General features: G+C 60.1%; 50 protein-coding genes, 1 tRNA gene and 1 other RNA gene (2 of these 52 cut by a window edge). 26 read left to right on the top strand and 26 right to left on the bottom strand.

Features of this window, described 5'->3' with window-relative positions:
• Positions 1-603 carry the 5' portion of a response regulator transcription factor gene (locus tag LQ231_RS15035; RefSeq protein ID WP_230171921.1) on the bottom strand. 66 nt of this gene lie to the left of the window's left edge, so the window shows 603 of its 669 coding nt (coding positions 1-603); its start codon is at positions 601-603; the stop codon falls past the left edge of the window.
• Between the two features lie 152 nt (positions 604-755).
• On the opposite strand from LQ231_RS15035, the gene LQ231_RS15030 reads away from it, so the two are divergent.
• Both LQ231_RS15030 and LQ231_RS15025 read left to right on the top strand, forming a co-directional pair.
• A complete protein-coding gene (locus tag LQ231_RS15030) occupies positions 756-1,022 on the top strand; it encodes a PepSY domain-containing protein (protein WP_230171920.1) in 267 nt (88 codons plus the stop codon).
• A 3-nt stretch (positions 1,023-1,025) separates the two neighbouring features.
• On the top strand, positions 1,026-1,568 hold the full coding sequence (locus tag LQ231_RS15025) for a cytochrome b/b6 domain-containing protein (protein WP_356636232.1): 543 nt from the start codon (positions 1,026-1,028) through the stop codon (positions 1,566-1,568).
• Positions 1,569-1,793: 225 nt separating this feature from the next.
• Here LQ231_RS15025 and LQ231_RS15020 read toward each other — a convergent pair whose 3' ends face one another.
• Positions 1,794-3,461: a phosphoethanolamine--lipid A transferase gene (locus tag LQ231_RS15020; RefSeq protein WP_230171919.1), complete on the bottom strand. Its 1,668-nt coding sequence runs from the start codon at positions 3,459-3,461 to the stop codon at positions 1,794-1,796.
• A gap of 236 nt (positions 3,462-3,697) precedes the next feature.
• Positions 3,698-3,773, bottom strand: a tRNA-Ile gene (locus LQ231_RS15015).
• A gap of 207 nt (positions 3,774-3,980) precedes the next feature.
• Here LQ231_RS15015 and LQ231_RS15010 point away from each other — a divergent pair.
• Positions 3,981-4,727 carry an SIMPL domain-containing protein gene (locus LQ231_RS15010; protein ID WP_230171918.1) on the top strand — a complete coding sequence of 249 codons (747 nt, stop codon included), beginning with the start codon at positions 3,981-3,983 and terminating at the stop codon, positions 4,725-4,727.
• A 76-nt stretch (positions 4,728-4,803) separates the two neighbouring features.
• Here the strand turns inward: LQ231_RS15010 and LQ231_RS15005 are convergent, their stop codons facing one another.
• Positions 4,804-6,060, bottom strand: a complete 1,257-nt coding sequence (locus tag LQ231_RS15005) for an AGE family epimerase/isomerase (protein WP_230171917.1) — start codon at positions 6,058-6,060, stop codon at positions 4,804-4,806.
• Positions 6,061-6,220: 160 nt separating this feature from the next.
• On the opposite strand from LQ231_RS15005, the gene metH reads away from it, so the two are divergent.
• Positions 6,221-9,976, top strand: coding sequence for a methionine synthase (gene metH, locus LQ231_RS15000; protein ID WP_230171916.1), 3,756 nt, complete (start codon positions 6,221-6,223; stop codon positions 9,974-9,976).
• A 245-nt stretch (positions 9,977-10,221) separates the two neighbouring features.
• Here the strand turns inward: metH and LQ231_RS14995 are convergent, their stop codons facing one another.
• The 8 genes from LQ231_RS14995 to LQ231_RS14960 all read right to left on the bottom strand — a co-directional run bounded on the left by LQ231_RS14995 (position 10,222) and on the right by LQ231_RS14960 (position 18,596).
• The gene (locus LQ231_RS14995) at positions 10,222-11,100 is read right to left on the bottom strand and encodes a protein phosphatase 2C domain-containing protein (RefSeq protein WP_230171915.1); all 879 of its coding nucleotides are present in this window, start codon (positions 11,098-11,100) and stop codon (positions 10,222-10,224) included.
• A 97-nt stretch (positions 11,101-11,197) separates the two neighbouring features.
• A complete protein-coding gene (locus tag LQ231_RS14990; RefSeq protein ID WP_230171914.1) occupies positions 11,198-12,349 on the bottom strand; it encodes a spermidine/putrescine ABC transporter substrate-binding protein in 1,152 nt (383 codons plus the stop codon).
• 169 nt (positions 12,350-12,518) lie between these two features.
• Positions 12,519-13,562: a zinc-dependent alcohol dehydrogenase family protein gene (locus tag LQ231_RS14985; protein ID WP_230171913.1), complete on the bottom strand. Its 1,044-nt coding sequence runs from the start codon at positions 13,560-13,562 to the stop codon at positions 12,519-12,521.
• 86 nt (positions 13,563-13,648) lie between these two features.
• A complete protein-coding gene (locus LQ231_RS14980) occupies positions 13,649-14,701 on the bottom strand; it encodes an ABC transporter ATP-binding protein (RefSeq protein WP_230171912.1) in 1,053 nt (350 codons plus the stop codon).
• 13 nt (positions 14,702-14,714) lie between these two features.
• A complete protein-coding gene (locus LQ231_RS14975; RefSeq protein ID WP_230171911.1) occupies positions 14,715-15,497 on the bottom strand; it encodes an ABC transporter permease in 783 nt (260 codons plus the stop codon).
• Positions 15,494-16,384, bottom strand: a complete 891-nt coding sequence (locus tag LQ231_RS14970) for an ABC transporter permease subunit (protein WP_230171910.1) — start codon at positions 16,382-16,384, stop codon at positions 15,494-15,496. Before LQ231_RS14970 ends, LQ231_RS14975 begins: the two co-directional genes overlap by 4 nt.
• Positions 16,385-16,476: 92 nt before the next feature.
• Entirely contained in the window at positions 16,477-17,583 is a 1,107-nt protein-coding gene (locus LQ231_RS14965) for an ABC transporter substrate-binding protein (RefSeq protein ID WP_113141780.1), read from the bottom strand.
• Between the two features lie 140 nt (positions 17,584-17,723).
• Complete coding sequence (locus LQ231_RS14960; protein WP_230171909.1) at positions 17,724-18,596, bottom strand: MurR/RpiR family transcriptional regulator; 873 nt, start codon at positions 18,594-18,596, stop codon at positions 17,724-17,726.
• 177 nt (positions 18,597-18,773) lie between these two features.
• On the opposite strand from LQ231_RS14960, the gene LQ231_RS14955 reads away from it, so the two are divergent.
• From LQ231_RS14955 to LQ231_RS14925, 7 genes are all read left to right on the top strand, one after another.
• Positions 18,774-19,547 carry an N-formylglutamate amidohydrolase gene (locus LQ231_RS14955; RefSeq protein ID WP_230171908.1) on the top strand — a complete coding sequence of 258 codons (774 nt, stop codon included), beginning with the start codon at positions 18,774-18,776 and terminating at the stop codon, positions 19,545-19,547.
• A 112-nt stretch (positions 19,548-19,659) separates the two neighbouring features.
• Positions 19,660-21,210, top strand: coding sequence for an amino acid permease (locus LQ231_RS14950; protein ID WP_113141777.1), 1,551 nt, complete (start codon positions 19,660-19,662; stop codon positions 21,208-21,210).
• A 120-nt stretch (positions 21,211-21,330) separates the two neighbouring features.
• A complete protein-coding gene (locus LQ231_RS14945; RefSeq protein WP_230171907.1) occupies positions 21,331-22,698 on the top strand; it encodes a glutamine synthetase family protein in 1,368 nt (455 codons plus the stop codon).
• Between the two features lie 104 nt (positions 22,699-22,802).
• Entirely contained in the window at positions 22,803-24,188 is a 1,386-nt protein-coding gene (locus LQ231_RS14940) for an aldehyde dehydrogenase family protein (protein ID WP_230171906.1), read from the top strand.
• The gene (locus LQ231_RS14935) at positions 24,185-25,330 is read left to right on the top strand and encodes an iron-containing alcohol dehydrogenase (RefSeq protein ID WP_230171905.1); all 1,146 of its coding nucleotides are present in this window, start codon (positions 24,185-24,187) and stop codon (positions 25,328-25,330) included. Before LQ231_RS14940 ends, LQ231_RS14935 begins: the two co-directional genes overlap by 4 nt.
• Before the next feature lie 122 nt (positions 25,331-25,452).
• Positions 25,453-25,839 carry a hypothetical protein gene (locus LQ231_RS14930; protein WP_230171904.1) on the top strand — a complete coding sequence of 129 codons (387 nt, stop codon included), beginning with the start codon at positions 25,453-25,455 and terminating at the stop codon, positions 25,837-25,839.
• Positions 25,840-26,046: 207 nt separating this feature from the next.
• On the top strand, positions 26,047-26,766 hold the full coding sequence (locus LQ231_RS14925) for a ParA family protein (RefSeq protein ID WP_230171903.1): 720 nt from the start codon (positions 26,047-26,049) through the stop codon (positions 26,764-26,766).
• A gap of 142 nt (positions 26,767-26,908) precedes the next feature.
• Here LQ231_RS14925 and LQ231_RS14920 read toward each other — a convergent pair whose 3' ends face one another.
• A complete protein-coding gene (locus tag LQ231_RS14920; protein WP_230173378.1) occupies positions 26,909-28,255 on the bottom strand; it encodes a L,D-transpeptidase in 1,347 nt (448 codons plus the stop codon).
• A 250-nt stretch (positions 28,256-28,505) separates the two neighbouring features.
• On the opposite strand from LQ231_RS14920, the gene LQ231_RS14915 reads away from it, so the two are divergent.
• From LQ231_RS14915 to LQ231_RS14900, 4 genes are all read left to right on the top strand, one after another.
• Positions 28,506-28,910 carry a MarR family winged helix-turn-helix transcriptional regulator gene (locus LQ231_RS14915; RefSeq protein WP_230171902.1) on the top strand — a complete coding sequence of 135 codons (405 nt, stop codon included), beginning with the start codon at positions 28,506-28,508 and terminating at the stop codon, positions 28,908-28,910.
• A complete protein-coding gene (locus LQ231_RS14910; protein ID WP_230171901.1) occupies positions 28,907-29,734 on the top strand; it encodes an aldose 1-epimerase family protein in 828 nt (275 codons plus the stop codon). Before LQ231_RS14915 ends, LQ231_RS14910 begins: the two co-directional genes overlap by 4 nt.
• Positions 29,735-29,823: 89 nt before the next feature.
• Entirely contained in the window at positions 29,824-30,162 is a 339-nt protein-coding gene (locus LQ231_RS14905) for a TIGR01244 family sulfur transferase (protein WP_230171900.1), read from the top strand.
• Between the two features lie 80 nt (positions 30,163-30,242).
• Complete coding sequence (locus LQ231_RS14900; protein WP_007604961.1) at positions 30,243-30,584, top strand: RidA family protein; 342 nt, start codon at positions 30,243-30,245, stop codon at positions 30,582-30,584.
• Between the two features lie 64 nt (positions 30,585-30,648).
• Here the strand turns inward: LQ231_RS14900 and LQ231_RS14895 are convergent, their stop codons facing one another.
• Positions 30,649-31,473, bottom strand: a complete 825-nt coding sequence (locus LQ231_RS14895) for an SDR family oxidoreductase (protein WP_230171899.1) — start codon at positions 31,471-31,473, stop codon at positions 30,649-30,651.
• A 103-nt stretch (positions 31,474-31,576) separates the two neighbouring features.
• Here LQ231_RS14895 and LQ231_RS14890 point away from each other — a divergent pair, with 103 nt between their 5' ends.
• Positions 31,577-32,476: a LysR family transcriptional regulator gene (locus LQ231_RS14890; protein WP_230171898.1), complete on the top strand. Its 900-nt coding sequence runs from the start codon at positions 31,577-31,579 to the stop codon at positions 32,474-32,476.
• Positions 32,477-32,479: 3 nt separating this feature from the next.
• Here the strand turns inward: LQ231_RS14890 and LQ231_RS14885 are convergent, their stop codons facing one another.
• From LQ231_RS14885 to LQ231_RS14875, 3 genes are all read right to left on the bottom strand, one after another.
• A complete protein-coding gene (locus LQ231_RS14885; RefSeq protein WP_230171897.1) occupies positions 32,480-34,132 on the bottom strand; it encodes a thiamine pyrophosphate-binding protein in 1,653 nt (550 codons plus the stop codon).
• Complete coding sequence (locus LQ231_RS14880) at positions 34,129-35,355, bottom strand: CaiB/BaiF CoA-transferase family protein (protein WP_230171896.1); 1,227 nt, start codon at positions 35,353-35,355, stop codon at positions 34,129-34,131. Before LQ231_RS14880 ends, LQ231_RS14885 begins: the two co-directional genes overlap by 4 nt.
• Positions 35,356-35,451: 96 nt before the next feature.
• Positions 35,452-36,492 carry an alpha/beta hydrolase gene (locus tag LQ231_RS14875; RefSeq protein ID WP_230171895.1) on the bottom strand — a complete coding sequence of 347 codons (1,041 nt, stop codon included), beginning with the start codon at positions 36,490-36,492 and terminating at the stop codon, positions 35,452-35,454.
• A 162-nt stretch (positions 36,493-36,654) separates the two neighbouring features.
• On the opposite strand from LQ231_RS14875, the gene LQ231_RS14870 reads away from it, so the two are divergent.
• From LQ231_RS14870 to metF, 4 genes are all read left to right on the top strand, one after another.
• The gene (locus tag LQ231_RS14870) at positions 36,655-38,448 is read left to right on the top strand and encodes a hypothetical protein (RefSeq protein WP_230171894.1); all 1,794 of its coding nucleotides are present in this window, start codon (positions 36,655-36,657) and stop codon (positions 38,446-38,448) included.
• A 109-nt stretch (positions 38,449-38,557) separates the two neighbouring features.
• Positions 38,558-40,207: an energy-dependent translational throttle protein EttA gene (gene ettA / locus LQ231_RS14865; RefSeq protein ID WP_230171893.1), complete on the top strand. Its 1,650-nt coding sequence runs from the start codon at positions 38,558-38,560 to the stop codon at positions 40,205-40,207.
• 247 nt (positions 40,208-40,454) lie between these two features.
• The gene (locus LQ231_RS14860; protein ID WP_230171892.1) at positions 40,455-41,462 is read left to right on the top strand and encodes a metalloregulator ArsR/SmtB family transcription factor; all 1,008 of its coding nucleotides are present in this window, start codon (positions 40,455-40,457) and stop codon (positions 41,460-41,462) included.
• A complete protein-coding gene (metF, locus tag LQ231_RS14855) occupies positions 41,463-42,371 on the top strand; it encodes a methylenetetrahydrofolate reductase [NAD(P)H] (RefSeq protein WP_230171891.1) in 909 nt (302 codons plus the stop codon).
• Positions 42,372-42,802: 431 nt separating this feature from the next.
• On the opposite strand, the gene LQ231_RS14850 is transcribed toward metF, so the two are convergent.
• From LQ231_RS14850 to LQ231_RS14810, 9 genes are all read right to left on the bottom strand, one after another.
• Complete coding sequence (locus LQ231_RS14850; RefSeq protein WP_230171890.1) at positions 42,803-43,735, bottom strand: DMT family transporter; 933 nt, start codon at positions 43,733-43,735, stop codon at positions 42,803-42,805.
• A gap of 81 nt (positions 43,736-43,816) precedes the next feature.
• Complete coding sequence (locus LQ231_RS14845) at positions 43,817-44,959, bottom strand: lytic murein transglycosylase (RefSeq protein WP_230173376.1); 1,143 nt, start codon at positions 44,957-44,959, stop codon at positions 43,817-43,819.
• 167 nt (positions 44,960-45,126) lie between these two features.
• Positions 45,127-45,906, bottom strand: a complete 780-nt coding sequence (locus LQ231_RS14840; protein WP_230171889.1) for a glycoside hydrolase family 25 protein — start codon at positions 45,904-45,906, stop codon at positions 45,127-45,129.
• 150 nt (positions 45,907-46,056) lie between these two features.
• Entirely contained in the window at positions 46,057-46,734 is a 678-nt protein-coding gene (locus LQ231_RS14835; protein ID WP_230171888.1) for a class I SAM-dependent methyltransferase, read from the bottom strand.
• Positions 46,731-47,981 carry a DUF3419 family protein gene (locus LQ231_RS14830; protein ID WP_230171887.1) on the bottom strand — a complete coding sequence of 417 codons (1,251 nt, stop codon included), beginning with the start codon at positions 47,979-47,981 and terminating at the stop codon, positions 46,731-46,733. The genes LQ231_RS14835 and LQ231_RS14830 overlap by 4 nt, the downstream gene beginning before the upstream one ends.
• A 310-nt stretch (positions 47,982-48,291) precedes the next feature.
• Positions 48,292-49,260, bottom strand: a complete 969-nt coding sequence (locus LQ231_RS14825) for a lytic transglycosylase domain-containing protein (protein WP_230171886.1) — start codon at positions 49,258-49,260, stop codon at positions 48,292-48,294.
• Between the two features lie 127 nt (positions 49,261-49,387).
• Positions 49,388-50,023, bottom strand: coding sequence for a LysE family translocator (locus tag LQ231_RS14820; protein ID WP_230171885.1), 636 nt, complete (start codon positions 50,021-50,023; stop codon positions 49,388-49,390).
• Positions 50,024-50,070: 47 nt separating this feature from the next.
• Positions 50,071-51,285, bottom strand: a complete 1,215-nt coding sequence (locus tag LQ231_RS14815; protein ID WP_230171884.1) for a pyrophosphate--fructose-6-phosphate 1-phosphotransferase — start codon at positions 51,283-51,285, stop codon at positions 50,071-50,073.
• A 93-nt stretch (positions 51,286-51,378) separates the two neighbouring features.
• Positions 51,379-52,254 carry a DMT family transporter gene (locus LQ231_RS14810; protein ID WP_113141753.1) on the bottom strand — a complete coding sequence of 292 codons (876 nt, stop codon included), beginning with the start codon at positions 52,252-52,254 and terminating at the stop codon, positions 51,379-51,381.
• 178 nt (positions 52,255-52,432) lie between these two features.
• On the opposite strand from LQ231_RS14810, the gene LQ231_RS14805 reads away from it, so the two are divergent.
• From LQ231_RS14805 to mraZ, 6 genes are all read left to right on the top strand, one after another.
• Positions 52,433-53,170 (top strand): DnaJ family molecular chaperone, encoded by a 738-nt coding sequence (locus tag LQ231_RS14805; protein ID WP_113142492.1) that lies wholly within the window; start codon positions 52,433-52,435, stop codon positions 53,168-53,170.
• Positions 53,167-53,928 carry an N-acetylmuramoyl-L-alanine amidase gene (locus LQ231_RS14800; protein ID WP_230171883.1) on the top strand — a complete coding sequence of 254 codons (762 nt, stop codon included), beginning with the start codon at positions 53,167-53,169 and terminating at the stop codon, positions 53,926-53,928. The genes LQ231_RS14805 and LQ231_RS14800 overlap by 4 nt, the downstream gene beginning before the upstream one ends.
• Positions 53,929-54,184: 256 nt before the next feature.
• Positions 54,185-54,709 carry a lytic transglycosylase domain-containing protein gene (locus LQ231_RS14795; RefSeq protein ID WP_113141751.1) on the top strand — a complete coding sequence of 175 codons (525 nt, stop codon included), beginning with the start codon at positions 54,185-54,187 and terminating at the stop codon, positions 54,707-54,709.
• Positions 54,710-54,796: 87 nt separating this feature from the next.
• On the top strand, positions 54,797-55,987 hold the full coding sequence (locus tag LQ231_RS14790) for an FAD-dependent oxidoreductase (protein ID WP_230171882.1): 1,191 nt from the start codon (positions 54,797-54,799) through the stop codon (positions 55,985-55,987).
• A 79-nt stretch (positions 55,988-56,066) separates the two neighbouring features.
• Positions 56,067-56,488, top strand: an RNA gene (rnpB, locus tag LQ231_RS14785) — RNase P RNA component class A.
• 407 nt (positions 56,489-56,895) lie between these two features.
• A protein-coding gene (gene mraZ, locus LQ231_RS14780) for a division/cell wall cluster transcriptional repressor MraZ (RefSeq protein ID WP_230171881.1) crosses the window boundary here: on the top strand, positions 56,896-57,181 show its 5' portion. The gene runs 152 nt beyond the window's last position; the window shows 286 of its 438 coding nt (coding positions 1-286); its start codon is at positions 56,896-56,898; its stop codon lies off the right edge, out of view.

Raw genomic sequence — 57,181 nt, 5'->3', positions numbered from 1 at the left:
CTTGCGGCGCAAGCGGCTCACATAGACTTCAACCGTGTTGCTCTCGACCTCGGCGCCGAATTCGTAGAGTGCCTCCTCGATCTGCGCTTTGGAGACAATGGCCTTTCGCCGCGCGATCAGACGATCAAGCACCGCCCATTCCCGAGACGAGATCATCACATCTGCACCCTTGTCATCGGTGATGCGTCGGTCCGACGAATAGATGGCAAAGCCGTTCAGATTGAGTGTCGGCAATTGATGGGTTCCGTATCGACGAGAGACGGCATGGATACGCGCCTGCAGTTCCCCGAGATCGACCGGCTTCACCAGATAATCGTCGGCACCGGCGTTCAACCCGGCAATCCTGTCGGAAACCTGATCATGTGCCGTCATGATGATGACGGGCGTCGCGTCGCGACGTGTCCGGAGTGCCGTCAGGATTTCCAGGCCGCTGCCATCCGGCAGACGCAGATCGAGCAGGATCAGGTCGTAGGTGGCGGCAGCAAGGCTTGCTGAGGCGTCGTCCAGGGTGAGCGCCCAGTCGACCGCATGCCCCTGGCGATGCACATAGGTCTTCACAGCATCCCCCAGGGTCTCGTCATCCTCCACCAACAACACGCGCATCTCGAACTCCCGCAAACCTAAGTCGTCACATCGTATCGCTAGCAAAACTGACAGGCGGCTGAAGCGCCCGCAAGCGATCAGATCAGACTTCAGGCCACTGTCAGCTTCACTCTGCACCTTGTCGACGGGTCCAAACAGAAAAGGAATGTCCCATGCGAATGATAACTGCTGCAATCTGTCTGTCCGCCGGCCTCAGCGGCGCGGCATTTGCCTCGGAAAAATGTGCGGTCCCCATGGCCGACTGGCAGCCCCGCGAAGCGCTGCAGACCAAGCTTGAAGGTGACGGCTGGAAAGTCCGCTCGATCAAGACCGAGGATGGCTGCTACGAAGCCTACGCGATCAATGCCGATGGAAAAAAGGTCGAAGCATATTTCAATCCCCACACCTTCCAGTCGGTCGACATGAAGATCGAGGACTGATCGGTGACCGTTCCGGTCAAGGTCTGGGACATGCCGGTCAGGCTCTTTCACTGGGGACTGGCCGGTTGCATCGCCGTGTGCTGGGTGTCCGCGGACGAATTGCAAAGCCTGCACGAGTTTTCAGGTTATGCGGCCGCAGCCCTGGTCGGTGTGCGGTTGGTGCTCGGCACTGTCGGCAATCGTTATGCGCGGTTTGCGCAATTCGTGCGCTCGCCCAGGCAGACCGCCGCCTACGCGATCGCGGTTCTGCGGCACAGGGATCATCGCTACCTGGGCCACAATCCGCTGGGGGCGGCGATGGTCTTGTTGCTGCTGCTGATGGTCGCCGCGGTTGCCTACACCGGTTGGCTTCAGACGACGGATGCCTATTGGGGCGTGGAATGGGTGGAAGAGGTGCATGAAACGCTTGCCGATCTACTGCTTGTGGCGATTGCGTTGCATGTTGCCGGCGTCATCCATGCCAGTTTCCGGCACCGCGAAAACCTCGCGCTGGCCATGGTGACCGGTCGCAAAAGAGCGCCAGTGAGCGGCGATATCGATCACTGACACGCTCGCCACAGGACGCCGCTGCCATGCGGCGTCCTGATGTATTGCAAATTGATGCCACGCAAGCTGCTCTTTGCTGCAGCGTTTCGCCATCACTTGTCCCTGCCGCAGCCGCGCGATCGTGGCGTTCCGGTTTCAGCGCACCTCTTCAAATATGCATCCTGACTTTGGCGTGTGGTGCCGCCTCTGCCGCGAACGCCGATGGCGTTGGCGGCGTATCGTGGTTTAGCCTCGCCCCAATTGACTTTGCTTTTTCATGACGGAGAGCCCGCTCGTGCAACCCGCAAAGACATCCAGCTCGGAATTGTACGCCTTGGTCTTTGCCTGCATCAGGCCGAGCACACTGTGGAACAGATTGTCATGGGAGTGCGGGGCTTGCGCGCTCCCTGCCAGGCAGGCTTTGTCGAGCCCGATCGACTGATCGAATGCGGGGGCTGTCCAAACGACGAACGGAACTTTCGTCTGTTGATCCGGTGCAAACATATACGGTGCGCCATGGAGATAGAGGCCATTCTCCCCCAGCGATTCGCCATGGTCGGACATGTAGATCATGGCGCCATCCAGGGCCTGTTCACGCGCCTTCAGCCTCTCGATGACCTGCGCAATGATATGGTCCGTGTAGAGAATGGCATTGTCATAGGCATTGACGATCATGTCCTTCGAACAGGCTTCGAAATCCACGGTTCGGCAATCAGGGGTGAATTTCCGATACGCTTCCGGGTAACGCAGATAATAGGCTGGCCCATGGTTGCCGAGCTGATGCAGAACCAGCACCGCATCCGTATCCACCGCATCCAGCCAATCGTCGAGCCCAGCAAGCAGGATGTCGTCGAGACATTCACCATTCTGGCAATAGCGCCTGTCATTAGAGCGAAACAGCTCCTTTTTCGGAATACGATCCGCCACCTTCTTGTCACCGGTGTTGTTATCCCACCATTCCGTCTTGATCCCGGCATGGGTGAGGACATCCATCAGGTTTTCGGTCGCCAATGCTTTCGCATGCGAGTAGTGGGCGCGGCCATAGACGGAGAACATGCACGGCAGTGATACGGCCGTGGCCGTGCCGCAGCTCGACGTGTCGCTGAAATACACGATGTCCTGCCTGGACAGTTCAGGGTTGGTTTCGCGCCCATAACCTCCCAACTGGAAATTCTCAGCACGCGCCGTTTCTCCGACGACGATGATCGTGACCCGGGGTTTTCTGTTCTGGCCGGACAGAGGATCCTCGACTTTCGCATCGGCACCAAGTGGCGCCACGACGATGTTCTGCTCCCCGGATGCCTTGAGCGCAAAGCTGACTGCGCTTCCGATCGGAAAGATCGGATTGAGGGTGGGAAACCAGTCGCGATGCTCTCTGGTGGTGAAAATATAGGTGCCGCTGTTTAAGATCGCGACGCTGGAAAACGCGGCTAGGCAGGCTGTCACGACGAGCAGGTTTACGCCGAGTTTGCGCAGGATCGGCCTGTGCAGAACTTTGATCCAGACAATCAAAATGGACGGGAGAAGCGCATAGGCCACCATATGCATGCCAAAGGCAGGGGTGATCAGATGTGCGGCTTCCGCTGTGTTTGTCTCGACGGCGTTCCGGATCATTTCGCGATCGATCGTGATGCCGAAGCTGTCCATGAACCAGGCAGAAGCCGATGCCGAAAACAGCATCAGGATCAAGATCGGCTTGATCATATATTTGGCCGAACACGCCACAGTCATAGCTGCAAATGCGCCGAGAAGACCAACAGCCAGGGCGCTTAAGGCAAAATCCTGCCCAGCGAGATAGGCCGACGACTTGCGCCAGAATGTCGTATTCATGAAAAAGAGCAGATAAGCGGCCGTGGCTACGCTCAGCCATTCGCTGCGAAGGCTTGGTCGCAGCGTTAAAAGCTTTTTCAGCAAGCTCGTTTCCTTTCGTGCATGGATCCCCGTTCCGATGCACTGGCAAGGAAAGCTGACAGCCACCTGAAGACGCGGCCACACCGTTGGGCGCGCCCGGCATGGCAACCGCATTCAATTGGAAAGTGTCCAACCGAGCCCTATGCAGCGCTCCCAATTGACAGTGGGCATATTGCCGTGCAGCCGGGTTGTGCTGGACTTCATAGACAAAGTTGGATTGTTGCGCGGGTGATGCGAAATGGTGGGCCCGGAGGGACTCGAACCCCCAACCAAGCGGTTATGAGCCGCCGGCTCTAACCATTGAGCTACAGGCCCAGCCCGGCACGTGGTGCCGGCGGGCGGGCAATGGTTACCCCGCACCGTGGCGAAGGCTCTAACGCAAATTCTTCGGACCGACAAGCCTTTGCCGCAATGGCTTCACAATCCCGCGTCATCAATGACTTGGAAGGGCATTCAACCGGGCCGTGAAGAGCAATATCTGCCGTGCGGTCGGGATTCGCGGGAAAAAAGGAAACATTCCACATGCTGAGACATACACGCGCTCTGGCCCTGGCTGCAGCGCTTTCGGGCACGACTTTCATGCTGACTTCGTTCGCGCCGGCCTTTGCTGCCGAGGCGGAGAGGCGGGAGGCGACGATCATGGTGTCGGGCGAGGGCGAAGCCGCGATCGCGCCTGACATGGCGCTGGTTTCGCTGAGCGTCGTGCGCGATGCGGCGACCGCCGGCGAGGCACTGAGCGCCAATAGCGCGGCGATGGCCGAGGTGCTTGCCAGCCTCAAGGAACAGGGCATTGCCGAAAAGGACATGCAGACGACGGATTTTTCGATCCAGCCGAAATATCGCCAGCAGCCGACCGATGGCACGGGCTTCGAGGCGCCGGAAATCGTCGGCTACAGCGTGTCGAACGGGCTGACCGTCAGGGTGCGCGATCTTGCCAAGCTCGGCGGCTTGATCGACCAGGCGGTGACGCTCGGCGTCAACCAGGGCGGCAATATCGTCTTTACCAATGACAATCCGGATGCGGCGATCGATGCCGCGCGCAAGGCGGCCGTTGCTGACGCCGCCGCCAAGGCAAAGACATTGTCGGAAGCCGCCGGCGTCAAGGTCGGCCGCGTCATCGACATTTCGGAGAATTTTGCCCGGCCGATGCCGATGATGATGTCGGCTGCAGCGCCGATGGCCAAGCGCATGGACGAGGCCATGCCGGTGGCTGCCGGCGAGAACCGTTATACGGTGACGGTCAACATCACCTATGGGCTCGAGCAATAAATCCTGGCGCAATTGACCATGGCAAAGGCCGGAGGGAAACCTCCGGCCTTTCTCGTTTGAAGGGATTCGCCAAGCCTCAGACCTTGAGCGGGCTTTCCTGGATGACTTTGGTCAGGCTGCCTTCGGCCGGGAAAAGCGGGATCAGGCAGGCCTGCAGGGCGTGATAGATATCGCCCTTGCCGGGGAAGAGGCTGTTTGCGGGCGTGCCGTCCTCTGTCAGTTCCTCGTGCCAGCCACCGAATTGCCGGTCGAGGCTGTTGCCTGCAATGTAGTTCCAGATGCGGCGGTAGCTCTCCTCGTGGAAGTCGCTTTCCTGGTGCTGGTTGAGGAAATGCGCGGCGCCGGCGCCCTCGCAGAGTGGCCACCAGAGCTTGGCGGTCTTTTCCGGGATATTGGCCCAGTCGAGCGTATAGAAGAAGCCGCCCTTGTCCTTGTCCCAGCCGAGCGCCATGGACTGAAAGAACAGGCCGCGGGCTGCCTCCGGCATCCAGTCATGGCGCTGGCCGTCGAGGATCCACAACTGCATCAGAAGCCTTGCCCATTCCAGCCAGTGGCCGGGCGTGGTGCCGGCGGGACGAAACATCTCGTTTTCATGATAATAGGTGCGGTCGACCACCCATTGCTCGTCGAAATGTTCGGCGACGCGGAAGGCTTCCTCGCGGGCGCGGCGGTTGATCAGGAGATCGGCAATGCTTGTCGCCTTGTCGAGATAATGGCGCTCGCCGGTCGCTTCGAAGGCGGCCATCAGGGCTTCGGTCAGGTGCATGTTGGAGTTCTGGCCGCGATAGCCGGGCACGGGCTGCCAGTCGGCGGAAAACTCCTCGGCGATGGCACCGTGGGCTTCTTCCCAGAAGCGGGTTTCGATCACCTCGGTGATATCTGCAAGCATGCGGTCGGCGAGCGGATGGCCGATCGTCTTGGCCGATGATGCGGCGAGCAGGACAAAGGCGTGGCCGTAGCCCTGCTTGGAGGCGTCGGCAGCGCCGGTGTCATCAGCCTGCCAGAAATAGCCGCCGTTTTTCTCATCGCGATGCCTTTCCCAGAGATAGCGCATGCCGTGATCGACGACATCGGCCGAGCCCGGACGGCCAAGCAGGTCGCCGATTGCAAAACAATGGACCATGCGGGCGCTGGCATGGATGCCGCGGGCAGGGTTGTCGGTCGCTAAGGGCTTACCGTCGCGCGTCAGGTCGTAGAAGCCGCCTTTCGGGTTGATGGCGGCGGTCTGGAAGAAATCGAACAGGCCGTCGGCCTGCTGCAGCAGCCAGCGCCGATGATAGGGGCGATCGGACCAAAGCGGCGCGAGCGGCTGGGTTTTGTTGGCGTCCGACATGCTTGTCCTCCCGGGAATTAAATCTTTTCAGCTCTATAGCCGATCCGGCGGGGTCTTGTCATCGCTGGACGCCGATTGCCAACAGTGCATTGGCATGTTGACATAAAGATATCTTTATGTGATCTGACCCATGTCGCATTTGAAATAAGGAAATTCGCTCATGCTCGATTCACTGTTCGGCCGCCAGGGCGCCAATCGGGACGGAGCCGAAATTCTCAACGCGCTGCAGCAGGCGGCGCGCGAGCGCATTCTGGTGCTTGATGGCGCCATGGGCACCGAGATCCAGGGACTGGGCCTGGGTGAGGACGATTTCCGCGGCGAGCGCTTCATCGGCTGTGCCTGTCACCAGCAGGGCAATAACGACCTCCTGATCCTGTCGCAGCCGCAGGCGATTGAGGACATCCATTTCCGCTATGCGATGGCGGGGGCGGATATCATCGAAACCAATACCTTTTCCTCGACCCGCATCGCCCAGGCCGATTACCAGATGGAAGGTGCGGTTTATGACCTCAACAAGGAAGGCGCGCATGCGGTGCGCCGCGCTATCCTCAGGGCCGAGCGCGAGGACGGCAAACGCCGCTTTGTCGCCGGCGCCATCGGTCCGACCAACCGCACGGCCTCGATTTCACCGGACGTGAACAATCCCGGCTACCGTGCGGTTTCCTTTGATGATCTGCGGCTTGCCTATGGCGAGCAGATTGACGGGTTGATCGACGGCGGGGCCGATCTCATCCTGATCGAGACGATCTTCGACACGCTGAACGCAAAGGCTGCGATCTTTGCCTGCGAGGAACGGTTTGCCGCCAAGGGCATCCGCCTGCCGGTGATGATTTCCGGCACAATCACCGACCTGTCCGGTCGCACGCTGTCAGGCCAGACCCCGTCCGCATTCTGGAATTCTATCTCGCATGCACGGCCGTTTGCCGTCGGTCTCAACTGTGCGCTTGGGGCGGACGCGATGCGGCCGCATCTGCAGGAACTGTCGGGTGTCGCCGATACCTTCATATCCGCCTATCCGAATGCCGGCCTGCCGAACGAATTCGGTCTCTACGACCAGAGCCCAGAGGAAATGGCAGTTCTCGTGGCCGGTTTTGCCGACGAGGGCATCGTCAATGTCGTCGGCGGCTGCTGCGGTTCGACGCCGGAGCATATCCGGGCGATTTCGGAGGCGGTTGCCGGCAAAGCACCGCGGGTGCCTGCTGAGCACCGGCCGTTCATGTCGCTGTCGGGCCTCGAGCCCTTCGTGCTGACCAAGGACATTCCCTTCGTCAACGTCGGCGAGCGCACCAATGTCACCGGCTCGGCCAAGTTCCGCAAGCTGATCACCGCCGGCGACTATTCGGCGGCGCTGGTGGTTGCGCGAGACCAGGTCGAGAACGGCGCCCAGATCATCGACATCAACATGGACGAAGGCCTGATCGATTCGGAAAAGGCGATGGTCGAGTTTCTCAACCTGATCGCCGCCGAGCCGGATATCGCCCGCGTTCCCGTGATGATCGACAGTTCGAAGTTCCAGATCATCGAAAGCGGCCTGAAATGCGTTCAGGGCAAGTCGGTGGTGAATTCAATCTCGCTGAAGGAAGGCGAGGAGAATTTCATCGCCCAGGGCCGGCTGATCCGCAATTATGGCGCAGCCGTCGTCGTTATGGCCTTCGACGAGCAGGGCCAGGCCGATACCTATGAACGCAAGGTTGAGATCTGCTCGCGGGCCTACAAGATCCTGACCGAAGAAGCGGGCTTTCCGCCGGAAGACATCATTTTCGACCCGAACATCTTTGCGGTGGCGACGGGCATCGAGGAGCACAACAATTACGGTGTCGACTTCATCGAGGCGACACGGACGATCCGCGAGCGCATGCCGCTCGTGCATATCTCGGGCGGCGTGTCGAACCTGTCGTTCTCGTTCCGCGGCAATGAGCCGGTGCGCGAGGCCATGCATGCGGTGTTCCTCTACCATGCCATCCAGGCGGGCATGGACATGGGCATCGTCAATGCCGGCCAGCTGGCGGTTTACGAGAGTATCGATGCCGATCTGCGCGAGGCCTGCGAGGACGTGGTGCTCAACCGTCGCGCTGACGGCACCGAGCGTCTGCTGGAGATCGCCGAGCGCTATCGCGGCACGGGCGAGAAACAGGCGCGGGTGCAGGACATGTCCTGGCGCGAGCAGCCGGTTGAAAAGCGGCTGGAGCATGCGCTGGTCAACGGCATCACCGAATTCATCGACGCCGATACCGAGGAAGCCCGTCTGCGGGCAGCCCGGCCGCTGCATGTCATCGAAGGTCCGCTGATGGCCGGCATGAACGTGGTCGGCGACCTGTTCGGCGCCGGCAAGATGTTCCTGCCGCAGGTGGTCAAGTCGGCGCGCGTGATGAAGCAGGCGGTTGCCGTGCTGTTGCCCCATATGGAAGAGGAAAAGCGCCTCAACGGCGGCAGTGGCGAACGCCAGGCCGCCGGCAAGGTGCTGATGGCGACGGTAAAGGGCGATGTGCATGACATCGGCAAGAACATCGTCGGTGTTGTTCTCGCCTGCAACAACTACGAGATCATCGACCTCGGCGTGATGGTGCCGGCGAGCAAGATCCTGCAGACAGCGATCGACGAGAAGGTCGATATCATCGGGCTCTCCGGCCTGATCACGCCATCGCTCGACGAGATGGTCCATGTGGCCGCCGAGATGCAGCGGCAGGGCTTCAACATCCCGTTGCTGATCGGTGGCGCGACGACCAGCCGGGTGCACACCGCCGTGAAGATCCATCCGCAGTATCAGGCGGGGCAGGCGGTCTATGTCACCGATGCCAGCCGCGCGGTCGGGGTTGTATCGTCGCTTCTGTCCGATGACATGCGCGACGGCACGATCGAGACCCTGCGCGGCGAATATGCCAAGGTGGCGGATGCCCATGCGCGCGCCGAGGCCGACAAGCAGCGGCTACCTTTGACGCGGGCGCGTGCCAATCCGGTCAAGATCGACTGGTCGGGTTACACACCGACGACGCCAAGCTTTACCGGCACGAAAGTCTTCGAGGATTATGACCTTGAGGAACTGGCGAAATACATCGACTGGACGCCGTTCTTCCAGACCTGGGAGCTGAAAGGCCGTTACCCGGCCATTCTCGAAGACGAGAAACAGGGTGAGGCTGCGCGGGCGCTGTTTGCCGATGCGCAAGCGATGCTGGAGAAGATCATTGCGGAAAACTGGTTCCGTCCGCGGGCGGTCATCGGCTTTTGGCCGGCCAACTCTGTCGGCGACGACATCCGTCTTTATGCCGATGACAGCCGGACCGAGGAGCGCGCGACGTTCTTCACCCTGCGCCAGCAGCTGTCGAAGCGGGATGGGCGGCCGAATGTCGCGCTCAGCGATTTCGTCGCACCGCTGGACACCGGCATCGCGGACTATGTCGGCGGTTTTGTCGTGACTGCTGGCATCGAGGAAGTGGCGATTGCCGAGCGCTTCGAAAGGGCCAATGACGACTATTCGTCGATCATGGTGAAGGCGCTGGCCGACCGGTTTGCCGAGGCCTTTGCAGAGCGCATGCATGAGCGGGTGCGTCGTGAATTCTGGGGCTATGCAGCGGATGAGGCATATTCTCCGGATCAACTGGTGGCCGAGGAATATGCCGGCATTCGCCCGGCGCCCGGCTACCCGGCACAGCCGGATCATACGGAGAAGGCGACGCTGTTTTCGCTGCTGGATGCGACGCAAGCAACCGGCGTGACGCTGACGGAAAGCTATGCCATGTGGCCGGGTTCATCGGTTTCGGGCATCTATATCGGCCAGCCGGAAAGCTATTATTTCGGTGTGGCCAAGGTCGAACGTGACCAGGTGGAAGACTATGCCAGCCGCAAGGGCATGGATGTTCGCGACGTCGAGCGTTGGCTGGGACCGGTACTGAACTATGTGCCGAAGGCGGCAGAGTGATAGCGGTTTGCTTGGACCGCTGGCGCTGACTTGCGCCTCAACTTGCTCTGACTTGCCCCTCACCCTGCCACTCTCCCCGCAATCGGAGAAATGGAGACGTTGCGGCCTTGCCCCCTTCTGCCCGTCTGCGGGGAGAAGGTGCCGGCAGGCGAAGTGGGTAATGTTGCTTCACGCTTTGAATCAGGGGGCTGCCGGATTGATTCAGGTGGCTCAGGTATCGATTTGATAAGGCAACGAAAAAGCACTCATGTGGTCAGTCTGAGCAGGATGGCGGTTGTGTCGTCCGACTGCTTGAAGCGGGGATATTGCAGACCGTCGGGATCAACCACCCGTTCGTAGTGGCGCAATTCTTCGACGAGCGACCGCAGGCCCGCTGTTGCGGCGCGGCGGATCAACGAGCCGGGGTCATAGGCCTTGTAGAGGGCAACCAGATCCGCGAGGCCGTCGGAGCACAGGATGGCGGTCGCGCCGCCGCCATGCACCGGAACGTCACAGGTGAACAGATGATCGGCGGCCTCCGGCACCACGCCGAAGGTCCAGGTCGCGCCGTTTGGCGTGTTCTGCAATGCGCGACCCTTGCGCAGGTCTTCGAGCGTCGTCGGGTCGGTATTGGCGCTGCCGGATGCGCCAATGCCGCCGAGGCGGGCAATATGCTGCGCCGCCCTGTGTTGTTCCCATTCATAGGCGCCGGGGATCGGGATGACAAAATCGCTTTGTCCGTCGTCATGCAGGATGTAGAGGGCGCTGTCGCCGAGGCCGAAATACTGGAAACCGGTCGCTGTGGCACGCAGAGCTGTCAGGCTGCAGAGCGGCCAGGCGTAACGTGGCTGCTCGCCGGCCACGGCTTCGAAGGCCTGGCGTGCATCTTCGGAGATGGCGCGCAGGATGGATCTGGGATCGGTCGTCGCATCCAGTCTTTGTTCAAGCTGCATGGCGCCGAACTCGGCGATCCAGGCGGCATCGGAGCCATAATCCTGCATGAATTGCCGGTCGCCCAGGCCGGTTGCGCCATCGAAGACGAAGGCGGCATGCTGATTGTGGCCGAGACGGTCCTCGTTCGGCCTGCCGTCCTTGCCGGGGTCGGACAGGGCTTCGATGATCGAAATTGCGGGATGGAGGCTCATAGGGTCAGGTCCAGACATAAATCATGGCAAGGCATCAGGAAGAGTGCCAGATTCGCAGCCGCTTGTTGTCGCAAAGGCGAACAGCATCCTGTTTCTATCATGCTGCCTTGAAGCGGGTCATGATGGCGGCGCGGTTCGGATCGGTGAGCACGACCGCAATTGCATATTCCAGCGCGCTCAAGCTGGCCTCGTCGGGATAGATGACCTTGTCGGAGACAATTTCCTCCGGCAAGAGCGCCAGCACCCTGTTGTCTGTGGTCGCCCCGCCGCTGGCGAGAAGATCAACCGCTGCAACGTTCGGATCCATCAGGTGATTGAGCAAGGCATAGGCCGCCGGTCTATTCTGTGTCCTGGTCGGAATCGCATAGTAGTCGGTCCAGATCTCGCCGCCATCCGATCCGAGACGGTAGCGGATCTCGTCGATGTCGCGGACCAGTTGCACGGCGTCGTTGCTCCAGCACATGCTGAGCCAGGCGTCCCCGGTACGCATGGCCGGCTGATAGTCGCTGTCGATCGCCAGCAGATGCGGCTTCACCTGCATCAGCAGGTCCTCGGCCTTGGAAAGGGCGTCAGGCTCGATCGAATTGAAGGCATAGCCGAGGGCGACAAGCGCGGCACCGATCGTGGTCAACTGGTAGTCCTGAACGATCGTCCGGCCCGAAGCATCGCCCATGGCTGTGTCGAAGAAGCCGCGCCAACTCGTCACGTCATCAAGCCTGCGTCGGTTATAGGCGATACCGGTCGTGCCGGTATTCTTGGGTAGCGCATGGAGCCTGCTGTGAAACATGGCCGGCGCGAGATAGCGTTCGGGGTTGGCGGCCGGATCAAAATTCGGCAAGGCGGAGAGATCAAGCGGTTCGATCAAGCCCAGGTTTGCATAGGGGGCGAGGGCGTATTGTGTCGGCACGATGAGGTCCCAGGCCGCAGCCTGCGTCTGCATGCGCTGCATCATCACCTCGTTGGAGCCGATGATCTCGACCTTCACGGCGATGTCGTGCAACTGTGAGAACTGCTCGAATGTTGCCGGGTCGTGATAGTTCGGCCAGGTTGCGATGCTGACGCTTTTGCCGAGGGTGCCCGCATTGGCTGGAGCCGAGCCGGTTGCGCCGCCGCCGAACAGGAGACTTGCGAGACCGAGGCCTGTCACCTGCAGGAAGTGACGCCGCGAAACGGATCCGCGCTTCAATCGCATCCATTGATCGATGAACCCGTCTGGGTCGATCGGCGGCCCCTGCCTCGGCATGCTCATAGCGCTTGTGATCCTCGTCATGGCCGCACTGATCGTCGTTCAAACTGTCTTCCGTTGCGTCAATTCATCATAAAAGCATTAACGGGGTTCAAAACGTCGAAAGGCTTTTACCGTATCGCCGCCTGCTTTGGCCGAGCGGCAAGACCGGATGGGAGAGGCGACTGGCCGATCAAACGAAACGGTCGATGATGCTGATGCCGCTGTCCTTAAAGCTGTCCATTTCGGTCAGCGCCCGTGCTGCATCATCAAGGCTGATACGCCGGCCGATCAGCTTTTGCGGCGCGAGTTTACCCGACTGGATCATCTCCAGCATGGCGTCGTAGCGCCAGGCCTGCATGCCGTGGCTGCCGTAGATTTCCAGTTCGTGGCCGATGACGCGCGCCATGGGAATCGCGGGCGTCGCGTGCTCGCCGAGCATCAGGCCGACCTGGACATGGCGTCCTCGCCGCCTCAGGTTGCTGATCGAGTGGAAGCAGGTCTGCGGATGACCGAGCGCATCCACCGAGACATGGGCGCCGCCGCCGGTTGCCTCGCGCACGGCCTCGACGAGGTCCGGCACTTCGCGGCTGTTGATCGCGACTGTGGCGCCGAGCTGGCGGGCGAGTGCCAACTTGTCTTCGGCGATATCGATGGCGACGACATTGGCACCGAGCGCATGGCCGATCATGATCGCCGACAGGCCAACACCGCCGCAGCCATGCACGGCAAGCCATTCGCCGCCCTTGAGGCGTCCCTGATCGACGACGGCACGGAACGACGTGGCAAAGCGGCAACCGAGGCTGGCCGCAGTCTCATAGGTCATGCCGTCGGGCAAGTGGACGAGGTTCTGGTCGGCGTAGTCGATCGCGACATATTCGGCGAAGGAACCCCAATGGGTGAAGCCAGGCTGGAACTGCTCTTCGCAGACCTGCTGGTTGCCAGACCGGCATTCGTGGCAATGGCCGCAGCCGGAAACGAAGGGCACGGTCACCCTGTCGCCGATCTTGAAGCGACGCACGTCGCGGCCAATGGCTGCAATGGTTCCTGCGAGTTCATGGCCAGGGACATGCGGCAGGCGGATATCGGGATCATGGCCCATCCAGCCATGCCAGTCGCTGCGGCAGAGGCCTGTCGCCTTGACGGCGACGACGACGCCGGACGGAGAGGGTGTCGGGTCGGGCAATATGCTGACCTGCGGTATTTCGCCGAAACGTTCATAGAAAAGCGCGCGCATCGGTATGTCCTCTCTGCCTGAATGTATTTCGGCGCGCATCGAAAATGCGCGCCGAAACGTCCTTAGCACCCGTAATGTCGTGCGTTCTAGTCTGCAAGCACGATCAGGCCCGACGGGTCGATCTTGACGCCAACCAGGTCGCCGACGACGGGCGGCTTGGTGCCGGGATCGTTGAACGTGTCGAAAGAGATCGTCTTGCCTGCGACTTCGACACGGGTGCGGATGACCGAGCCGAGGAACTGGCTGGAGGTCACCTTGCCGTTGACGGTCGCCTGGTCGGCGCCTGCGAGAGAGCCGGCCTCGGGGCGCATGGCAAGTTGTACGGGTGAGCCGTTGGTCGCAGGGATAGCGTCGCTGATCGAAAGCGTGCTGTCGCCGATCTTCACCAGGCCCGCAGCCTGATCGGTCACGATGGCTTCGAGAACATTCAGCGTACCGACGAAAGAGGCGACGAAGCGGGTGGTCGGACGGTTGTAGATCTCGAACGGCGTGCCGATCTGGTCGGCCTTGCCGGCATTCATGACGACGATGCGGTCGGAGATCGACAGCGCTTCTTCCTGGTCATGGGTGACGAAGACAGTGGTGATGCCGAGCTGCTGCTGGATATGGCGGATTTCCTCGCGCAGCGACACACGGATCTTGGCGTCCAACGCGGAAAGCGGTTCGTCGAGCAGCAGTACTTGCGGCTTAGGGGCCAGCGCGCGGGCAAGCGCCACGCGCTGCTGCTGGCCGCCTGACAGCTGGTAGGGATAACGCTCGGCCAGATGGTCGAGGTGAATGAGGGCCAGCATTTCCCTGACGCGCGCCTCGATGGCAGTTTTTGCCATGCCGGCGATCTTCAGACCGAAGGCGACATTGTCGAAGACGTTCATGTTGGGAAACAGCGCATAGGCCTGGAAGACCATGCCGATATTGCGCTGGTTCGGCTTCAGGTTTGTCTGATCCTTGCCGGCGATTTCGATCGTGCCGCCGCTCGGGGTCTCGAAGCCGGCGATCATGCGCAGGATCGTCGTCTTGCCGCAGCCCGACGGCCCAAGGAAGGAGATGAACTCGCCCTTGTTAATCGCCATGTTGAAGTCGTGAACGACTTTGGTCGGACCGAAGGATTTCTGCAGATTGGTGAGTGTGAGAAAGCTCATGAAGGTTCAGTCCTCAGGCCTGGCGAGGCGCGGTTTTCTGGAAACGGGAAACAAGCTGGATCAGTCCAAGGCAACCCCAGGTGATGCCGAAGGCGATGACCGCCAGGGCCGCAGGTTCATAGGCGCGGTTGGCGCCGAGCAACTGCATGTAGGGGCCGAAGGCCGGCTTGTTGAGAAGGGCGGCCATGGTGAACTCGCCGATGACGATGGCGAAGGTCAGGAAGGCGCCCGAGAGGACGGCGACGAGCACATTGGGCAGGATGATCTTGGAAATGATCGTGTACCAGCCGGCGCCGAGGCTTTGGGCGGCCTCGGTCAGGGTGCCGACATCAATGGTGCGCAGACCCGTGTCGACGGCACGGTACATGTAGGGCAAAGACAAGGTGGCGTAACCGAACATCAGCAGGACATCAGTACCGATTGAGGAACCGGTGAGCGGCAGCCAGCTCGATGTGTTGTAGAGGCGGATATAGCCGAAGACGATGACGATGGCCGGGATGACCAGAGGCAGAAGCGTGACGAATTCGATGTAGGGACGAAGACCGGGCAGCTTGAGGCGAACCCAGTAGGCGGTCGGCACGATGAGGAAGATGCCGAACAGGATGGTGACCAGCGCCATGGTGACGGAATAGGAGAAGGTTTCCTGGAAGCGCGGATCGGCCAGCACCTTGGCATAGGCGTCGAAGGAATATTCTCCGCGCCGCATCTTCAGCGAGAAGTTGGTCATGCCGATCAGCGGCAGGAAAAAGTAGAGGAGGCCAAAAACCAGGGCTCCCCAAGCCCAGAGACGCTTCATTTCAGCCACCTTTCGCTGCGGGCACGCAGCCAGATATAAAGTGCATTGGCCACGCCGGTGATGACGATCATGCCGAAGGCAAGTGCATAACCAAGGTGCGGATCGCCGAGAACGTCACCGCGGATCTGGGCAAACAGCAGAATCGGTACAATATTCAGCGATGAGCCGGTCAGCGCGATGGCGGTTGCGACCGCGCCGAAGGCGTTGGCGAAGAGCAGCGCCATCGTGCCGAGGAAGGATGGCAGCAGGATCGGGAAGGCGACCATGCGCCAGTATTGCGCATTCGTCGCGCCCAGGATCGAGGCTGCTTCGCGCCATTCTTTCTTCAGGCCGTCCAGCGCCGGCGTGATGATCAGGATCATCAGCGGGATCTGGAAGAAGAGATAGGTCAGAGTCAGGCCCCAGAAGGACAGGAGGTTGAAGCCGAGCATGCGCAGGTCTACGCCGAGCTGGGTCTTGAGGAAGACCGTTACCAGTCCGACAGGCCCAAGCGTTGCCAGAAAGGCGAAGGCGAGCGGCACGCCGGCGAAGTTGGAGGCGACGCCGGAAAAGGTCAGAAGCGGCCCGCGGATCCACTGCGGCAATCCTCCGAGCACGACGGCGGCAGCGACGGCAAAGCCGATAGCGCAGCCGAGAATGGCGCTAGCAAGACTGATCCTGATCGAAATCAGATAGGCCGACATGATCGACGGGGTAAACAAGCCGCGGATGTTGTCTAGCGTCAGCGAGCCGTCCGGGGTCTGGAAGGCTCCAATGACGATTTTCATCGTCGGCATGATCAGGAAAAGGACGGTGAAGGCGGCAAAGGGCAGAACGCCCAGCCAATGGAGGGGGAGGCGGAAGCGCGGCCCGGGGGGCGCAGCTGAACTGACCTGTTGGGATGACATTGCTGGTGCCCTTCGTCCGCGTGGTCGCGGTTTCTATAAAATGCAAATGCCGCCCCGGTCGTAAGATCGGGGCGGCTTTCATGCGCTATGCCTTACTGGACGTTGGCGCCAACGACGCTGTCCCAGGCGCCGGTGACGGCAGCCTTGTTGGCATCGACTTCTTCCAGTGTCGGGAAGTAGGCCTTCTCGTAGGAAGCGGCCGGCGGCAGCTTGTCGAGCAGGGCCTGCGGGATCTTGCCAGCCTTGGACATGGCGTTGAAGCGGGCCGGGTGGCAATAGCCGGCGAGCCATGCGGTCTGGCCTTCGTCGGAATAGAGGTACTCCATCCAGAGCTTGGCAGCGTTCGGGTGCGGCGCGAAGGCCGAGATGCCCTGAACGTAGACGCCGGCGAGAACGCCCGATGCCGGAACGACGACTTCAACCGGCGGGTTGCCGGCGAGCGTGTCCTTGGCAGCAAGGGCGTTGTAGTCCCACATGACGACGATCGGGGTTGCACCCTGAGCGAGCGTGCCGGACTTGCCGATGACCGGAACGAAGTTGCCGGCCTTGTTGAGCTCGCCGAAATATTTCAGGCCAGCTTCGCCAGCGTCCTTGCCAGCCTTGGCGCCCGATGCGAGGCCGGCGGCGAGAACACCGAGGATGGCCTGGTTGGAAGCGCGCGGGTCACCGGCGAGTGCCACCTGACCGGCATATTCCGGCTTCAGCAGGTCCGACCAGTCCTTCGGGGTGTTGGCCACGAGGTCCTTGTTCACCAGCAGCGACATGACGCCGTAATAGTCGCCGTACCAGAAGCCGTCTGCGTCCTTCACTTCAGCCGGGATTTCGTCCCAGGTGGAGACCTTGTAAGGCTGCAGCAGGCCTTCGGCCTTCATCTGCGGGCCGAAAGCAAGACCGACGTCGACAACGTCAGGCGCCTGCGGGCCCTTGTTGTCCTTGTTGGCCTTGATGGCTTCGACTTCGTCGGCCGAACCTGCATCCGGGTTCAGTTCATTGACGGTGATCTCCGGATACTTCTTCTTGAAGCCATCGATGACCGCACCGTAACCGCACCAGTCGTGCGGCAGCGCGATGGTGGTCAGCATGCCTTCCTTCTTGGCGGCTTCGATGAGCTCGGCGCTCGGTTCGGCATAGGCAACGGCGGAGCTGGCCATCACGATAGCCGTCGTAAGGGACAGGGCTTTGCGGAAATTGGTAATCACTGGAATTCTCCTCTGAGTTGGCAGCGATGCGGTTCACTTAGGTGCGCATTATTATCGTTGTATGACGGTTGGCGACGGCAGACTGACTTTACCGTTTCGCCCACGTACATTGGTAGTATTTCCTCCATGCTCGTGTTTGCCTATCGGGGCTTTCGAAACAGGCGCGCCTGTTCGAAGAGTCCTTCCAGGGTATTCATGCGTTCGCGCGTCTCATCCCAGGACGAGCTCTGCACGGCTTCGATCAACGCCTCCACCACGAACAGCGTCACCACGGACGAATCCCAGGCGGATGGTGCTTCGATGTGTAGCTTGAAACAGTTGCGTGCATGCTGGGCGACGGGCGACATCCATTGGTCGGTAAAGACGATGATCTCGACGCCGTTGGCTCTAGCCACTTCCGCAAGGGTGGTCATGTCGGCTTCGTAGCGGCGGATGTCGAAAATGATCAGCACATCGCCGGCCTGCATGTTGAGCACATGCTGCGGCCAGGAGCTGGCATTCGACGACATCAGGGTCGTCTTCGGCCGGATGACCTGCATATGGGTAAAGAAATACTCGGCCAGCGCGCCGGTGATGCGACCGCCGACAAAATACAGGCTGCGATTGCGGTCGCCCAGCAGCCGAGCAGCTTCGTCGAAGGTCGAGGTTCTGAGTTCGCCCAGTGACGAGCGCAGATTGCTGATCACGGCTTCGGCAAAGCGATTGAGAATATGCCGGTTCGGGGCATTGGCTGCCCAGCGGTCATGCTTGTTGATCGGATTGGAGATCGTGGCTTCCAATTCCTGGTGCAGGTGGGCCTGAAACTCCGGATAACCCTTGTAGCCGAGTTTCTGCACCATGCGCGCCACTGTCGGCGTCGATACCCCAGCGTTCTCGGCGACAGTGGTGATGCTGCCGAGGCCGGATACGGGGTAATTTTCCAGCAGGCTTTCTGCCAGCTGCCGTTCGGCGCGTGTCAGCCCATCGAAATGGGCATGGATCACGTCCGACACTGTCTTGGACGCACTTAGCAAGGACCGATAGTCTCCCCTCAAGCCGATCTATGCCGGCTTTTGAAGGATTAAGCCTTTATGGCCGGAATGTGTCAATTGCTATTTTGAAGAGATTTCTTCAGTTCCCATTGACAGCGGGTAAATCGTGAAGAATTCTCTTCGTAATAAATGCAGCCGAATGGCGCAGGGGAAATCAGCATGCTCTCAAGGCCCGACATCCTGACGCCGGCGGACGGCGCAGCCGTCGAAGTGGAAAATTCCGCTGCGTCCGGCCCGGTTGTGCTGGTCTGCGAACATGCAAGTCTGGCGCTGCCGGAGCGGGCAGGGGATCTGGGCCTGCCGGCAGAAGCGCTGGAAAGTCATATCGCCTGGGACCCCGGTGCGTTGGCGGTTTCGCGACTGTTGTCGCAGACGCTGGATGCTGTGCTCATCCATCAGCGTTTCTCGCGTTTGATCTACGACTGCAATCGTCCACCGGAATCGCCGGCGGCAATGCCTGAAAAGAGCGAGATATACGATATTCCGGGGAACCGGGACCTCGGGGCCGCCGAGCGCTATGCGCGGACAGCAGCGCTTTACGTGCCGTTTCACGACAGCATCAGCGCAACGCTTGTGGCACGCGAAGCAGCAGGTCTTTCGAGTGTCTTGGTCACGGTCCACAGTTTTACGCCGGTCTATTTTGGCAAGCCGCGGGCGGTCGAGATCGGCATCCTGCACGATAGCGACAGCCGGCTTGCCGATGGCATGCTGGAGGCGGCCGAGGGTGGGCCGTTCCGGGTGGAGCGCAATGCGCCCTATGGACCAGACGACGGCGTCACGCATAGCCTGAGACTGCATGCCCTGCCGCACGGGCATCTCAACGTCATGATCGAGGTCCGCAACGACCTGATCGCAGATAATATCGGCCAAGGGGTTGTGGCCGATTACCTGGCAGTTCTGATCCAAAACGCGATCACGGCCTGCCAGAAATAATAAAAAGACCCCAAGGGGAGCAGCTCAGCTGCAACCTCCGCCCGTCAGTGGTGGAACTGAAAGATAGTCAATTGTCCGCAATTCCGCGGACAATCGTCAACTGGGGGACGTCATGTCAGACTATTCGGATTCGGATAAAAAGCAGGATCTTCATATCCTGCATTCCATGGGCTACGCCCAGGAACTCGAACGACGCATGAGTTCATTTTCGAACTTCGCTGTTTCTTTCTCCATTATTTGCATCCTTTCCGGCGGTATCAATTCGCTCGCTCAGGCGACTTCCGGCGCCGGGGGCGCTGCGATCGGTATCGGCTGGCCGCTTGGTTGCTTCGTTTCGCTCGTCTTCGCGGTCGCCATGGCGCAGATCAGTTCTGCCTATCCGACGGCCGGCGGCCTCTACCACTGGGGTTCGATCCTCGGCAATCGCTTCACCGGCTGGCTGACCGCGTGGTTCAACCTGCTCGGCCTCGTCACGGTGCTCGGCGCTATCAATGTCGGCACTTATTACTTCTTCCTCGGTTCCTTCGGAGGCCCGTATCTTGGGCTTGAAGATACTACGCTGACCCGCATGATCTTCCTCGTGCTGATCACCGGTCTCCAGGCGCTGGTCAATCACATGGGGATTGGCCTGACCGCCAAGCTCACCGACTTCTCCGGTTACCTGATCTTCGCCACGGCTATCGCCCTCAGCGTCGTGTGCCTGGCCGCTGTCGACAGCTTCGATATCGCCCGGCTCTTCACCTTCAGCAACTATTCGGGGGAAGCCGGCGGGAATGTCTGGCCGGAGACGTCGGGAACCTGGGTGTTCCTGCTCGGCCTCCTGCTGCCGATCTACACGATCACAGGCTATGACGCGTCGGCGCATACGTCCGAAGAAACCGTTAAGGCTGCGATTTCCGTGCCGAAGGGCATGATTTCGTCCGTGCTGTGGTCGGCGCTGTTCGGCTATATCATGCTGTGCTCGTTCGTGCTGATGATCCCGAGCATGGATGATGCCGCAGCCCAGGGCTGGAACGTGTTTTTCTGGGCGATGGACGCTCAGGTCAATCCGATCCTCAAGGATGTGCTTTATCTTGCGATCCTGGTCAGCCAGTGGCTTTGCGGCCTTGCGACGGTCACGTCGGTGTCGCGCATGATCTTCGCGTTTGCCCGTGACGGTGGTCTGCCGGCCTCGTCGGCACTTTCAAAGGTGAGCCCGAAATACCGTTCGCCTGTCACGGCGATCTGGACAGGCTCGATTTTGGCTGTGTTGTTCGTGTGGGGGTCTTCGCTTGTCTCCATCGGTGAAACGCCGGTCTATACGATCGTCGTATCCTGCACGGTCATCTTCCTGTTCTTCTCCTTCGCGATCCCGATCACGCTCGGGTTCTTCGCCTGGGGTACGAGCAAGTGGCCGGCTATGGGACCGTGGAACCTCGGTGAAGGCGTGTTCAAGCTTTTCGCCGGCTTGTCGGTTGTCGCCATGGCGCTGATTTTCATCCTCGGCATCCAGCCGCCGAATGATTGGGCGCTGTACATCACCGTCGGCTTCCTGATCGTCACGGCCATCGTCTGGTTCGCCTTTGAGAAGAAGCGTTTCAAGGGACCGCCGATCGGCGATGAAGTGGCAAAGCGGCAGGCCGAGATTGCTGCAGCCGAAAAGGCTGTCGGTGAAAGCGCCTGACGCTGACCAAACCAGCAAGCCGGCGGCGCACTCGCCTCCGGCTTGCCATTGACCCTCGCTTGACCAGCGCTTTCGGCGCGGTTCTGTTTTTCGTTGTTCCTACTCCTGCGGATGGCCCCTATGACCACCAACTATACGTTTGAAGATTTGAAGAAGGATGTTGCCGAGGGCCGCATCGATACCGTTCTGGCGTGTCAGGTGGATATGCAGGGCCGACTGATGGGCAAGCGTTTCCAGGCGGAGTTCTTCGTCGAGAGCGCCTACAAGGAAACCCATAGCTGCAACTATCTGCTCGCCACCGACATGGAGATGGAAACCGTCTCCGGCTACAAGGCGACCAGCTGGGAAAAGGGTTACGGCGACTACACGATGAAGCCCGATCTTTCGACGCTTCGCCGTACTCCATGGCTGGAAGGCACGGCGCTGGTTCTCTGCGACATGCTCGATCATCACACCCACGAGGAAGTGGCGCATTCGCCGCGCGCGATCCTGAAGAAACAGGTCAAGCGGCTTGAAGCGATGGGCATGAAGCCGTTCATGGCAACCGAGCTCGAATTCTTCCTGTTCGACCAGAGTTATGAAGCGGCGCAGGCAAGCGGTTACCGCAACCTGAAGCTCGCTTCGGGTTATAACGAAGACTACCATATCTTCCAGACGACCAAGGAAGAAGGCGTCATGCGCGCGATCCGCAAGGGTCTGCAGGGTGCTGGAATCCCTGTTGAGAATTCAAAGGGCGAAGCATCAGCCGGTCAGGAAGAAATCAATGTTCGCTATGCCGATGCCCTGACCATGGCCGACCGTCATGTGATCATCAAGAATGGCTGCAAGGAGATAGCCTGGTCGCAGGGCAAGGCGATCACGTTCCTTGCTAAGTGGCACTACACCGCCGCCGGTTCGTCCTCGCATATCCATCAATCGCTCTGGTCGCTCGACGGAAAACCGTTGTTCTTCGACGACAAGGGTCAGTACGGCATGTCGGAGCTGATGAAGCACTACATGGCCGGTCTACTTAGCCATGCGAGCGAGATCACCTATTTCCTGGCGCCCTACATCAACTCCTACAAGCGTTTCATGGCTGGAACGTTTGCGCCGACAAAGGCGATCTGGTCGAAAGACAACCGGACGGCCGGCTATCGCCTGTGTGGCGAGGAAACCAAGGCGATCCGCGTCGAATGCCGCGTCGGCGGTTCCGACCTCAATCCGTATTTGGCCATGGCGGCGCTGATCGCTGCTGGCATCGACGGCATCGAAAAGAAGCTGGCGCTTGAAGCGGCCTTTACCGGCGATGCCTATGGCGCGACCGATGTGCGGGAAATTCCGCGCACGCTGCGTGCGGCCACCGAAGAACTGACCCAGTCCACGATGCTGCGCGAGGCATTCGGCGACGACGTGATCGACCACTACGTTCGCGCTGCCGAATGGGAGCAGGAAGAATACGATCGGCGCATCACCGACTGGGAGGTGGCGCGAGGCTTCGAACGGGCTTGACCGAAGGCGGCCTTGAGGTCGCCACCTTCGCCGTCGTAGGGTGAAAACAAGGACAGCGGCGATGGCCGCTGTCGTCTTCTTTATGCAACAACAGGAAAAAGATCATGACGATGATCCAATGCATTTCGCCGATCGATGGGTCGGTCTATGCCGAACGCCCGGCGATGTCGCTGGAAGCAGCGAGTGACGCCGTCGCCCGCGCCCGCAAGGCACAGAAGACCTGGGCGCGCCGACCGCTGGAAGAGCGTGTTCAACTGGTCCTGAAGGGCGTAGCACGCCTCAACGAGATGTCCGACGAGGTGGTGCCGGAACTCGCCCATATGATGGGGCGTCCGGTGCGTTACGGCGGCGAGTACAAAGGCTTCAACGAGCGTTCCAACTATGTCGCGGCCATCGCTGCCGATGCGCTGGCGCCGCTGGTCGTGGAAGCCAGCAACAATTTCGAGCGCCGCATCGAGCGCGAGCCGCATGGTGTCGTCTTCGTCATCGCACCGTGGAACTACCCTTATATGACCGCGATCAACACGATCGCGCCGGCGCTGATGGCCGGCAACACCGTCGTCATCAAGCATGCGACGCAGACGCTTCTTGTCGGCGAGCGCATGGTGCGTGCCTTTGTCGAGGCGGGAGTTCCGGATGACGTCTTCATCAACCTCTTCCTTGACCACGCCACGACGTCTGCGCTGATCGCGGCCGGCAATTTCAATTTCATCAATTTCACCGGTTCGGTCGAAGGCGGTCGCTCGATCGAGCGGGCCGCTGCCGGCACCTTTGCCGGTCTCGGGCTCGAGCTCGGCGGCAAGGATCCGGGCTACGTCATGGACGACGCCGATCTGGACGCCGCCGTCGACACGCTGATGGATGGCGCGACCTACAATTCCGGCCAGTGCTGCTGCGGCATCGAGCGTATCTATGTGCATGAGAGCCTCTACGACGCCTTTGTCGAGAAGTCGGTCGCTTGGGTGTCGAACTACAAGCTCGGCAATCCGCTCGATCCGGACACGACGCTCGGGCCGATGGCCAACAAGCGCTTCGCCAAGGTGGTGCGCGAGCAGATCGCCGACGCTGTGGCCAAAGGCGCCAAGGCGCTGGTCGATCCGAAGCTCTTCCCGGCCGATGACGGCGGCGCCTATATCATGCCGCAGGTGCTCGTGAACGTCGATCACTCCATGGCCTTCATGAAGGACGAGACCTTCGGTCCTGCCGTCGGCATCATGAAGGTGAAGAGCGACGAGGAAGCGCTTGGCCTGATGAACGACAGCCCCTATGGCTTGACGGCCTCGCTGTGGACGCAGGACCCGGAACGCGCCGCCCGTATCGGCCGCGAGGTCGAGACCGGCACGGTATTCATGAACCGGGCCGACTATCTCGACCCGGCACTCTGCTGGACCGGCGTCAAGGAAACCGGCAAGGGCGGCTCGCTCTCGGTGCTCGGCTTTCAGAACCTCACTCGTCCGAAATCCTACCATCTGAAGAAAGTCACGAAATGAACATCGTCGCCAACTGGAGCTATCCGACCGCAATCAAGATGGGCCGTGGACGGATCAAGGAACTGGCCGATGCCTGCAAGTCGCTGGGCATGAAGAAGCCGCTTCTGATCACCGACCGTGGTCTGGCCCCGATGCAGATTACCCAGGCGGCACTTGAGGTTCTGGAGGAAGCCGGTCTCGGCAGGGCGATCTTTGCCGATGTCGATCCTAATCCGAACGAGAAGAACCTTGAAGCCGGTATCAAGGCCTACAAGGATGGTGGCCATGATGGTGTCGTCGCGTTTGGCGGCGGCTCCGGCCTCGATCTCGGCAAATGCGTCGCCTTCATGGCTGGCCAGACGCGGCCGGTCTGGGACTTCGAGGATATCGGCGACTGGTGGACACGGGCCAATTCCGACGGCATCGCGCCGATCGTTGCCGTGCCGACAACGGCCGGCACAGGCTCTGAAGTCGGCCGCGCCTCGGTCATCACCAATTCCGTCACCCATGTGAAGAAGATCATCTTCCATCCGAAGTTCCTGCCGGGCGTCGTCATCTGCGATCCCGAACTGACCGTCGGCATGCCGAAGATGATCACGGCCGGCACCGGCATGGACGCCTTTGCCCATTGCCTCGAAGCCTATTCCTCGCCGTTCTATCATCCGATGAGCCAGGGTATCGCGCTTGAAGGCATGCGGCTTGTGAAGGAATTCCTGCCGCGCGCCTATCATGACGGCACCGATATCGAGGCACGCACCAACATGATGGCGGCGGCGGCCATGGGTGCGACGGCCTTCCAGAAGGGGCTCGGCGCCATCCATGCGCTGTCGCATCCGATCGGTGCGGTCTACAACACCCATCACGGCATGACCAATGCCGTCGTCATGCCGCCAGTGCTCAGGTTCAACCGTCATGCGATCGAGGACCGGATCGAGCGGGCGGCGGCCTATCTCGGTATCGTTGGCGGTTTCGACGGCTTCTACGACTATGTGCTTTCGCTGCGTGCCGAACTTCACGTTCCGGAAAACCTCACGGCCATGGGCATTGCCAATGACCGGATTGACGAATTGTCGGCCATGGCAATCGAAGATCCAAGCGCCGGCGGCAATCCGGTAAAGATGACGCTGGAGAACACCAAGCAGCTTTTTGCCGACTGCTTCTAAGATCTTGCATTTCCAACATTTTAGCCCGGCATCTCAAGGTGCCGGGCTTTTTTGTGCGATGTGTCTGGAATAAAGTTGCCGAGTCGACCTGCTACAATGGCAGGTGGTGTTGAGGGGAATCCATGATCAGACATCGTTTCTATTTTTCCGCGCTGCTCGCATCGTTTTGCCTGCTTGCCGCAGGCACGGCCTCCGCAGAGAGTTACAAGGGTCTCTTGAAGAAGGGTTATGCGGTCGGCGCAATGAGCCAGGGCAAGTCTGGCTCTCTGGGGTGGGTGCTCAGCGGCAAGGACGGGAAGTGGTTCTGCAAGGGCAAGTTCAGCCTGGCCGTCGTCGATTACAAGACATTGGTCAGCGTTCTTGCGAGCGGCAAGATGATCAAGGTCGATCGGGCGGTTTTCGAAGACAGCATCGGCGGTCCGGATCCGTCGCTGCCGAATCTTGCTGATCTGAAGGCTGGGCGGGTTGAGCCGCGCCATGTCGGTTCCTGCACGCCGTTGCGCGGCTGATTGTCGTTTTGGCGACAAATGTGTCCGTGCTTGCTTTTTGAAATCATTGAGTTTTGCCAGATGCCCTCCCTCTTTTAGGGGAGGGCGTTTCTGCTTCGTATTTTCTGTTTGTTAACCATAATTAGAAAGAATGCAGGTAGCGGGCGCCAATGATCAGGGCTGCTCCAGAGCGATGAAACGCTCGGACAAGACCCTTGAGGACAGAGAATGCCAGTTATCTCATTTGCCAATGCCAAAGGTGGGGCCGGCAAGACCACTGCGGCACTTCTGCTTGCTACCGAACTGGCGCATCAGGGTTATCGGGTCGCGATCCTGGACGCTGATCCGCAGCGTTGGATTACCCAGTGGTTTGATGCCTCCGGGCCGCAGCACAATATCGAAGTCGTTTCGGAAGTGTCCGTGGCCTCCGTGCAAGGGCATATTCGTGAACTCTCGCGCACCAATGATTATATCGTCATGGATCTCGCTGGCGCGCGCGATGCCATGGTGACCACCGCTGTCGGCCTGTCCGATCACGTGATGATCCCGATCCAGGGCTGCGCCATGGATGCCAAGGGCGGCGCGCAGATCCTCGATCTGATCAAGATGATGGAAGAGGCCGGCCGCATGGTCATTCCGCACTCGGTGGTTCTGACGCGTGTGACCTCGATGGTGACGACCCGTGCGCTGTTGACGATCAAGGGATTGCTGGCGGCCCGTGGCGTCAACGTGATGAATACGCCGATCGTCGAGCGTAGCGCCTACCGCGAGATCTTCGACTGTGGCGGCACGCTGTATTCGATGGATGCAGCGAAAATCAGCAATCTCGACAAGGCGCGGGAAAATGCCCAGGCCTTTGCCATGGAAGTGATGCGTCTGCTGCCGGTCAAGGTGATCCGCTCGACCCAGCCGCGCCGGTTGTTCCGCCTGGTGCGCAACGCCGCCTGAGCCAAGTTCAATTGGACGAATTTGAAGCCGTTCGACTATTCCGGTCGGGCGGCTTTTTTCCGGCACTTTGTTGGTCGATCAATACCGAAAGGCCTCCGGATCATCTCCGGAGGCCGGTCATATTCTGGCGGAGCTCGGTGGATTACTCGACGAACTCGACGGTCACGCCTGCGCTGACCATCTTGGCCAGTTCGGTTGCGTCCCAATTGGTCAGGCGAATACAGCCATGGCTCTGGGTACGCCCGATCTTGGATGGCTCGGGCGTGCCGTGAATGCCGTAGGTCGGCTTCGACAGCGCCAGCCAGACAGTGCCGACGGGGCCGTTGGGGCCGGGCGGAATGGCAAGAACCTTGTTGTTTTCGCCCTGCTGGAAGTTGATCTTCGGATTGTAGGTGTAGCCCGGATTGAGCGCGATGCGCTCGATCGTCACCGTACCCGAAGGCGAGGGTGTGTCGGACGAGCCGATGCTGGCCGGATAGGCGGCGACAAGGCCGCCATCCTCACCATAGGCAAAGACCTGTTTCAGGCCCTTGTTGGCGACAATGCGGGCAACCTTGCCGGTCTTTGCCGGACCTGGCTCGACCACCTTGATCATCGTGCCTGGAATGGTGAAATCGACGCCGGGATTGAGTGCCTTCAGATAGGCCTCATCCATATGGAATTTCTCCGCCAGCATCTCGGTTGTCGAGGTGAAGGACAGTGCCGGAAGCATGGCCTTATGGCTGTAGTCTTCCGGGATGGAAGCCACATAGGGGCCAGCAGCGTCGCCTGGCGTAATGGTGTAGCTGACAATCGCCAATCCACCCGACAGGCGCAGGCGTTCCAGCACCTCCTCGGCATTGTTGGGGTCGATCGTCTCGCCGGTCATCTGCTGCCAGGCGACGAGTGCCTTGTTGACGTTCTGGCCCATCTTGCCATCGATCACGCCGGGAGAGACGCCTTCGCGATCAAGGAAGACCTGCAAGGCGGTCATTTCAAGTTGCGACAGATTGCTCTTCACCGGAATATCCGGCGTGACGATACGCGGTGTCGATGTTTCACTCGGCGGTGGTTGGTCGGGACCGCCGTAGGGCATGTCTTCCGGAAGCGCATCGAGGGACTGACGGTCGATGGGACCATCCATCGGGACAGAGCCGGTGACGACATTGTCGTCCCAGGCCGGCGCTTCGGCGCGGGAATTGCGGTAGGGATCGTCAACGCCCGGCAAACTTGGATTGGAGGCGTTCTGGCTCGGTGGGTAATAGCTTTCGGCCGGAATTTCTGTCGCCACGAGATTGCCATAACGGTCGATCAGCACTGTGCGCCCCATCTGGTCGCGGCTGATGGCGACTTCGCCAACTTCAGGGACGTAGTCGAGGATCTCGCCCTCAGGCGAAACCAGGAGTGTCTGTGGCTGGCGATAGCCGTCGGCGCTCTGTGCCGTCGCGGGCGCGGCCCCAAGCAGGGGTGCTGCGGTGATCGCCGCCAGAATTAGGCCAGTTTTCTTCATGTCGAACACGGTGCTGATTCCTCGTCTATGCAGGCGACAAACGCGTGAAATTTGACACTAATGTGGAAAAGGTGAATTCATAGTGAATTAATGGTTAACCAACTGCGCTGACATGGAAGTTTTGACGTCGATGTGACCGCAAAGTTGACCTGACGCCATCGTGGGGGGAGCGATGCACGACAGTTTCAGTATGGAGTCTTTTCTACCGTATCGATTGATCAGAGCGACCGAGCGATTGGATACGGTGTTTATGCAATACTGTGGTCCTGAGGATGAGCTTTCCTGGTCGGAATGGCAGGTGCTCTGGTCGCTCGGAGAGGCGGTCACCACGACAGCCAAGGCTATATGCGGCCAGTCTGGACTATCGAAGACCAAGATCAGCCGGGCGGTCAAGGTGCTGGACGAGCGCGGCTACCTGGAGCGCAAGCGCGATGCGCATGACCGACGCTTCGAACTCCTGTCGCTGACGCCAGCCGGATCGGTGCGCTTTGCCGCCTTCAGGCAAAGAGCCAGCGAGTTTCAGCATCGACTTGAGGCGATTGTCGATATGCCCTATCTGTCAGCGCTCGATACCGGCCTTGGCGGACTTGAAGATCTCATGGCGGCCGGACATTTTCGGCAAATATCCGCGATGGCGGAAGGAAGTCTTGCATGATCGCATTTCAGGGCCCGAGAGGGCCGCAGCTCTCACTTGACGAGAGTTCGGTTTTCGATATCGGCGCCTGCGTTGTCGATGGGATCGATCTCTCGCCAGGCCGGGCTATTCCGGATGATGGCGATCCGCGTATCGACCATTCGCTTGAAGGCTTTCTGTTTACCTGTGGTCCCGACCATATCCGCCATCCGCAACCGATGCCCGGAGGCGAGGGATTGTTCCCGCTGCATGGATCGTTTTCATCCCATCCTGCCGAATCGGTTCAGTTTTCGACGGACGGCGAAGATCTCTTGGCCCGAGCCACGGTACCGGTTGACCTCGCCGATGGTGGCCGTGCCCGTCTTGACCGGGTCTGGCGGTTGAAGGCCGACAGTGGCGAAGTGCAACTGAGCGATGTCGTTACCAATACGGGTGACATGCCGTTTCCGGCATTTCTGATGTACCACATGAACCTCGGCGCAAAGCACTTCGACGATGGGGTGCGGCTGGAGGGCGCGATGCTCGAGGGCGGTGGCTTCTCATGGACTTTCGGTGAGCGTGACGGCGGAATTTTCTGCGTGCCGGCAGGCAAGGGTGGCTGGGCCGAGCTTCGCCTCGGACCGATCGCCGCGATCGGCGGTAAGCGGCTGAAGGTGCGCTTCCGCACCGACACCTTGCCTTATCTCCAAGTCTGGCGAAACCAGAAGGCCCCGGCGCATGTTCTGGGCATCGAGCCGGTATCGCATCGCTGGGAGAGCCGGGACGAGTTGGAGGCGCGTGGCGAGTTCGTCATGCTGGCGCCAGGCGAGAGCCGCGAATACGGCCTGGCATTTTCCTTCGTCTGATGCGGCGTACCGAAGGGCGGCTGTCTGTGATTGACGCCCCGGTAAGCCCGTCGTAGATGTTTCGGCCAAAGTTTGAGAGAGGTGCGCCGATGAATATCAGGCAGATCAATGAGGAATATTCCGTCAGCGGCCAGATCACGGTCGAGGACGTCGATACGGTCAAGGAACTCGGTTTCAAGTCGATCGTCTGCCATCGCCCGGACGGCGAGGAATTCGGCCAGCCGGAATTTGCCGCCGTTGCCGCGCGCGCGGATGAGCTCGGCATCAAGATCAAGCATGTGCCGGTCGGTCCGATGGGCGTGACGCCGGAAGCTGTGGCTGGCATGGTCGATGCACTGGAAGACTTCGATCGCCCGATACTTGGCTATTGCCGTTCCGGCGCGCGGTCCACTGCGACCTACGAACACGCGCTTCGTCAGCGCGGCTGACGCGCTTTGCCTTTATCCCTGACGATGCCGTGCACTGCACGGACGCGTCTTTCTGTCTCACCATCCGATAGGAGAATTCCATGACCATCAAGCGTATCGAACCGGGCAAGCGTATGAGCGGCGCCGTCGTTCACGGCAACACCGTCTATCTCGCCGGCCAGGTTGGCGAAGGCACGACCGTCACCGAGCAGTCGAAGTCGGCGCTCGCCGAAGTGGACCGCCTGCTGGCGGCCGCCGGTTCCGACAAGTCGAAGATCCTGCAGACGATCATCTATCTCTCCGACATGTCGACCTTCGCCGAAATGAACGCCGTGTGGGAAGGCTGGATCGACCCGGCAAACCCGCCGGCCCGCGCCACCAGCGGCGCTCCACTGGCAACGCCGGACTACAAGGTCGAGTTCATCGTGACCGCCGCAATCTGATCATCCTGATGATTTGATTCTGAAAGCCGGCGTATCCTTTTGGATGCGCCGGCTTTTTGCTGCTTCAGAGGAACTTCTCGCGCATGTGCGTGATGTAATCCTCCTCGTTCAGCTCGGTGCGAGCCTTCAGCCAGCCATTGCTCATGTCGCCGACGAAGTATCGAAGCCGCTGCGTGCCATCGATTGACGCTTCGTGGATCACATTGGCAACATCAGTGGATGTCATGGTGAGCGCGGTACCCAGACGCGCGAAGGTCTCGACGCTTTTTTGCAGGAAGGGCAGGTAATCGGCCGGCGTCCCGTCATTGGCGAAATCGTCCGCGGCACGTTGCTGGAATGCAGTTTCGCCGACGCCGCCGTGTGGAATGATCAGCTTCACGTCGATCCCGATCGCCAGTAGCTCGTAGGAGAGCGCCTCCGTAAATCCCTCCAGCGCGAATTTGCTCGAGCAGTATGCGGAGATCATCGGTAGCGTGAAGTGCCCGGCTCCCGAACTGACATTGATGATCGTACCGCTGCCGCGCTTGCGGAAGTGGGGCAGGATCGCGCGGACCGTATCCATCACGCCAAAAAGGTTCACTTGGAACTGATGCCGCAGTTTTTCCTCGGGAATGGATTCGAAGATGCCGTAAAGACCGTAACCTGCATTGTTGACGAGGACGTCGATGCCGCCGAACCGGTCTATGCCGGCCATGATGGCAGCCTCAATGCTCGCCTTGTCCTCCACGTCGAGACGGGTCACCAGGACGTTGGCGAGCTGGTTGATTTCGGTTTCCGCGTCCGGTCTGCGCATGGTCGCGACAACATTGAACCCCGCTTCTTGAAAGACGCGCACGCTTGCCCGGCCTATACCGGACGATGCACCGGTGATGAGAACTGTTCTGCTCATGGAATTACACCTCATGTCGATTATGCCTGCCCGAGAGATAGCGTTTCGGATAGGAACCGATAACAGGCTCAATTCTGGATAAGCTCATGAGGGAATTCGAACAATGAAGCGAGCAGGGCTGATCGAACTCAATGCCGTCGCCATTGTCGCGGAGACACGCAATTTCCGCTCTGCAGCCCTTGCCCTCGGCATGTCGGCATCGGCGGTGAGCCATGCCATCTCGGCTCTGGAAAGCCGGCTCGGGGTCAGGTTATTCAATCGAACTACGCGGAGCGTTTCCCTGACTGAAGCCGGTGAGCAGTTTCTCGAAAAGGTCAATCCGGCTCTGAGAGACATTGCGGAGGCGATGGAAAACGCGACGGAATCGGCGGATGTGCCGCGAGGCAGGGTGAGGATCAACACGCCGTCCGACGGGATGCGCGGCCTGCTGATGCCGATCCTCGCTGAATATCATCAGCGTTATCCAGATGTGCATGTCGATGTCGTCAGCGAGGGACGGACGGTGGACATCGTGGGGGAGGGCTTTGATCTGGGCGTTCGGCTTCGGGAGATCGTGCCGCAGGACATGGTGGCGATCCCGCTCAGTTCCGAAGAGCGGTTTCTGGTCTATGGCGCTCCTTCGTATTTCGAGCGCTTCGGCCGTCCCGTGGCTCCCTCAGACCTGCTGCGCCATGCCTGCCTGAAGATGCGGTTGCCGAGTGGAACGATCTACCGCTGGGAATTCGAGCGGCACGGCGATGAAATCCGCATCGACGTCAATGGACCGATGACCCTGCAGAACATGGATCTGATGCTGGAGGCCGCAGTCGCTGGCATCGGGCTAGCCTATATGACCGAGCGTCGCGCGGCGGAAGAGGTCGCGGCCGGGCGGCTGCAGTCGGTGCTAGCAGATTGGTCACCGCCGTTTGCAGGGCTTTGCCTTTATTTCCCCAGTCGCCGCCATCTTCCGCCTGCGACGCGTGTTTTCATCGATCTGGCGCGCGAGATGACACGCGCGCCATAAGGCTCACGCCTTGTTGCGAATTTGAGTCAGCGTCCGGGTTGGAGTGATCGCCTCCGGATCGAGCTTGATCTCGATGATCGTAGGCTTTCCGCTTGCCCGGGCACGCAGGAAGGCGGGCGCAAAGTCTTCCGTTGTCTCGACCGTCTCACCGTGGCCGCCATAGGCGCGGGCAAGGGCAGCAAAATCCGGGTTGGTCAGATCCGTGGCGCTGACGCGGCCGGGATATTCGCGCTCCTGATGCATGCGGATCGTGCCGTACATGCTGTTGTTGATCACCAGCGTGATGATCGGCAGATTGTAGCGGATGGCGGTTGCGAATTCCTGGCCATGCATCATGAAGCAGCCATCGCCGGCAAAGCAGATGACTTCACGCTCGGGGAAGAGCTGCTTGGCGGCAACGGCTGCCGGCAGGCCGTATCCCATGGAGCCCGAGGTCGGGGCGGCCTGGGTGTTGAAGGCCTGGAAGCGGTGGAAGCGATGCAGCCAAGTGGCGTAGTTGCCGGCCCCGTTGGTGAAGATCGCATCCTTCGGCGTGTTGGCCTCGATCCACTCCATGATCGGCCCCATCTGCACGGCGCCGGGGCCGGCCTTGGGCGGCGTCGACCAGGTGAGATAGGCGGTATGCATGGTCTCGGTGCGCTCGGCCCACACAGGGGCGGCGGGTGCGTCCAGGGAGGCGAGTGCGGCGACGAATTCCTCCGGTGCGGCACAGATCGCGAGATCGGCGCGGTAGACGCGGCCGAGTTCGGACGGGTCCGGATGCACATGCACGAGCGTCTGCGCCGGGTAGGGGATGTCCATCAGCGTGTAGGAGGAGGACGGCATTTCGGAGAAGCGGCCGCCGAGCAGGATCAGCAGATCCGCTTCCTTCACCTCCTTCGCCAGCGCCGGATTGATGCCGATGCCGACATCGCCAGCGTAAGACGGATGCAGGTGATCGAAGAGCATCTGCCGGCGGAAGGAGCAACCGACGGGCAGCTTGAACTTTTCCGCAAAGGCCTGGATGTCGGCGACACATGACTTGCTCCAGCGCGTGCCTCCTAGGACGACCATGGGGCGTTTTGCCGTCTTCAGCATCTCGCCAAGTGCGGCGATCTGGGACGGACCGGGATGGGCCTCGACGGGGGTATAGGGCTTTGCCTCGGGTGCTTCGACCTCATCGAGCAGCATGTCTTCCGGCAAAGTCAGCACGACGGGACCCGGACGGCCGGAGGTGGCGATGGCGAAGGCGCGGGTGACGAATTCGGGGATGCGGCGGGCGTCGTCGATCTCGCCGACCCATTTGGCGAATTCGGTAAAGGCGCGGCGATATTCGACCTCCTGGAAGGCCTCCCGCTCCTTCATGTCACGGCCGATCTGGCCGATGAACAGGATCATCGGGATCGAATCCTGTTTGGCGACATGCAGGCCGGCCGACGCATTGGTGGCGCCGGGGCCGCGAGTGACCATGCAGATGCCGGGCTTGCCGGTCAGGCGACCCCAGGCATCGGCCATCATCGCTGCGCCACCCTCCTGGCGGCAGACCAGCGTTTCGATACCGCTGTCCTTCAGGGCATCGAGAACCGCGAGATAGCTCTCGCCGGGCACGCACGACACACGCTCGACGCCATTGGCTTTCAGCGCCTCAACGATCAGTTCACCACCAGTTCTCTTCATGGGGCTGTCTTTCCTTCGATCTCGGCCAGTTCGGCCAGAATGTCTTCGCTATGTTCTCCGATCCGCGGACTGGGGCGCTCGTAGCGCAGTGGCGTTTCGGAGAGGATGATGGGTGTACGGACGCTCGGGATGATGGTGCCCTTGTCGTCCTCGAGTTCGATCTTCAGGCCACGCGCCACGATCTGCGGGTCTGCGAACATGTCCTCGATCGAATTGATCGGGCCGGCCGGCACGGCATTGGCCTCGCAGGCGCTGAGCAGGTCACGTCTGGTCCATCTCGCCGTCTCGGTGGTGACGATGCGGCGGACCTCGACCTTGTTGGCGACACGGGCTCTGTTGGTGGAAAAACGTTCGTCTTCCGCGACCGGGGCTATGCCGAGGATGGCGCAGAGGCGCTTGAACTGGCCATCATTGCCGACGGCAAGGATCAGGTGACCATCGGCGGTCGGCACCACCTCATAGGGACTGATGTTGGGATGGGCATTGCCGAGCCTCGTCGGCGCCTTGCCGGAGACGAGATAGTTCATGTTCTGGTTGGCCAGCACGGCCGACATGACGTCGAGCAGCGCCATGTCGATGAACTGGCCCTGGCCTGTCTTCATGGTGTGGATCAGGGCTGCCTGGATCGCGGTCACGGCGTAGATGCCGGTGAAGATATCAGCAATGGCGACGCCTGCCTTCATCGGCTCGCCGGTCGTCTCGCCGGTGATCGACATGAAGCCCGACATGCCCTGGACGATATAGTCATAGCCGGCAAATTCGGCATAGGGGCCGTTCTGGCCGAAACCCGTGATCGAGCAGTAGATCAGCTTCGGGTTGGCGGCTTTCAGGCTCTCGTAGTCGAGGCCATATTTCTTTAGGCCGCCGAGTTTGAAGTTTTCGATCACCACGTCGGCTGTGGCGCAGAGGCGGCGGACGGTGTCCTGGCCTTCTTCCGTCTTCAGATCGACGGCGATCGAACGCTTGTTGCGATTGGTCGAATGGTAATAGGCGGCCGACAGGTTCTCGCCGTCGGTCCCTTGAACGAAGGGCGGCCCCCAGGCGCGCGTATCGTCACCACCGTCGGGATTTTCGACCTTGATGACATCGGCGCCGAGATCCGCCAGCATCTGGCCGGCCCAGGGACCGGCGAGCACGCGGGCGAGCTCGATGACGCGGATGCCGGCAAGCGGCGGTCCTGCGGTGGGGCTATCGGTGGCGCTGGCATGCGGTCTGGTGGTCATGGCGCTTCCTGTGCTGATCGGCATGACGGCTCAAAGCTGTCTTGATCTGCAGCCTGTCATGAGCATTTCTGCTGACTGACCTCCTATAACCGCGGATTAGTCCCCCGACACTTGATTTTCTCTCATGGGATCATTCCGTTTCGGCAAGCCGGCGGCTGCGGGCATTGCAGCGGGTATGGCGATGGATTTGGGTACGGTTGCGCGGTTGAGGTCGACGAGCATCTGGTCACACCACACAAGGAAATCGGCAACCGCTGCTTCTCGACCGACCTCGTTCAATGTCTCGTGGCGCATCGTATCATAGATGCGTGTCGTCACGTTGCGCATGCCGGAACCGGACAGGCGCTTCGCCAGCCAGCGGATTTCGCGTCCCTTGTTGGTGGCCGGATCTTCGCCGCCGCCCACCAGATAGACTGGAGTGGACTTGTGCAGACGAGCGAGTTGGCGGTCGCTCACGCCGCGAAAGGTAAGCGTGAACAGATCCTGCCAGAGCGAGACGCTGGCATCGAAGCCGCAGAGCGGGTCGGCAATATAGGCATCGACCTCGGCTGGATCATGAGACAGCCAGTCGAAGGCCGTGCGATGGTTCGGGATCGCCTTGCCCCAGGCGCCGAAGGTCGCCATCGGCAGGATGAGGCTCGGGACATCGGAGCCCTTGTAGATCCGCTCCAGCTTCAGCACCCACTGGGCAATGCGTCCAGCAATTCCGGGGTTGAAATTGGAGTTCCACACCGACACCGCCTGGAAGGCATCCGGATGATCCGTTGCCGCGTTGAGAGCGATCAGGCCGCCCATCGAATGGCCGAACAGGATGACCGGCAGGCCCGGATGGCGGCTAACGGTGAGATCACGCATGGCGCGGACATCGGCGACGACCTTGGCGGCACCGTCGGTTGCGGCATAACGGCCGATCGGCGCATCCGGCGCCGCGGTTTCGCCATGGCCGCGGTGGTCATGGGCATAGATATGCAGGCCCGCTGCAGAAAGTGCTGACGCACATGCGCCATAGCGGCGCGAATGTTCGGCGAGGCCATGGCACAGGATGACAATGGCGCGCGGTGCGCCGGTTGCTGGGAGATGATGATAGGCGAGGCGGGCGCCACTCGGGGCGTCGTGAAAGTGCAGGTCTGCGAACATACGGTCCTCCGTCGCAGCGATAGAATGGCATTTTACGTGCGCGTGCAATGGAGGTTTGGGGCTTTTTCCCAACGGTGTCTTCCAGCGGAGACAGGCGCTAACGCGATGTTAAGCTGCGGGCGCAAAAGTGCTGCGCGCGACGCAATCCACCGGGACAGACGGATGAGGCAGGAGTTTCGACACATCGCGACATCTGACATCCCCGTTCCGGTACGTTGCGCGAATGGGTCTATAAGTGCTTTGTTTTGGACGGCATTTGCGACGGCAGTAGCGGTGATCGCTTTCGATCTGCTCAATGCCCACTACCGTGATGTCGACGATGTCCTGCGTACGGTGCAGATCCGCCAGCTTCTGGCGCATGGTTCCTGGTTCGATCTCACCATCTCTGGAATTGACATGCCGGGACCCTACCTGTCGCCCTGGTCGCGACTGGTCGATTTTCCCTATGTGCTATTGAGTCTTGCATTGCGGACGATGACCAGCGAAGCAAACGCGATCTGGTGGGCATTCCGGATTTGGCAGCCTTTGCTGGTCATGGTCTTTTGTGCTTTGTGGGTGCAAACTGCAGTGCGGCTTTCCGGTTCTGATCGCCTCGTTGCGCCACTTCACGTGGTTGCAGCTTTTTCGTTGATGCCGCTAACGCTGTGGGAATTCAGCCCGGGCCGCATCGATCATCATAACGTGCAAATCGTCGTGCTGATGCTGGCCTTATTCGGCATTGCGCGTTGGTCCGCAATCGGTGGTTTCCTGGCCGGTGTCGCCTGCGGCCTTTCCTTTGTCATAGGCCTTGAACTGGCTCCGGCTTTGCTCATCCTTATGATCGGACCTGGACTGGCCTGGATCGGGGGTGTCGCGGGTAGCCAAAGGGTGCAGATATTTGTTTCTGTCGGTCTTGCTGTCACCACGCTGTTGGCTGGTCTCCTTCTGCTTGGCCCTTCCCGCCTTTTTGCCACTGAGTGTGATGCATTATCGGCACCATTTGTCATGGCGTTCCTCGGGTATGCTCTCATTACTATTGTCGTCGTTGGCACGATCCGTTCGACGCATGCGTCCATTCGGTTTACAGCCCTTGCACTCCCCGCCTTTGGGCTTGCCGTCGCGTTGGCGGTGTATTTCCCGGATTGTCTTCGCGGCCCCTATCAAGGGATAGACACGCTGGTGCGCAGCCTCTGGCTGGACCGGGTGCAGCAGGAAAAGTCGTTCCTGGATTTCTATCGGGTCGGAGAACTCATCAAGATCGTTTGTCTTGGGTTGGTGGTGATCGTTGCGGTTGGAGTCCTGCCGCAGATCCGCCAGCGTTTACGGCATGGCGATGCCGCCTTCGTCATTATTTTCGCCGTCGCCGTCCTCTTAGTGATTCTTACCTTCCTGCAGACACGGTTCATCCGCTTTCCGGCAGCTTTCGTGGTGCTTTTTTTGCCGCTGGTCTGGGGTGAGGTGAAGTTCGGCGTTCGTGCAACGAGGACGATGGTCTTGTCAGGTGCCGCCGTGACGCTGGTGGGCGGAGCGATTCTGACTAGAGTGCAGCCGTTCGAGCCATTCCGGCCTATCCTTCTCGACTATCTCGCGCTCGATTTGTGCACCGACATCGATGCGTCACCATTCGAGTCAATTTCTCCCGGACGAATTGTTGCGCCAAGTTCTCTCGGGCTCTTCCTGCTCGATCGGCTGCCGCCTGGAATGACGGTGAACTCGATCCCGTTCCACCGGGCAGCGCCGGGCATGCGGCGAATGTATGATGTGTTCACCTCGACGGATGGCGAAACTCGCAGGACCGCGGCCGAACCCTTCGACTATCTGGCGGTATGCCGCTATCCGTTGGTGGCAGAGATCCCCAACGACACGATGTTCGCCGTCCTGACACGGGGTGGGGATTGGCCTGGGCTCATACCGATTTTCGATTCCGCGTCTTCGGCTCTTCGGCTCTTCAAGATCGACCATGCCCGCCTGCAATAGCGGCGAAAAAGCCCTTATGCTGTGCGTTCTTCAGCAATGCGCCGTTGCTCCAGCGCTGCAATTCGCCTACATAGCGGCAACTTCCCATTCTGCCCGGAGCAATTTTACGATGGCACGCCAGTTCATCTATCACATGTCGGGACTGAACAAGTCCTACGGCGCCAAGAAGATCCTCGAAAACGTCAACCTGTCGTTCTACCCGGACGCCAAGATCGGTATCCTCGGCCCGAACGGTGCCGGTAAGTCGACCGTGCTGCGCATCATTGCCGGCCAGGACAAGGAATATACCGGCGAAGCCTGGCTGGCCGAAGGTGCGACCGTCGGCTACCTGGAACAGGAGCCGCATCTCGACCCCACCAAGACCGCCTTCGAGAACGTCATGGTTGGTGTGGCCGACAAGACCGCCGTGCTCGAGCGCTACAACGAACTGATGATGAACTATTCCGACGAGACCGCCGACGAAGGCGCCAAGCTCCAGGACATCATCGACAGCCAGAACCTCTGGGACCTGGAACAGCAGGTCGAAATGGCGATGGAAGCCTTGCGCTGCCCACCGAAGGATTCGGATGTCACTCTCCTGTCGGGTGGTGAACGCCGCCGTATCGCGCTCTGCCGCCTGCTGCTGTCGCAGCCGGATCTGCTGCTGCTCGACGAACCGACCAACCACCTCGACGCCGAAACCATCGCTTGGCTGGAAAAACACCTGCGTGCCTATCCCGGCGCCGTGATGATGATCACCCACGATCGCTACTTCCTCGACAACGTCACCGGCTGGATCCTCGAACTCGACCGTGGCCGCGGCATTCCTTACGAAGGCAACTACTCGGCTTACCTGACGGCCAAGGCCAAGCGCATGCAGCAGGAAGCCCGTGAAGACGCCGGTCGCCAGAAGGCGATCTCGCGCGAACAGGAATGGATCGCCTCCAGCCCGAAGGCGCGCCAGGCCAAGTCGAAGGCGCGTATCAAGTCCTACGAACAGCTGGTGGATGCCGCCGAGAAGCAGCGCCCCGGCGATGCGCAGATCATCATCCCGGTCTCCGAGCGTCTCGGTCAGGTGGTCATCGAGATGGAAGGCATTACCAAGGGCTTCGAAGGTCGCACGCTGATCAACGACCTGTCGATCAAGCTGCCGCCGGGCGGCATCGTCGGAATCATCGGCCCGAACGGCGCCGGCAAGACGACTCTGTTCAAGATGATCACCGGCCAGGAAAAGCCGGATGCAGGCACTGTGCGCGTGGGCGAGACGGTGCATCTGGGTTATGTCGACCAGAGCCGCGATGCGCTGGACGGCTCGAAGACCGTCTGGGAAGAGATTTCCGGCGGTGCCGAAATCATCAAGCTCGGCAAGTTCGACATGAACAGTAGAGCCTATTGCGGCGCCTTCAATTTCAAGGGCGGCGATCAGCAGCAGAAGGTCGGCAACCTGTCGGGTGGTCAGCGCAACCGCGTGCACCTGGCCAAGATGCTGAAGGCCGGCGGCAATGTGCTGCTGCTCGACGAACCGACGAACGATCTGGACACCGAAACGCTCGGCGCACTGGAAACGGCGCTGGAAAACTTCGCCGGCTGCGCGATCATCATCAGCCACGATCGCATGTTCCTCGACCGTCTGGCGACCCATATCCTCGCCTTCGAAGGTGACGGTCATGTCGAATGGTTCGAAGGCAATTTCGAAGATTACGAGCAGGACAAGGTTCGCCGTCTCGGTGCCGACGCCCTCAACCCAGGCAGTCAGGCCTACAAGCGCCTGACGCGCTGATCGACTGACCATCCGGCGGTAGATTTTGGCCGCCCCGTTTCGACGAAAGCCCCGCTTCAATCGGCGGGGCTTTTTGCGTCTAATCCTTCGGCGCGAGTTATCGTGTACACCTCAAGGCATGAAGCCATGGCGACCGTGCCTTGAACGGCATGTTCGGCCTTCGATAATTGAAGCAGATAATGCTTGCATGGTCCGCGTGAACGACATAAACATATCTTTATATGATTATTGCATTTCGAGGTCCGGGATGAAGTTTGGAGTAGATGCTCTGGTGGAGTTGTTGAAGGCTGCGGGTGAGCCAACCCGTCTTCGCCTGCTGGCGCTGCTGTCGGCTGGCGACCTGACCGTTACCGATCTTACAGAAATTCTGGGCCAGTCGCAGCCCCGAATCTCGCGCCACCTGAAGCTTCTTGCCGAGGCCGAATTGGTGGATCGCTACCAGGAAGGCGCCTGGGCGTTTTTTCGACTGAAGCAGGAAGGTGCTGGGTCTGACCTGACACGTGTCCTGCTGGGGGCAACGCTGGAAACAGATCCGGTTCTGCAACGTGACAGGGAGCGCCTTTCTGCCGTCAAGCGTTCGCGGGCGCAACGGGCGCAGGAGTATTTCAGCCGGAATGCATCCGAATGGGATGAACTGCGTCGACTGCACGTCAATGATGCCGATGTCGAAGCGGCGTTGCTCAAGCTAGTCGGGCCAGAGCCGGTCGATGCCCTGCTTGATCTCGGCACCGGCACCGGACGAATTCTGCAACTCCTTTCCAGCCATTATCGTCGGGCAACCGGCATCGATGCGAGCCGCGACATGCTTTCGGTTGCGCGCGCCAATCTCGACAAGGGCGGTGTTCTCTCTGCCTCGGTTCGCCATGGCGACATTCTCAACCTGCCGCTTGATGCTAGCGACTATGATCTTGTGACGATCCACCAGGTGCTGCACTTTCTCGAACAGCCGGAACTGGCGCTGGCCGAGGCGGCGCGCATGCTGAAGCCGGGCGGTCGTCTAGCGATCGTCGACCTTGCGCCACACGAGCTGGAATATCTGCGCGATGAACATGCCCATGTGCGGCTTGGGTTCTCACGGCAGATCATGGCCGACTGGCTCAATCGAAACGGATTGAATGTCGAGGAAGTGGTCGATCTGCCCCCGGAGAGTGCTGCGGGCAGGGGCCTTACCGTCACCATCTGGCTTGCCCGCCGCGACGATGTCGTGGCGCCGGCCGATGTTGCTCAACCCATTTTACAGACCGGGAGCCGATAAATGTCCGAGGACCAACGAGCGATCGACACCGCTGCAGACCTGCGCATCTCGTTTGAATTCTTTCCACCGAAGTCGCCGGACATGGAAGACCAGCTCTGGTCGACGGTTGATGCCCTGGCGCCCTGGCAGCCGGATTTCGTCTCCGTCACCTATGGGGCCGGCGGGACGACACGCGAACCCACATTGAACACGGTGAAACGCCTGATCAGCAATACGCCAATGCCGACAGCGTCACACCTGACCTGTGTCGGGGCGACGCGCGAAGACGTGCGGCGCGTGGTCGAGGAATTCAGGGCTGTCGGTGTCCGGCATTTCGTCGCGCTGCGCGGTGACCCACAAGATGGCGTTGGTGCGGCCTACCAGCCGCACCCGGACGGCTTCATCAACGCCGCCGATCTTGTCGGCGGATTGCGCGAGATGGGCGATTTCGAAGTCTCTGTTTCGGCCTATCCGGAAAAACATCCGGAAAGCACGAACGAGGCCGTCGACCTGGATATGCTCAAGCGAAAGGTCGATGCCGGCGCCACACGTGCGCTGACGCAGTTCTTTTTCGACAATGACGTCTATGCGCGCTATCTCGACCGGGTGTTGGCGGCGGGGATCACCATTCCGATTGTGCCCGGCATCATGCCGATCCAGAACCTGACGCAGCTGAAGCGTTTTGCCTCGATGTGTGGCGCATCGGTTCCGGTGAGTATCGATCGTCGTTTCGAAGGAACCGATGGCAATGCCCAGGATCGGGCAGCGGTAGCGGCGGATATTGCTGCCGAGCAGATCGCCGATCTGGCGAAGCGCGGTATCCGGGATTTCCACATTTACACGATGAACCGTGCACCACTGACGATCGCGACGCTGTCGCGGCTTGGGCTGGACGGCAAATCTCGAACATTGTCCGGCGCTGCGGCCTGAAACGGCAGCTGGTATCATGTGAAAGGCGCATGACGGGGGCCGTCATGCGCCATTTTGATTTCTGAAACCATTCCTGCCTGAGTGGCCTTGGTTGGCCGCTTCATCGCTCTTGGCTCATCTCACTCCCGGTCAGATGAACAGCATGGTGGTAATGAACACAAACGCCGCACTGACGATAAGGACATTGATAGAATTAGTCAGTCCCATGTCTGCCTCCTTGTGTTTGACCGTTAGATGTTATGTCCGTTTTGTGTCATCGAAAAGCAAATTCTGTGCTGCGGTGCGATGCAAGGCAGTGGATAAAGTGTTAAAGACGGTAAAATATCGTTCAATTTCATAATGTTAAGAATTTTCAGCTGTTGTTAATGGAGTTTAACAAACGTGAGCGGGTCGGCCCCAGATTGATGCGGAGTGTTGCGTTTTCGCAACATTCAGCTGCGGCCGATTTTATCGCCGGGCGATGGTATTCGGATGATCCGGCCGTCCAGCACAAGCAGCCCGGCGCCAATCAGGGCCATCCCGACAAAGTCCAGCGGATGCAGAATTTCGCCAAGGAAAAGTGCGCCCAGCAGAATTGCGCTGGGTGGAACGAGCAGCGTCACCAGTGACGCATTGGTGGCGCCAGCGACCGCCATGATCCGGAAGAACAGGATATAGGCAAAAGCGGTCGAGAGCAGTGCCAAGGCCAGAATGGCTGCAATCGCGCTGAGCGGCGGCATGGGCAGCGACCAGGGCTGGTCGATGACAAGCGCTGCCGGCAACATCAGGATCGACGAGGCGGTCAGTTGACCCGCAGCCGTGACCGGGGCGGGCACGTCACGGAACCTTTTGCCGTAGGTGGCGGCAAAGCCGTAGGATACTGCGGCGAGAATTGGCAGAATCACGGCCCAAAGTGGCACATCCGTCTGCAGGAAGGTGCTCGGTCCGATCAATACAGCCGTGCCGGAGAGGCCCAGGATGGTGCCGGCAATCTTCGCTGGCGAAAGCTTCTCATCGGCGGTCAGCTTGTTGGCAATCAGCACGGTCCAGATCGGTGTCGTGGCATTGAGGATCGAGGCAAGGCCGGCGCCGATTTCCGTCTGGCCGAGGAAGATCAGGGTGTGCGGGATGGCATTGTTGATCAGCCCGAGCAGAATGAAGCCGCGCCAGCGTGTCCTCAGGATTTGATAGAGATTATTGCCACCGCGCAGATAAAGATGCAGGGCGAGCGCAGCAAGCGACAGGCGTAGGAATACCAGCGTAAATGGTGGCACATACGCGACGGCATAACGCGCGAAGAAGAATGAGCCGCCCCAGATGAAGCCGAGCAGGATCAGCAGGATCCAGGTTGTGGCGTTCAAGGTCAGCGGAGCGCGTTGTTGCATGGGGCACCTTTCGAATCGGAGCCCCACGCTAATCTTAGCACCTCGGCGAAACCACCCGTTTCATGAGGCCAATCGTTTAGGTCACAGCGTGTTCAGCAGGCTCGGTGTCGCCCAGCCATCGGCAGGCACACCCAGCCGCTGCTGTTCCTTCTGAATGGCGACACGGGTGCCGGATCCGAGGATGCCGTCAATCTTGCCGACGTCATGGCCGCGTGTCTGCAGCTTCGTCTGCAGTGCCTTCATCTCTTCATCGCCGAGACCCTGTTCCGGCGTCCCCTTCAGATAGGGAGGGGCACCCATCAGGCGTGTGGCGAAATAGGCGGCGGACGTCGTGTAGATGAACGACTGGTTCCATTCCAGATAGATGTTGAAGTTCGGATAGGTGAGGAACGCCGTACCCTTGCGTCCCTGGGGCAGAACCAGCGATGCAGGCAGGCTGCCGAAAGCCGTATCGCCATCGCGCGGGGTGACGCCGAGCGCGAACCATTCGCTGGCGGTCAGAGGGCCATTGAGGCCTGTCTTTTCGAAGGGCAGGCTTTCAGGGATGGTGACTTCCTGGATCCAGGGCTCGCCGCGCTTGAAGCCCAGATGCTGGATGAATTTGGCGGCCGTCAGAATGGCGTCCGGTGCGCTCTGCTTGACGTTGATGTGGCCATCGCCGTCACCGTCCACGCCGAACTCGATGATATCTTTCGGCAGCATTTGCACCTGGCCGATTTCGCCGGCCCAGGCACCGGTGTTGCTGGCCGGGTCCAGATCGCCGTGCTGGACCATTTCGATCAAAGCCAGCAACTGCGGGCGAAACAGTTCCGGCCGACGGCAATCATGCGCAAGCGTCACCAGCGCGTTGCGGGTGCTGAAATCACCCTGCACGGCACCGAAATCGGTCTCCATGGCCCAGAAGGCGGCGATGATGCCCGACGGAATACCGAACTCCTGTTCGGCACGGTCGAACACCGCCTTGTATTGCTGCAGCTTCTGGCGACCGATGTCGAGCCGGGCCTGGCTGACCGTGCGCTGCGAGAATTCAAGGAAGGTCTGTTTGAAGACGCCCTGGGAGCGATCGCGGGCCAGGACTTTTTCGTCGATGCGAGCACCGGCCAGAGCCTGCTCGGCAATATCGGCGGGGATCCCGGCAGCCACGGCTTCCGCCTTGACGCCTTGCAGGAAGGTGCCGAGATCGCCGCCGCATTCGGCCGCCATCGAAAGGCTTGTGGATGCCATGAGGAAGGCGAAGGGAAGGGCGAAGCGCGAGGCAAATGTCATCAGCTGGTCCTTAGATGGTTCTTAACGACGGTTATTAAGCCACTTTTTGACGAAAGAGAGATGGCGGCACCAGGATCGGTGCCGCCATCGTGTTATTTTTCAAGATTTCGTGGATTTGCCCGCAATCACTTTGAAACGGACGCCACCCACTTCTTCCAGTTTGCCTCCGTGCCGGCAAAGACGTTGATATCGGTTCCACCCCGGATGCCGGGAATGACGCCGGTCGATGTATATTGCCAGAAGGCCCAGCGGCGCTCCGGGTAGATCTCGTTGGGATGCTGGGCGACGGCCCGCACCCAGAAATGGTAGTCCTGGAATGCGCCTTCGAGATTGTCGCGGTGGAAGTCGACCGACGTGTAGATGATCGGCCGCTTGCCGTAATAGGCTTCGATGCGATCCATGAAGCGCTTCATCTCGCTGCGCACCGTTTCAGCATTCGGGCGAAGTTTGCAGGTCTTCGAGGTGGGATTCCATTCTACATCGAGTACAGGCGGCAGATGCATGGACTGTTTGGGTACGTTGCGGATGAACCAGTCGGCCTGTTCGTCGGCCGTCGAACAGAAATAGAAGAAGTGGTAGGGCGCGTGTGGCACGCCGGAAGCGCGCGCCTGCTGCCAGTAAGTGTTGAAGCGGGGGTCGACCATGTCCTTGCCTTCGGTCGCCTTGATGAAGGCGAAGGAAACGCCGGAGCGGCGGACCTGGTTCCAGTCGATGTCACCGTTCCATTTCGACACGTCGATGCCATGCACATTGTGGCGATGCGGCGTCTTGCCGTCGAAGTCTTGTGGGTCAGTATCCTTGAAGCGCGGCGAAATCGATGCCGTTTCCATCAGGTCATAGCTGGTGGAGGTGCAGGCTGCCAGAGACAGCGAAATCGGCAAGAGCGCCAGGAAAAGCCACCGCATGGATGTTCCATCAATTGGTATTGGAATCATGCCCCAAGAAAACGGTGCGCGCGAACGCAGGACACAAGAGGCGCGAACACCATTCTTGGTCCATCATCGTTAAAACTTGGTTATATGCAATCCGCCTTGCCAAGTTAATGCCGGCACGGTTCAGATTTTGATGATCGCGTGCCAGGCATAACCCCGGCCGATTGTCTCGAAAGTGAGGGCGGCGCCGCGGGCGGCTGTGCGCTGCTCCAGCACCTCGCGCAGGGTTTTTCGTGGCGTGACATGGAAGCGCGTCAGCCAGTTGCGCAGCAGATTGCGGAACCAGCGCGGAAGTCCCTCCTGCTGACCGAAGTCGACGATGTGCAGGGAACCGCCGGGTCTCACGGCATCGAGCGCGCAGTCGATCGCCTTCTCCCAGTCGGGGATCATCGACAGGGCGTAGGAGATCATCACCCGGTCGAAACCTTGCGTGCCGAACTGGCTGGCGTCGAATGCTGTGGCATCGGCGACGGTGAGCACAGGTTGGGTGGCGTGGGCGCGGAAATTGGCGCGTGCCGAGACCAGCATTTCCGCCGAGATGTCGAGGCCGTAGAGACGTGCCGTCGGATAGAGGCGGTGGGCGAAAAGCAGGTTGCGGCCCGTGCCGCAACCGACTTCGAGCACGGTGCCTTCACGCGGCACGTCGAGCCCGGCGATCATGCGGTCGCGGCCAAGCAGGTAGTATTTCCGCGTCAGGTCGTAGATATGGCGCTGGTAGCGATACATGCTGTCCATGCGCTCGGCATGATGCCGGTCGATGGCGCTGTCTTCGATGGCGCCGTCGGTTGCCTGTTCGCTCATGCCTGCGGCTTCTCATAGATGTGGAAGCCGCCATAGATCGCAGAGCGGTCCTGCTTGTTCAGTGCCGTGGAGCGCTCTGCCTGGTAGTGCCATTGGCTAAGCAGGCTGCCGGAGAGCTTGCCATCCAGCACGCTCTTTTCGGCGGCCGTGCGGAAGATGACGCGGGCGCCGGGGGCGGCGGTGCGGGTGATTTCAGTCCACAGTTCGTTGAGCTGGCGCTCGTTCATCCAGTCCTGGGCGTCGAGCAACACATAGCGGTCGACACTGGCGGCCGGCTTTTTTGCCAGCAACTCTGTAAAATTGGCGTGATGAACCTGGACCCGGTCGATGTGTTCGCGGATTACCGGGTAATGTTCGCGCTTCAGGTATGTCGGTAGCGTGCCTTCATCGGCATTGGGGTAGCGGCGCGCAAATGCCTGCCAGGCGAAATAATTGTCCTTCAGTGGGAAATAGCAGGCCAGCTTTTCCAGGCGGTGGCGCAGCACCGGCGCGATCGTTCCACCTTCGGAGAGGCTGGCGAGCTCGTCATATTGCTGCGGCGGTATGCCGAGGCCAAAGAGCGAGCTCTTGCGGCTGGTCAGCCAGCGGATCAGTGGCTTGTCGAACAGCGGGGCAATGCGGCTGTCGAAGAACTGGCGCTGATCGCGCAGGGACTTGGCGGCGGTGATTTCCTGAAGGCGGACGCCATGCAGGCGAGCCAGGAGATGGCCGATACCGATGAAGCGGCCCAGCAGGCCTGTGCGATAGAGGTTGCGGTTGAACACCGAGACCCGACGCCTGCCGGTGAGGCTGCGCTGGTTCCAGTAGCTTCGAGTTGCTGCATCGAGGTTGGGCGCGACATGGCGATCATACAGGCGGCTGTTGCCCGTTTCACCGGCTGTTGCGAGAAGACGGACAACGGCAGCATGATCGGGCAGATGACGATAGGCTGCAAGTTTTAGCCTGTTGAGTGCGACATGATTGGGGTTCAGATCGACGACTTCGATCGAGGCCGGCCGGCGGCTCAGATAGGCGAGCATGTTGCAGCCGCCGGAACCGATTGTCACGATCGAATGGCCCTCGGCCAGATCCATGGCGTCCATGTCGACGTCCGGGTCTTCCCAGATCTGGGCGTAGACCAGTCCGGAAAACAGCAGGCCAAACAGGCGTTCCGACAGTCCATCTTTCGAAAGGGGCTTGTGCTGGAGAAGTGCGTCCTTGAGCTTGTGGTTCTCATGAAAGCCAGCATCCGGTGCAATCTCGGTCATCTCGATCCGCCATCCGTTAGAGTTGATGGCGTGTAGCCCTGCGATGCTACAGTTTGATGACGTGGGCATGCTGATTGGATCCAGCAGCCGGGCACTTGACTTCTATCCGTTTGAATACAAACGGGAGTTTTCCAACTCTGGCTTGCTTCGCCAGCGATGATCTGCGTGAAATTTCTGGAAGAATGTCGGCGGGCGGTGCAGGCATCTTCAGCGGATGCAGGCCAGCTTGGCCATATGTCCTGATTCTACCCGGCCCTGTCGCCATGGTCCATGTGACAGTGGTTGGCGGTCGACAGTCGCGATTTGAACCCTACTGCGTCAGATGCAGCATGCCTTTGCGCTTGGCATCGTAATAATAGCCGCGAGAATACAGCCTGACCGCCTGATCGTGATCATTGTCAGCCACAAGCCACGCACCTTTGAGGTACTTCACGGCATACTTGATATTGGTCTCGGCGTCGAACAGTCCGGATGGTTGTCCGCTGTAGCCCATGGCCTTGGCAGTATTGTAGCGGATCTGCATCAGACCATAATTGCCACTGCTATACGCGCCGGGATTGTATGTGCTTTCGCGCTTGACCACACGGTGCACGAGATCCTCGGGGATCTCATAGAATTTTGCATATTTCTTGATCAGCGCGTTGAGCTTGGTGGGTCCGCCACTCATCTCTTTTTGCTCGGCTTCCTGTTCCGCAGGCGAGCTCGGCGCCGTCACGTCAAAGGGGTCGCCGAAGCTTGTCAGGGCCGTCATGCGCAAGGGAGCTGCATAGGCAAGGACAACGGGTGCAGGTGCCGGTACGGCGCCGGCTGTGGTCGTTCCCGAGGATACAGAGCTTGGGGCTGCAGCAAGTGCCTGCACGGAGGCTGCATCGGCTGAAATCGCCGACTGCTGCTGCTCGACGCCTGGAAGCGGGGTTGCCGTGGCCAAAGTCGTCAGCGCCTGCGTTGCAGCTGTTTGCGGCGCAGTGGCGGCCAGTGACGATTCCTTCAGCATCGGGATGGGGGCTGCGGTTTCGGTGCCGGGGATGATCGGGGCAGGGCCGGGATTGGCTGCTGCCAATTCGGCGGTGGTGGTGACCGCTGTTGTCGCAACTGCGGTTCCGCTGGAAATGGCTTCGGCCGCATTAGCTGCGCGCATTTCGGCGGAATTCGGCTTGGTGATCGGTGCTGAGGCCAGGTCAGCCTTCATGTTTTCATCGATCGCGGTGCATCCTGTGAGGCCCGCTAGCAAGGTAGCAGCCATGCAGATTGCAATGCCGCGGTCTGTCTTGACGATCATGCCACTATCCGTTTTCACGCTGCAGGCGACCGGTGCAGAAACAAATCACCGACCGTTAAGATTTCCATTTCTTAATCCAAGCGCGCCCCTGCGGCAAGCACTTGAGGGCAATGGGCTCTTTTGGGGCTCAGGCAGCGATCTTGCGATAGCCTGCCGTGACTGATCCTGCAGCGATCAGAACTGTGCCGTTCCCATGCTTTTTAGCCCGTCGAACTGAGCGTTTGCGGATGTATTTAAGGGCTTTTCCAGCAATCAGCGCGTAGGCGGCGGCAACCACGGTCGACAGGGCAACATATGTTGAGATCAGTGCGTAGACCTGATCTGAAATCGGGAGCGTCGCAGTCATGAATTGCGGCAGAAATGCGACAAGAATGGCGATGTTTTTCGCATCGCCCGCGGTCACCGCGAAGCAGTGCGCGACGATCTTCAGGGGCTTGTCTTGAGGAAGGTTGTCATTGTCGGCGACGGGCACCTTGCCTGCCGGTGCACGCCAAAGGTTGATCGCCATCAGCAAGAGGTAGGCGGCACCGATCCATTTTACCACAGCAAAGGCTGTGGCCGACCCAATGAGCAAAGCTGCCAAGCCCACCACGGCTGCGGTCATGGCAACCAAATGACCAAGGGCGACGCCGGTTACGGTGGCGAATGCCGTCTTGCGACCGTAGCCGAGTGCATACGATATCACCAGCAACATGGATGGCCCCGGAATGGCCAGAAGGACCACCGAGGCCGCCGCGAAGGCGAACCAGGTTTCATAGGACATAGAACTCACTCCTCCTTAGGAGAGGAAGCCAGCTTTCTCATCCCAGGTCAATTCACAGGTTGATACTTCTGGCCCAAATAATCCATCACGTCCTTGAACCATGGGGTCGAAAGATCGAAGGCCTTGCCTCCCTTGATGCGTGGGAACTCAATGGTGCGAAGCTTGCCGTCCTGGTCCTCGTCATGGCCGGTCACACCGGAGACCTTGTTCAATCCACTTTCCACGGCGAGATCGACCATGCTCTGGATCAAGCGCAGGTCCTCGGCGTTCGCCGGGGCGGATCGGGCGAAATAACCGGATTTCTGCACCATTGAACGTTCGGCATCGAGCAGCTTGGCAAATTGCTTCTGGAACCAGTTGCCGACATTGATCGTGTCGATCTTGACATGACCGAAAGCATCGCGCTTGACCTCGTCGCCAGACGCTTCGCGTTCAGCGACAATTTCATCCAGACAGGCGCCTTCCGAAACGAACAGCGTGACGAAACCGGTGCGGTCCATGATCTCCTTCAGGCGCTCCGCTTCGGCCTGCATGTCGAAATGGGTTTCCGGAAGGTAGAGGCCATCGATGTTCTTGAGCTCCTGGTTCATCATGAAGCCGTCGATATATTCGTTGTGCTTGGTGCGCTGGATATAGGCGCGGGCGGTTGCCGCGGTCAGCCAGCCGCAATGGCGGCCCATCACTTCATGAATGACGAGCGAGCGCGGTGCCGCGCTCTGTTCGTTGGAGACGTGGTCGAAGAAGCGGGCACCGACATCGGCGGCCGTCCAGGCGCCGAGCGACTGCCTGATCGGCACGACATCGTTATCGACGGTCTTGGGCAGTCCGACGACGGTCAGGTCATAGCCGTGGGCGCCGAGATAGGCTGCCAGATCGGCGGCGGTGGTGTTGGTGTCGTCGCCACCGATGGTATGCAGGATCGTGACGCCATCGTTTGCCAGGCGTTCGGCTGCGACGCGCAGCGGATTCTCGCCTTCCTTGACCAGACCGCGCTTGATGCAATCGGCGGCATTGGTCAGCTTGACGCGGCTGTTGCCGATCGGCGAGCCGCCGTAGCGATGCAGCAGGTGCGCCTTTTCGCGCATGTCCTGGTTGATCTCGATCTTGTAATCCATCAGCAAGCCGCGATAGCCGGACTTGTAGGCGATCATCTCGACGTCAGGGGCGATGTCGTTGTAGCGCTCGATCAGCCCGCCGACTGCGGACGAGAGGCAGGGGGCAAGACCACCAGCGGTCAGCATTGCGACTTTCTGTTTGGCCATCGAACCTCCTTGAGCACCGTCCGGCGGTGCCGCCATCATGACGTTTCCGGTCGAATGGATGCGACAGTCAGCGCGGGCTGTAAAGCCAAAAAATCAAGAAAAACGGGCCTTTCGGCCGAGCCAGACGACGAAGGCGACCGCCAGGGCGAATATAATCGTTTCAATTCCGATCTGCTCGCCGAGCAAGATTGTGGAAAAGGCGAGCGTGACAAAAGTCTGCATCAACTGGATCTGCGCAACCTTGGCAATGCCACCGATGGCGAGCCCTGCATTCCAGAAAATGAAGCCGGCAAACATCGAGATCAGGCCATGATAGAGCAGGGCGCCGATCGCTGCCTGATCGGGTGCGTGGATGCCATTTGCGGCCGTCAGCGCCAGCCCGACCAGCGACAGGGGCAGGGTGACCACAAGCGCCCAGGACATCACTTCCCATCCCGAGAGGGTGCGGGCGAGGCGGGCGGATAGGACATAGCCTAACGATGCCGACACGGCCGCGGCGAGAAGCCAGAGGTCGCCGAGTTCGAGGTGGAAGCCGTTCTGTCTTGCTGAAAACAGGGCGACGAGACCGGCACCGGTCAGGCCGCAGACCCAGAAGAGGGGGCTTGGTCGTTCGCCGTCGACGATCACCGCAAAAATGGACGTGAGCAGCGGCAGCAGTCCGAGAACGACGCCGCCATGGCCGGCGGGAAGGGTCTGCATGGCGATCGATGAAAAGATCGGGAAACCATAGACGAGACAGAGGCCGGCCAGAAACAGCGTCGGAAATGCGCCGGATGGCCAGCGTTTGCCGAGCGCCAGAAGTGCTATTCCGGCGGCCATCGTGGCGATCACGGCGCGTCCAAACGTGATGACTTCCGGCGAAAAGCCGGTCAGCGCAATATGCGTCATGGGCAGCGTCAGGCCGAACATCGTGACGCCGATCGCGCCGAGCCCGAGGCCAAGGGCGCCTTTGGAAATGTCTGTTTGCATGGGATCCACCGGAACTGATCGATGGCTGCTCGCATGCGCATGGTGAATAGTCCAATCAATTGCGCGAATGTAAATCGTGCCCCAGGTTCAGCTTTTCGCAACCGAACATGAATAAAGTTTAATGCCGTTCACGGGGTGTCGGGTTGCTTTTTTGCCGATATTTGGTCAAGGTCGCGACATGATTTTTGATTTCGCCTGCGAGCAGATATCTTCATTCTGGGACCGTTTGCTCGGCGCGATCGGTGATGCTGCGGGCAGCGCGCTGCACGGGATGATCGAGGCCATCCGGACCGTCTTTGAAGGCGACCCCGAAACGCGGCGTCGTGTTTCCTTCTCGGTAGCGATCATTGCGCTCTCGGCAAAGATGGCCAAAGCCGATGGCGTTGTCTCGGTTGCCGAAGTCGACGCCTTCCGCAAGATCTTCGATTTCCCGCCGGAAGAGGCGCGCAATGTTGCCCGCCTGTACAATCTGGCGCGCCAGGACGTGGCGGGTTTCGAGACCTATGCCACGAACCTCGCCAACATGTGCCGGACCTGCGATAATTTCTGCCCGGTGCTCGAGGATATCATCGATGCCCTGTTCCATATCGCGAAGGCAGACGGGCTGGTGCATGAGAGCGAAATGGCGTTTCTAGCCAGGATCTCGGAGATCTTCGCTATTCCGGAAGAGCGCTTCGCGATGATCACCGAGCGGCATATCCATCTCGATGGCGACCCGTATGGTGTGCTGGGTGTTCAGCCGTCCGATGACTTTGCCACAATCCGCAAGCGTTATCGCTCGCTGGCAGCCGAACATCATCCGGATCGCTTGCACGCACGCGGCATTCCGGCCGAATTCCATTCGGTTGCCACCCATCGCATGGCAAAATTCAATGCGGCCTATTCCGCGATCGAAAAAGAACGCCGGGCAGCATGACATCCTTTGCCGCTGAATGCCGCCTCGCAGAGGTGGTCCCATCGCCGAATTTCGGCGAACGGATCGGCGTCACCCGTCCGGATATTCTGCTGCTTCATTACACCGGCATGCCGACGGGCGAGGGGGCGCAGGCCTGGCTGTGCAATCCGGAAAGCCAGGTATCGAGCCACTACATCGTGCATGAGGACGGGCGGGTGGTGCAGATGGTGCCCGAAGATCGCCGGGCTTGGCACGCGGGTCAGAGTTCGTGGGCCGGCGAGACGGACATCAATTCGCGCTCGATCGGCATCGAGATCGCCAACGCTGGACACCCCGCCGGCCTTCCCGATTATCCCGATAGGCAGATCGAATCCCTGATCGAATTGTGTCGCGAATGCGTCCAACGGCACCAGATTGCCTCTGAAAGGGTGCTGGCACACTCCGATGTGGCGCCTGTTCGCAAGGTCGACCCGGGTGAAAATTTCCCTTGGTCGAAGCTTCATCATGCGGGTATCGGCCACTGGGTCGAGCCGGCGCCTCTCGGCGGCGGCCGGTTTTTCCAGCGCGGCGATCAGGGTCAACCCGTCGAGGCCCTCCAATCGATGCTGTCGCTCTATGGTTATGCGGTTGAAATCAATGGCGATTATTGTGCAAAGACGGAAGGCGTCGTCGCCGCGTTCCAGCGTCATTTTCGGCCCGTCAAGGTTGACGGCATCGCCGACAGTTCCACCATCGAGACGCTGCATCGACTTCTGACCAGCCTGCCGAGATTTGCCTGAAACCTTGCCCCGACATGGATCCCAAATGGCGGGTCCAAGAACGTTTGGCATGCCGATTTGTTGCAGTGCCACACGAATTCCTTATTGAGCCGGTCTAAAGAGCGGGCTGAACGGCGGCGCGGAATTCTTCGGAACCGGCCGCAAACATCAACATAAAGGCATGGTTTGGCGAGCCCATGAGGGCTCGTGACGCCGAAGGATTGCGTCCGCTCTGATATGCGCCGACGACCTGCCTTTGTAGGAGACTGACCTTTTCATGAACAGACGACTTGTTGCTGCTGCGGCATGCCTCGCTATCCTTTTGTCCCACACCCAGGCGGCGCTTGCCCGAGACGACGAAAGTCGCATCAAAATGCCTCTGAAAACAATCACCCGCGATGCCGGATTCCCGACGGCTCCCGCGTTTTCGAAAAGTCCCTATGGCGCGATCATCTCGAAATATGCCAAGCAATATGGCGTGCCGGTTGATCTGGCGCATGCAGTGGTCCGCATCGAGAGCAACTTCAATCCGAAGGCACGCGGCAGTGCCGGTGAAATCGGGCTGATGCAGATCAAGCCTGCGACCGCACGCTACATGGGCTATAGCGGCAGCAAGAAGGGGCTCTATGATCCCGAAACCAACATCCGCTACGGCATGAAATATCTGTCCATGGCGCATGATCTCGGCAATGGTGAAACCTGCAGCACAATCCTGCGCTACAATGCTGGTCATGGCGCCAAGCGCATGAACCCGGTCTCCAAGCGCTATTGCGGCAAGGTGCTTGCGCTGATTGGGACGTAACGATCTCTTGTGGCGGATGATCGCACCCGCTGGACAGAGTGTTCCGTCATGCTATCCAAAGAACGAACATGTATTGGATGGTGAGTCATGGTTGAACGCTTCAAGTCGATCGTTGTCGGGCGCGGCATGATGGGGGCTGCTGCCGGCAAGTATCTGGCGGCATCGGGTGACGGGGTGGCGATCATCGGCCCTGATGAACCGGCGAACTGGTCTACCCATCGCGGCGTGTTTGGCAGTCATTATGACGAGGCGCGGATTACCCGGACGATTGATTCCAATCCGGTCTGGGCGCGGCTCGCCAACCGTTCGATCGCCCGCTACGGCAGCATTGCCGCGGATAGCGGTGTCGACTTTTACGAGGAAGTCGGCTGCCTGATCGTCGGGCCGAAACGTGGTGGCTCTGACCCCTATATCTCCCAGGTCGAAGCCGCTGCGGCCGAGTTGGGCGTCGAGACCGAGATGCTTTCGGCTGCCGAGCTGAAAAACCGTTTCGCCTATTTCGAGTTCGGCGTCGAATGCGAAGGCGTCTTTGAGGGCCCACATGCCGGCTATGTCAATCCACGCAGGCTGGTCGAGGCGCAGAGCGTGCTGGCCGCAAGGGCTGGGGCCACGCTGATCCGCCATGCTGTGGTCTCGATCCGCGAAGAGGCGGGGCTCGCCGTGGTGACCACGGATGATGGCCGTGAATTTGCCGCCGAAAAGGTTCTGGTGGCGGCGGGCGGATTCTCCATTGCGGCGAATCTCTTGCCGCGGCCCGTTCATCTGTCGGTTTATGGCCGAACCGTTGCATTCTTCGAAATTCCAGACGGGGGTCTCTCCGCCTATGCCGGCATGCCGTCCCTGATACACCAGCCGGACGATCCGCGCGAACACATCTACCTTCTGCCGCCGGTTCGATATCCTGACGGTCGTACCTATTTGAAAATCGGCGGCGATCCTGATGATCTGCTGCTGGCAACGGAGCCGGACATTCGTGCATGGTTCCGGGGCGGTGGGCGCGAGACGACACGCGACCACCTTCAAGGGGTTATTGCGCGGCTGGTGCCGGGCCTCAAAGAGGTGCGGCCCAGCATGGCTGCCTGTGTGACTTCGTTTACCCCCGACAACTATCCGGCCATTGGCTTTGCCAGCGAGCGCATTGCCGTGTTGACCGGCGGATGCGGCGCGGCGGCAAAGAGTTCAGACGAAATTGGCCGGCTTGGGGCAGCGCTGCTGCAGCATGGCGCCATCGAGGACGATGCCTATGGGGATGTCTTTTCCCCGGTCTTCAGGGACTGATTCACCAAATGCGCCCAAGTGTCGGCTTCGCATATGTTTTTGTTGGCATTCGCTGCCTCGGTCGTTTAAGGACGCCATGCCAGTTGGCCGGGCAGCCGCGCTTTACCAATGTCGAAAGACGGTAAGGGGAGGAAAGTCCGGGCTCCACGGAAATACGGTGCCGGATAACGTCCGGCGGGGGTGACCCTAGGGAAAGTGCCACAGAGAGGAAACCGCCTCGATTGCCCGATGCCTGCATCGGGCGCTGCGAGGTAAGGGTGAAAGGGTGGGGTAAGAGCCCACCGCGTCGCTGGCAACAGGGACGGCATGGTAAACCCCACCGGGAGCAAGACCGAATAGGGATGACGCGGGTGACGCGCAAGCGCCACAACAGCCTGTTTCCGGGCCAGTCATCCGGGTGGGTTGCGAGAGGCAGCGTGCAAATGCTGTCCCAGATGAATGGCTGCCACGTTCCGGGTAACCGGAGCCATACAGAACCCGGCTTACAGGCCAACTGGCAAATTCTCTCCCCCCGCCTTTGGGCGGGTATGGGAGACAAGCGCGAAAATCAGCCAAGCTGCTGAAATCCCCGAGTTAAAACTAGTATTGCCGAAATCGGTGACATCGCGCGCTGTGCCGAGAAAGCGTTGTCTTGCCAGTGTTTTCTAACCTTTCGTTAAGCTTAACAGCCTATCAATATTGAATCCTGAAAGGGGTTTCGCCAGTCCGTTCCCATTGACGCCCATAGTGTCCCATGGTATCCCAAATGCATGCCGTTACAGGGGTTGATTTTACCCCGAGAGCCCGGAGTTCAGGCAGGCAGTCCCACAATGCGGATGGGCTGTGTGTCGGGTCGTCAGCGGCTGGCGTAACGAGTTTCCGGAAGCCGATCAGTGGCTTCCGATCGAGGGGGGGGTCGGTCGATTGTGATGAACCGCTTCCTGTCCAATGCGACAAACAGGATCGATGCGAAGGGGCGGGTCTCCGTTCCTGCGGCTTTTCGCGCCGTTCTCGCGGAGCGCGAGATTCAGGAGCTTTATTGTCTTCAGGATTTCGTCTATCCGGCAATCAATATCGGAGGCCCCGATTTGCTGGAGCGATACGAGCGAAAGGTGGCGGCGGAAGATCCTTTCGCTTTGGAGTCGAACGAGATGTCGCTGCTGTTGCATGGTGGTGGTGTCTTCATGCGTCTCGATGCGGAGGGGCGACTGATGG

Source organism: Rhizobium sp. CECT 9324 (assembly GCF_918741265.1).
In the GTDB taxonomy this organism is placed as follows: Bacteria; Pseudomonadota; Alphaproteobacteria; order Rhizobiales; family Rhizobiaceae; genus Allorhizobium.
The sequence above is the reverse complement of the archived record's forward strand: the minus strand, read 5'-3'. Positions and strand labels throughout refer to the sequence as shown.

What these genes read in the sequence shown, in the direction of transcription:
- LQ231_RS15030 (WP_230171920.1), top strand. Translation starts at nt 756, where the DNA reads ATGCGAATGATAACTGCTGCAATCTGTCTGTCCGCCGGCCTCAGCGGC.
- LQ231_RS15010 (WP_230171918.1), top strand. Translation starts at nt 3,981, where the DNA reads ATGCTGAGACATACACGCGCTCTGGCCCTGGCTGCAGCGCTTTCGGGC.
- LQ231_RS15005 (WP_230171917.1), bottom strand. Translation starts at nt 6,060, where the DNA reads ATGTCGGACGCCAACAAAACCCAGCCGCTCGCGCCGCTTTGGTCCGAT.
- metH (WP_230171916.1), top strand. Translation starts at nt 6,221, where the DNA reads ATGCTCGATTCACTGTTCGGCCGCCAGGGCGCCAATCGGGACGGAGCC.
- LQ231_RS14995 (WP_230171915.1), bottom strand. Translation starts at nt 11,100, where the DNA reads ATGAGCCTCCATCCCGCAATTTCGATCATCGAAGCCCTGTCCGACCCC.
- LQ231_RS14990 (WP_230171914.1), bottom strand. Translation starts at nt 12,349, where the DNA reads ATGAGCATGCCGAGGCAGGGGCCGCCGATCGACCCAGACGGGTTCATC.
- LQ231_RS14985 (WP_230171913.1), bottom strand. Translation starts at nt 13,562, where the DNA reads ATGCGCGCGCTTTTCTATGAACGTTTCGGCGAAATACCGCAGGTCAGC.
- LQ231_RS14980 (WP_230171912.1), bottom strand. Translation starts at nt 14,701, where the DNA reads ATGAGCTTTCTCACACTCACCAATCTGCAGAAATCCTTCGGTCCGACC.
- LQ231_RS14975 (WP_230171911.1), bottom strand. Translation starts at nt 15,497, where the DNA reads ATGAAGCGTCTCTGGGCTTGGGGAGCCCTGGTTTTTGGCCTCCTCTAC.
- LQ231_RS14970 (WP_230171910.1), bottom strand. Translation starts at nt 16,384, where the DNA reads ATGTCATCCCAACAGGTCAGTTCAGCTGCGCCCCCCGGGCCGCGCTTC.
- LQ231_RS14955 (WP_230171908.1), top strand. Translation starts at nt 18,774, where the DNA reads ATGCTCTCAAGGCCCGACATCCTGACGCCGGCGGACGGCGCAGCCGTC.
- LQ231_RS14950 (WP_113141777.1), top strand. Translation starts at nt 19,660, where the DNA reads ATGTCAGACTATTCGGATTCGGATAAAAAGCAGGATCTTCATATCCTG.
- LQ231_RS14945 (WP_230171907.1), top strand. Translation starts at nt 21,331, where the DNA reads ATGACCACCAACTATACGTTTGAAGATTTGAAGAAGGATGTTGCCGAG.
- LQ231_RS14940 (WP_230171906.1), top strand. Translation starts at nt 22,803, where the DNA reads ATGACGATGATCCAATGCATTTCGCCGATCGATGGGTCGGTCTATGCC.
- LQ231_RS14935 (WP_230171905.1), top strand. Translation starts at nt 24,185, where the DNA reads ATGAACATCGTCGCCAACTGGAGCTATCCGACCGCAATCAAGATGGGC.
- LQ231_RS14930 (WP_230171904.1), top strand. Translation starts at nt 25,453, where the DNA reads ATGATCAGACATCGTTTCTATTTTTCCGCGCTGCTCGCATCGTTTTGC.
- LQ231_RS14925 (WP_230171903.1), top strand. Translation starts at nt 26,047, where the DNA reads ATGCCAGTTATCTCATTTGCCAATGCCAAAGGTGGGGCCGGCAAGACC.
- LQ231_RS14920 (WP_230173378.1), bottom strand. Translation starts at nt 28,255, where the DNA reads ATGAAGAAAACTGGCCTAATTCTGGCGGCGATCACCGCAGCACCCCTG.
- LQ231_RS14915 (WP_230171902.1), top strand. Translation starts at nt 28,506, where the DNA reads ATGCAATACTGTGGTCCTGAGGATGAGCTTTCCTGGTCGGAATGGCAG.
- LQ231_RS14910 (WP_230171901.1), top strand. Translation starts at nt 28,907, where the DNA reads ATGATCGCATTTCAGGGCCCGAGAGGGCCGCAGCTCTCACTTGACGAG.
- LQ231_RS14905 (WP_230171900.1), top strand. Translation starts at nt 29,824, where the DNA reads ATGAATATCAGGCAGATCAATGAGGAATATTCCGTCAGCGGCCAGATC.
- LQ231_RS14900 (WP_007604961.1), top strand. Translation starts at nt 30,243, where the DNA reads ATGACCATCAAGCGTATCGAACCGGGCAAGCGTATGAGCGGCGCCGTC.
- LQ231_RS14895 (WP_230171899.1), bottom strand. Translation starts at nt 31,473, where the DNA reads ATGAGCAGAACAGTTCTCATCACCGGTGCATCGTCCGGTATAGGCCGG.
- LQ231_RS14890 (WP_230171898.1), top strand. Translation starts at nt 31,577, where the DNA reads ATGAAGCGAGCAGGGCTGATCGAACTCAATGCCGTCGCCATTGTCGCG.
- LQ231_RS14885 (WP_230171897.1), bottom strand. Translation starts at nt 34,132, where the DNA reads ATGAAGAGAACTGGTGGTGAACTGATCGTTGAGGCGCTGAAAGCCAAT.
- LQ231_RS14880 (WP_230171896.1), bottom strand. Translation starts at nt 35,355, where the DNA reads ATGACCACCAGACCGCATGCCAGCGCCACCGATAGCCCCACCGCAGGA.
- LQ231_RS14875 (WP_230171895.1), bottom strand. Translation starts at nt 36,492, where the DNA reads ATGTTCGCAGACCTGCACTTTCACGACGCCCCGAGTGGCGCCCGCCTC.
- LQ231_RS14870 (WP_230171894.1), top strand. Translation starts at nt 36,655, where the DNA reads ATGAGGCAGGAGTTTCGACACATCGCGACATCTGACATCCCCGTTCCG.
- ettA (WP_230171893.1), top strand. Translation starts at nt 38,558, where the DNA reads ATGGCACGCCAGTTCATCTATCACATGTCGGGACTGAACAAGTCCTAC.
- LQ231_RS14860 (WP_230171892.1), top strand. Translation starts at nt 40,455, where the DNA reads ATGAAGTTTGGAGTAGATGCTCTGGTGGAGTTGTTGAAGGCTGCGGGT.
- metF (WP_230171891.1), top strand. Translation starts at nt 41,463, where the DNA reads ATGTCCGAGGACCAACGAGCGATCGACACCGCTGCAGACCTGCGCATC.
- LQ231_RS14850 (WP_230171890.1), bottom strand. Translation starts at nt 43,735, where the DNA reads ATGCAACAACGCGCTCCGCTGACCTTGAACGCCACAACCTGGATCCTG.
- LQ231_RS14845 (WP_230173376.1), bottom strand. Translation starts at nt 44,959, where the DNA reads ATGGCATCCACAAGCCTTTCGATGGCGGCCGAATGCGGCGGCGATCTC.
- LQ231_RS14840 (WP_230171889.1), bottom strand. Translation starts at nt 45,906, where the DNA reads ATGCGGTGGCTTTTCCTGGCGCTCTTGCCGATTTCGCTGTCTCTGGCA.
- LQ231_RS14835 (WP_230171888.1), bottom strand. Translation starts at nt 46,734, where the DNA reads ATGAGCGAACAGGCAACCGACGGCGCCATCGAAGACAGCGCCATCGAC.
- LQ231_RS14830 (WP_230171887.1), bottom strand. Translation starts at nt 47,981, where the DNA reads ATGACCGAGATTGCACCGGATGCTGGCTTTCATGAGAACCACAAGCTC.
- LQ231_RS14825 (WP_230171886.1), bottom strand. Translation starts at nt 49,260, where the DNA reads ATGATCGTCAAGACAGACCGCGGCATTGCAATCTGCATGGCTGCTACC.
- LQ231_RS14820 (WP_230171885.1), bottom strand. Translation starts at nt 50,023, where the DNA reads ATGTCCTATGAAACCTGGTTCGCCTTCGCGGCGGCCTCGGTGGTCCTT.
- LQ231_RS14815 (WP_230171884.1), bottom strand. Translation starts at nt 51,285, where the DNA reads ATGGCCAAACAGAAAGTCGCAATGCTGACCGCTGGTGGTCTTGCCCCC.
- LQ231_RS14810 (WP_113141753.1), bottom strand. Translation starts at nt 52,254, where the DNA reads ATGCAAACAGACATTTCCAAAGGCGCCCTTGGCCTCGGGCTCGGCGCG.
- LQ231_RS14805 (WP_113142492.1), top strand. Translation starts at nt 52,433, where the DNA reads ATGATTTTTGATTTCGCCTGCGAGCAGATATCTTCATTCTGGGACCGT.
- LQ231_RS14800 (WP_230171883.1), top strand. Translation starts at nt 53,167, where the DNA reads ATGACATCCTTTGCCGCTGAATGCCGCCTCGCAGAGGTGGTCCCATCG.
- LQ231_RS14795 (WP_113141751.1), top strand. Translation starts at nt 54,185, where the DNA reads ATGAACAGACGACTTGTTGCTGCTGCGGCATGCCTCGCTATCCTTTTG.
- LQ231_RS14790 (WP_230171882.1), top strand. Translation starts at nt 54,797, where the DNA reads ATGGTTGAACGCTTCAAGTCGATCGTTGTCGGGCGCGGCATGATGGGG.